The 56,717-nt window shown below is 73.5% G+C and carries 49 protein-coding genes and 1 pseudogene (2 of these 50 cut by a window edge); 27 read left to right on the forward strand and 23 right to left on the reverse strand.

The window, feature by feature from the left end; all coding sequences use genetic code 11:
• Positions 1-1,440 carry the 5' portion of a lytic murein transglycosylase gene (locus ACLQ22_RS04825; protein WP_425691236.1) on the reverse strand. 225 nt of this gene lie to the left of the window's left edge, so only the first 1,440 of its 1,665 coding nucleotides appear in the window; the start codon lies at positions 1,438-1,440; the stop codon falls past the left edge of the window.
• Between the two features lie 38 nt (positions 1,441-1,478).
• On the opposite strand from ACLQ22_RS04825, the gene ACLQ22_RS04830 reads away from it, so the two are divergent.
• Complete coding sequence (locus ACLQ22_RS04830) at positions 1,479-1,700, forward strand: FmdB family zinc ribbon protein (RefSeq protein ID WP_121399970.1); 222 nt, start codon at positions 1,479-1,481, stop codon at positions 1,698-1,700.
• A 100-nt stretch (positions 1,701-1,800) separates the two neighbouring features.
• The gene (locus tag ACLQ22_RS04835) at positions 1,801-4,623 is read left to right on the forward strand and encodes an ATP-binding protein (RefSeq protein WP_425691237.1); all 2,823 of its coding nucleotides are present in this window, start codon (positions 1,801-1,803) and stop codon (positions 4,621-4,623) included.
• Between the two features lie 72 nt (positions 4,624-4,695).
• Here the strand turns inward: ACLQ22_RS04835 and ACLQ22_RS04840 are convergent, their stop codons facing one another.
• Positions 4,696-5,232, reverse strand: a complete 537-nt coding sequence (locus ACLQ22_RS04840) for a phospholipase (RefSeq protein ID WP_425691238.1) — start codon at positions 5,230-5,232, stop codon at positions 4,696-4,698.
• 179 nt (positions 5,233-5,411) lie between these two features.
• On the reverse strand, positions 5,412-7,076 hold the full coding sequence (locus ACLQ22_RS04845) for a glycoside hydrolase family 10 protein (RefSeq protein ID WP_425691239.1): 1,665 nt from the start codon (positions 7,074-7,076) through the stop codon (positions 5,412-5,414).
• A 313-nt stretch (positions 7,077-7,389) separates the two neighbouring features.
• On the opposite strand from ACLQ22_RS04845, the gene ACLQ22_RS04850 reads away from it, so the two are divergent.
• Positions 7,390-8,892 carry an amino acid permease gene (locus ACLQ22_RS04850; RefSeq protein ID WP_425691240.1) on the forward strand — a complete coding sequence of 501 codons (1,503 nt, stop codon included), beginning with the start codon at positions 7,390-7,392 and terminating at the stop codon, positions 8,890-8,892.
• Positions 8,893-8,976: 84 nt separating this feature from the next.
• On the opposite strand, the gene ACLQ22_RS04855 is transcribed toward ACLQ22_RS04850, so the two are convergent.
• Genes ACLQ22_RS04855 through ACLQ22_RS04875 form a run of 5 tightly spaced genes read right to left on the reverse strand, consistent with a single transcriptional unit; the run spans position 8,977 to position 14,773 of the window.
• Positions 8,977-9,993 (reverse strand): glycoside hydrolase family 43 protein, encoded by a 1,017-nt coding sequence (locus ACLQ22_RS04855; RefSeq protein ID WP_425691241.1) that lies wholly within the window; start codon positions 9,991-9,993, stop codon positions 8,977-8,979.
• Positions 9,990-10,889, reverse strand: coding sequence for a carbohydrate ABC transporter permease (locus ACLQ22_RS04860; RefSeq protein ID WP_425691242.1), 900 nt, complete (start codon positions 10,887-10,889; stop codon positions 9,990-9,992). Before ACLQ22_RS04860 ends, ACLQ22_RS04855 begins: the two co-directional genes overlap by 4 nt.
• Positions 10,890-10,899: 10 nt before the next feature.
• Complete coding sequence (locus ACLQ22_RS04865) at positions 10,900-11,865, reverse strand: carbohydrate ABC transporter permease (RefSeq protein WP_425691243.1); 966 nt, start codon at positions 11,863-11,865, stop codon at positions 10,900-10,902.
• Positions 11,866-11,871: 6 nt separating this feature from the next.
• On the reverse strand, positions 11,872-13,200 hold the full coding sequence (locus ACLQ22_RS04870; RefSeq protein ID WP_121399964.1) for an ABC transporter substrate-binding protein: 1,329 nt from the start codon (positions 13,198-13,200) through the stop codon (positions 11,872-11,874).
• A 58-nt stretch (positions 13,201-13,258) separates the two neighbouring features.
• Positions 13,259-14,773, reverse strand: coding sequence for an alpha-N-arabinofuranosidase (locus tag ACLQ22_RS04875; protein WP_425691244.1), 1,515 nt, complete (start codon positions 14,771-14,773; stop codon positions 13,259-13,261).
• 135 nt (positions 14,774-14,908) lie between these two features.
• On the opposite strand from ACLQ22_RS04875, the gene ACLQ22_RS04880 reads away from it, so the two are divergent.
• Positions 14,909-15,916, forward strand: a complete 1,008-nt coding sequence (locus ACLQ22_RS04880; RefSeq protein WP_425691473.1) for a LacI family DNA-binding transcriptional regulator — start codon at positions 14,909-14,911, stop codon at positions 15,914-15,916.
• A gap of 204 nt (positions 15,917-16,120) precedes the next feature.
• Here the strand turns inward: ACLQ22_RS04880 and ACLQ22_RS04885 are convergent, their stop codons facing one another.
• The 3 genes and pseudogenes from ACLQ22_RS04885 to ACLQ22_RS04895 form a co-directional block, all read right to left on the reverse strand.
• Positions 16,121-16,846, reverse strand: a complete 726-nt coding sequence (locus ACLQ22_RS04885) for a methyltransferase domain-containing protein (protein WP_425691245.1) — start codon at positions 16,844-16,846, stop codon at positions 16,121-16,123.
• A 146-nt stretch (positions 16,847-16,992) separates the two neighbouring features.
• A pseudogene (locus tag ACLQ22_RS04890) lies at positions 16,993-17,238 on the reverse strand (hypothetical protein); the annotation flags it as partial.
• Between the two features lie 38 nt (positions 17,239-17,276).
• On the reverse strand, positions 17,277-18,914 hold the full coding sequence (locus tag ACLQ22_RS04895; protein WP_425691246.1) for an ABC-F family ATP-binding cassette domain-containing protein: 1,638 nt from the start codon (positions 18,912-18,914) through the stop codon (positions 17,277-17,279).
• A gap of 75 nt (positions 18,915-18,989) precedes the next feature.
• Here ACLQ22_RS04895 and ACLQ22_RS04900 point away from each other — a divergent pair, with 75 nt between their 5' ends.
• The 6 genes from ACLQ22_RS04900 to ACLQ22_RS04925 all read left to right on the forward strand — a co-directional run bounded on the left by ACLQ22_RS04900 (position 18,990) and on the right by ACLQ22_RS04925 (position 23,445).
• On the forward strand, positions 18,990-19,760 hold the full coding sequence (locus ACLQ22_RS04900) for an ROK family protein (protein ID WP_425691247.1): 771 nt from the start codon (positions 18,990-18,992) through the stop codon (positions 19,758-19,760).
• Between the two features lie 95 nt (positions 19,761-19,855).
• Entirely contained in the window at positions 19,856-20,224 is a 369-nt protein-coding gene (locus ACLQ22_RS04905) for a tetratricopeptide repeat protein (RefSeq protein ID WP_121399958.1), read from the forward strand.
• 217 nt (positions 20,225-20,441) lie between these two features.
• Positions 20,442-20,696, forward strand: coding sequence for a Smr/MutS family protein (locus tag ACLQ22_RS04910; protein WP_088987488.1), 255 nt, complete (start codon positions 20,442-20,444; stop codon positions 20,694-20,696).
• Positions 20,697-20,927: 231 nt separating this feature from the next.
• The gene (locus ACLQ22_RS04915) at positions 20,928-22,190 is read left to right on the forward strand and encodes a sensor histidine kinase (protein ID WP_425691248.1); all 1,263 of its coding nucleotides are present in this window, start codon (positions 20,928-20,930) and stop codon (positions 22,188-22,190) included.
• Between the two features lie 35 nt (positions 22,191-22,225).
• The gene (locus ACLQ22_RS04920; RefSeq protein ID WP_425691249.1) at positions 22,226-22,870 is read left to right on the forward strand and encodes a LuxR C-terminal-related transcriptional regulator; all 645 of its coding nucleotides are present in this window, start codon (positions 22,226-22,228) and stop codon (positions 22,868-22,870) included.
• A gap of 107 nt (positions 22,871-22,977) precedes the next feature.
• Positions 22,978-23,445, forward strand: coding sequence for a hypothetical protein (locus ACLQ22_RS04925; RefSeq protein ID WP_425691250.1), 468 nt, complete (start codon positions 22,978-22,980; stop codon positions 23,443-23,445).
• Between the two features lie 92 nt (positions 23,446-23,537).
• On the opposite strand, the gene ACLQ22_RS04930 is transcribed toward ACLQ22_RS04925, so the two are convergent.
• The gene (locus tag ACLQ22_RS04930) at positions 23,538-25,913 is read right to left on the reverse strand and encodes a M28 family peptidase (RefSeq protein WP_425691251.1); all 2,376 of its coding nucleotides are present in this window, start codon (positions 25,911-25,913) and stop codon (positions 23,538-23,540) included.
• Between the two features lie 308 nt (positions 25,914-26,221).
• Between ACLQ22_RS04930 and ACLQ22_RS04935 the strand changes: the two genes are divergently transcribed.
• From ACLQ22_RS04935 to ACLQ22_RS04965, 7 genes are all read left to right on the forward strand, one after another.
• Positions 26,222-27,400 (forward strand): PP2C family protein-serine/threonine phosphatase, encoded by a 1,179-nt coding sequence (locus ACLQ22_RS04935; RefSeq protein WP_425691252.1) that lies wholly within the window; start codon positions 26,222-26,224, stop codon positions 27,398-27,400.
• Positions 27,397-29,148, forward strand: a complete 1,752-nt coding sequence (locus ACLQ22_RS04940) for a sensor histidine kinase (RefSeq protein ID WP_425691253.1) — start codon at positions 27,397-27,399, stop codon at positions 29,146-29,148. The genes ACLQ22_RS04935 and ACLQ22_RS04940 overlap by 4 nt, the downstream gene beginning before the upstream one ends.
• Positions 29,145-29,597 (forward strand): response regulator, encoded by a 453-nt coding sequence (locus ACLQ22_RS04945; RefSeq protein WP_311413128.1) that lies wholly within the window; start codon positions 29,145-29,147, stop codon positions 29,595-29,597. The genes ACLQ22_RS04940 and ACLQ22_RS04945 overlap by 4 nt, the downstream gene beginning before the upstream one ends.
• Positions 29,590-30,402, forward strand: coding sequence for an inositol monophosphatase family protein (locus ACLQ22_RS04950; protein ID WP_425691254.1), 813 nt, complete (start codon positions 29,590-29,592; stop codon positions 30,400-30,402). Before ACLQ22_RS04945 ends, ACLQ22_RS04950 begins: the two co-directional genes overlap by 8 nt.
• Before the next feature lie 192 nt (positions 30,403-30,594).
• Positions 30,595-31,638 carry a coiled-coil domain-containing protein gene (locus ACLQ22_RS04955; protein ID WP_425691474.1) on the forward strand — a complete coding sequence of 348 codons (1,044 nt, stop codon included), beginning with the start codon at positions 30,595-30,597 and terminating at the stop codon, positions 31,636-31,638.
• Between the two features lie 36 nt (positions 31,639-31,674).
• The gene (locus ACLQ22_RS04960) at positions 31,675-33,228 is read left to right on the forward strand and encodes a fused MFS/spermidine synthase (protein WP_425691255.1); all 1,554 of its coding nucleotides are present in this window, start codon (positions 31,675-31,677) and stop codon (positions 33,226-33,228) included.
• A 70-nt stretch (positions 33,229-33,298) separates the two neighbouring features.
• Positions 33,299-34,978, forward strand: coding sequence for a serine/threonine-protein kinase (locus tag ACLQ22_RS04965; RefSeq protein WP_425691256.1), 1,680 nt, complete (start codon positions 33,299-33,301; stop codon positions 34,976-34,978).
• An 11-nt stretch (positions 34,979-34,989) separates the two neighbouring features.
• Here the strand turns inward: ACLQ22_RS04965 and ACLQ22_RS04970 are convergent, their stop codons facing one another.
• The gene (locus ACLQ22_RS04970) at positions 34,990-35,658 is read right to left on the reverse strand and encodes a potassium channel family protein (protein WP_425691257.1); all 669 of its coding nucleotides are present in this window, start codon (positions 35,656-35,658) and stop codon (positions 34,990-34,992) included.
• Entirely contained in the window at positions 35,648-36,982 is a 1,335-nt protein-coding gene (locus ACLQ22_RS04975) for a TrkH family potassium uptake protein (protein WP_425691258.1), read from the reverse strand. The genes ACLQ22_RS04970 and ACLQ22_RS04975 overlap by 11 nt, the downstream gene beginning before the upstream one ends.
• A 140-nt stretch (positions 36,983-37,122) precedes the next feature.
• Here ACLQ22_RS04975 and ACLQ22_RS04980 point away from each other — a divergent pair, with 140 nt between their 5' ends.
• Entirely contained in the window at positions 37,123-38,247 is a 1,125-nt protein-coding gene (locus ACLQ22_RS04980; RefSeq protein ID WP_425691259.1) for a glycerophosphodiester phosphodiesterase, read from the forward strand.
• A gap of 196 nt (positions 38,248-38,443) precedes the next feature.
• On the opposite strand, the gene ACLQ22_RS04985 is transcribed toward ACLQ22_RS04980, so the two are convergent.
• Entirely contained in the window at positions 38,444-38,716 is a 273-nt protein-coding gene (locus ACLQ22_RS04985; protein ID WP_425691260.1) for a hypothetical protein, read from the reverse strand.
• Positions 38,717-38,910: 194 nt separating this feature from the next.
• Here ACLQ22_RS04985 and ACLQ22_RS04990 point away from each other — a divergent pair, with 194 nt between their 5' ends.
• Genes ACLQ22_RS04990 through ACLQ22_RS05010 form a run of 5 tightly spaced genes read left to right on the forward strand, consistent with a single transcriptional unit; the run spans position 38,911 to position 43,638 of the window.
• Positions 38,911-40,110 carry a substrate-binding domain-containing protein gene (locus ACLQ22_RS04990; protein ID WP_132230839.1) on the forward strand — a complete coding sequence of 400 codons (1,200 nt, stop codon included), beginning with the start codon at positions 38,911-38,913 and terminating at the stop codon, positions 40,108-40,110.
• Positions 40,111-40,116: 6 nt separating this feature from the next.
• Positions 40,117-40,860 carry an ABC transporter ATP-binding protein gene (locus ACLQ22_RS04995; protein WP_425691261.1) on the forward strand — a complete coding sequence of 248 codons (744 nt, stop codon included), beginning with the start codon at positions 40,117-40,119 and terminating at the stop codon, positions 40,858-40,860.
• Positions 40,860-41,624 carry an ABC transporter ATP-binding protein gene (locus tag ACLQ22_RS05000; protein ID WP_366639869.1) on the forward strand — a complete coding sequence of 255 codons (765 nt, stop codon included), beginning with the start codon at positions 40,860-40,862 and terminating at the stop codon, positions 41,622-41,624. The genes ACLQ22_RS04995 and ACLQ22_RS05000 overlap by 1 nt, the downstream gene beginning before the upstream one ends.
• Positions 41,624-42,514, forward strand: coding sequence for a branched-chain amino acid ABC transporter permease (locus ACLQ22_RS05005; protein ID WP_425691262.1), 891 nt, complete (start codon positions 41,624-41,626; stop codon positions 42,512-42,514). The genes ACLQ22_RS05000 and ACLQ22_RS05005 overlap by 1 nt, the downstream gene beginning before the upstream one ends.
• Positions 42,511-43,638: a branched-chain amino acid ABC transporter permease gene (locus ACLQ22_RS05010; RefSeq protein ID WP_425691263.1), complete on the forward strand. Its 1,128-nt coding sequence runs from the start codon at positions 42,511-42,513 to the stop codon at positions 43,636-43,638. The genes ACLQ22_RS05005 and ACLQ22_RS05010 overlap by 4 nt, the downstream gene beginning before the upstream one ends.
• A gap of 153 nt (positions 43,639-43,791) precedes the next feature.
• On the opposite strand, the gene ACLQ22_RS05015 is transcribed toward ACLQ22_RS05010, so the two are convergent.
• Positions 43,792-44,268 carry a hypothetical protein gene (locus ACLQ22_RS05015; RefSeq protein ID WP_425691264.1) on the reverse strand — a complete coding sequence of 159 codons (477 nt, stop codon included), beginning with the start codon at positions 44,266-44,268 and terminating at the stop codon, positions 43,792-43,794.
• Between the two features lie 109 nt (positions 44,269-44,377).
• On the opposite strand from ACLQ22_RS05015, the gene ACLQ22_RS05020 reads away from it, so the two are divergent.
• Positions 44,378-45,541: a serine hydrolase domain-containing protein gene (locus ACLQ22_RS05020; protein WP_425691265.1), complete on the forward strand. Its 1,164-nt coding sequence runs from the start codon at positions 44,378-44,380 to the stop codon at positions 45,539-45,541.
• A 68-nt stretch (positions 45,542-45,609) separates the two neighbouring features.
• Here ACLQ22_RS05020 and ACLQ22_RS05025 read toward each other — a convergent pair whose 3' ends face one another.
• Positions 45,610-46,455, reverse strand: coding sequence for a hypothetical protein (locus ACLQ22_RS05025; protein ID WP_425691266.1), 846 nt, complete (start codon positions 46,453-46,455; stop codon positions 45,610-45,612).
• Between the two features lie 293 nt (positions 46,456-46,748).
• On the opposite strand from ACLQ22_RS05025, the gene ACLQ22_RS05030 reads away from it, so the two are divergent.
• The gene (locus tag ACLQ22_RS05030) at positions 46,749-48,950 is read left to right on the forward strand and encodes a DEAD/DEAH box helicase (RefSeq protein WP_425691267.1); all 2,202 of its coding nucleotides are present in this window, start codon (positions 46,749-46,751) and stop codon (positions 48,948-48,950) included.
• A gap of 273 nt (positions 48,951-49,223) precedes the next feature.
• Positions 49,224-50,303, forward strand: coding sequence for a hypothetical protein (locus ACLQ22_RS05035; protein WP_425691268.1), 1,080 nt, complete (start codon positions 49,224-49,226; stop codon positions 50,301-50,303).
• Between the two features lie 207 nt (positions 50,304-50,510).
• On the opposite strand, the gene ACLQ22_RS05040 is transcribed toward ACLQ22_RS05035, so the two are convergent.
• From ACLQ22_RS05040 to ACLQ22_RS05055, 4 genes are all read right to left on the reverse strand, one after another.
• Positions 50,511-50,927 (reverse strand): helix-turn-helix domain-containing protein, encoded by a 417-nt coding sequence (locus ACLQ22_RS05040; protein ID WP_091627481.1) that lies wholly within the window; start codon positions 50,925-50,927, stop codon positions 50,511-50,513.
• 171 nt (positions 50,928-51,098) lie between these two features.
• On the reverse strand, positions 51,099-51,944 hold the full coding sequence (locus ACLQ22_RS05045; protein WP_425691269.1) for a DUF4328 domain-containing protein: 846 nt from the start codon (positions 51,942-51,944) through the stop codon (positions 51,099-51,101).
• A 211-nt stretch (positions 51,945-52,155) separates the two neighbouring features.
• Positions 52,156-53,358 carry a class I SAM-dependent methyltransferase gene (locus ACLQ22_RS05050; protein ID WP_425691270.1) on the reverse strand — a complete coding sequence of 401 codons (1,203 nt, stop codon included), beginning with the start codon at positions 53,356-53,358 and terminating at the stop codon, positions 52,156-52,158.
• 175 nt (positions 53,359-53,533) lie between these two features.
• Positions 53,534-55,204, reverse strand: coding sequence for a DEAD/DEAH box helicase (locus ACLQ22_RS05055; RefSeq protein WP_425691271.1), 1,671 nt, complete (start codon positions 55,202-55,204; stop codon positions 53,534-53,536).
• A gap of 316 nt (positions 55,205-55,520) precedes the next feature.
• Here ACLQ22_RS05055 and ACLQ22_RS05060 point away from each other — a divergent pair, with 316 nt between their 5' ends.
• Positions 55,521-56,174 (forward strand): ferritin-like fold-containing protein, encoded by a 654-nt coding sequence (locus tag ACLQ22_RS05060; RefSeq protein WP_425691272.1) that lies wholly within the window; start codon positions 55,521-55,523, stop codon positions 56,172-56,174.
• Positions 56,175-56,234: 60 nt separating this feature from the next.
• Here ACLQ22_RS05060 and ACLQ22_RS05065 read toward each other — a convergent pair whose 3' ends face one another.
• Positions 56,235-56,462 (reverse strand): DUF3107 domain-containing protein, encoded by a 228-nt coding sequence (locus ACLQ22_RS05065; RefSeq protein WP_088960194.1) that lies wholly within the window; start codon positions 56,460-56,462, stop codon positions 56,235-56,237.
• 64 nt (positions 56,463-56,526) lie between these two features.
• Positions 56,527-56,717: the 3' end of a TetR/AcrR family transcriptional regulator gene (locus ACLQ22_RS05070; RefSeq protein ID WP_088998297.1), read on the reverse strand. Its footprint extends 448 nt past the window's final position; 191 of the gene's 639 nt are visible here — the last part of the coding sequence; its start codon lies beyond the right edge, outside the window — the gene reads right to left on this strand; its stop codon occupies positions 56,527-56,529.

A 56,717-nucleotide genomic window follows, 5' to 3' on the forward strand; every position in this document is an offset into this window, starting at 1 on the left:
CGTCGGGATGAACTGCATCGGCCCGACCGCCCGATCGAGGACCGGGTCCTTGTCCATCACGCCGCGGTCGGTGTCGGGGATGCGCATCCGGCCGCCGTTGCCGTCCAGCGGCAGGCCGATGATCTCGGGCAGCGCCTTGCCGTCCTGGCCGAGCCGGGCGTTGTTGGCCTGACCGTGCCCCGACTCGACGAACCCGATGGCCGCCAGGGTGGTCCAGCTCAACCCGCAGCTGCGGTTGGTCTGGGCGAGCACCACCTCGGCGTAGCCGTACGCCTGCATGGCCACCGGCGAGATGCCGACCTTCGGACCGACCTCGGCGGCCCAGCCGGCGAGCGCGTCCGACGGCCGGCCGGTGATCCCGCCGAGGGGCGGGCCGGCCGGCAGCGTGCCGCCGGGCAGCACGGTCCCGCCGGGCAGCACCGTCCCGCCGGGTAGCGGCGTGCCGCCGGGCAGCGGGGCCTGCGGAACGGTGGTCGGCGCGACGGAGGTGGCGTCGACCGCGACCGGACGGGGCCCCCGGGCCGTCGCGGGCACCAGCAGCGCGCCCGCCGCGGCCGTCGCCGCGACCAGGGCGAGCAGGAACACGCCGGGCAGGGTGAGCCGGCCGCTGGGCCGCCGCGACCAGTCGCGGGTGGCGCGGGCGGCGGCCATCGCGACGCGGTGCGGCGGCCGGCGTACGGCGTGCGCGAACTGCACCCGGCGGCGCCGGGGCCCGGTGGCCGGTTTCGTGGCGGGCACGTCGACCTTCGTCTCCGCGAGGTCACCCGCGCCCGTGGCCGACGCCGCGGCGGCGTCGTCACCGGTCTTCGCCCCGGACCCGGCCGTCGGGGCCCCGGCCACGCCACCGGTCTTCGTGACCGGGGCGGTCCCGTCGCCCGGCTTCGCGGCCGTGCCGGCGCTGTCGGCCGGCTTCCCGGCCGTGGCCGGCTCCGTGCCGGTGGCCGGCCCGTCGCCCGGCTTCGCCTTCTCGGCCAGCGTCGCCTTCGCGCCCGGCTTCGCCTCTTCCACCGGCCGCGCCTCGGCGGAGGGCTCGGCGGCCGGCCTGGTCTCGGTTACCGCCTTCGCGTCGTCGGCCGGCGTCGCGCTCTCGGCCGGCCTCGCGTTCTCCGCCGGCTTCGCGTTCTCGGCCGGCTTCGCGTTCTCGGCCGGCTTCGCCTTCTCCGCCGGCTTCGCGTCGGCGGTGGGCTCGGCGGCCGACTTGGTGTCGGTGGCCGGCTTCGCCGCGGCGGTGGGCTCGGTCGCCGGCGTGGTGTCGGCGGCCGGCTTCGTGTCGCCGGCGGCCGTGGATCTCAGCCAGGGGCGGCGGGGACGCGGCAACCGCGTCGCGGGTTCGGGCGCGGCGCCGGAACCCGCGAGCGGTCCGTCGATCGGTGCCGCCGGCCGCAGGGGCCGAAGGGTCGTCCTGTCCTCGCCGTCCGCCACAAGTTGAGTATCACCCATGTCCCCCCGTACGTCAGGACCGGTCGTACCCTGGTGCCATGCCCCGGTACGAGTTCCGTTGCCGCGCCTGCGGCGACACCTTCGAGGTCAACCGTCCGATGGCGCAGGCCGCTGAGCCGGCGTCCTGCCCCCAGGGGCACGCCGACACGGTCAAGCTCCTCTCCACCGTCGCGGTCACCGGCCGGGGCGGCGGCGGTGCGGCCGGTGGCGCGCCGGCGCCGGCCGGTGGGGGTTGTTGCGGCGGTGGCTGCGGCTGCTGACCGGTGGGTCCGTAGTCGGGCGGAGCCCGACCGTTCTCACGATGCGTGATCGTCCGGTATCAGGCAGCATGAGTCCGACGTCACGGGCGGAGGTTCCACCATGTCGCCACGGATCCACCTCCCGAGCGGGTTGGTGACCTTCGTCTTCACCGACATCGAGGGCTCCACCCGGCTGGCCCAGCTGCTCGGGCCGGACTATCCGCCGGTGCTGCGGGAGCACCGCCGCCTGCTGCGCCGCACGATCGCCGCGACCGAGGGCGCGGAGCTGCTGACCGAGGGGGACTCGTTCTTCCTCGCCTTCGACGACGCGACCGCCGCGCTGACCGCCTGCCTGACCGCGCAGCGGGCGCTGGCCAGCCATGAGTGGCCCACCGCCGACGCCGTGCCCCGGGTCCGGATGGGGCTGCACACCGGCTGGGCGGAACCGCGCGACGGCGAGTACGTCAGCCCGGAGGTGCACCGCGCGGCCCGGGTCGCCGCCGCCGCCCACGGCGGGCAGGTGCTCTGCTCGGCGGCGACGGCGCGGCACGCGGAGCCGCTGCCGCCCGACGCGTCCCTGATCGACCTCGGCCTGCACCGGCTGCGCGGCTTCGACGACCGGGAGCGGCTCTACCAACTGGTCGCGTCCGGCCTGGAGCGGCAGTTCCCGCGGCCCCGCACCGCCGACGCGACCGCGCACAACCTGCCGACCCCGGTCACCTCGTTCGTCGGCCGGCACGCCGAGCGGGCCGAGCTGAAGCGGCTGGTGGAGGCGCACCGGCTGGTCACCGTCCTCGGCGCGGGTGGTGCGGGCAAGACGCGGCTGGCCGTGGAGCTCGCCGTCGACCTGGTGGAGTCCCATCCGGACGGTGTCTGGTTCGTCGACGTCGCCGCGGTCACCGACCCGGGTCTGGTGGCGTTCGAGGTCGCCGCCGTGCTCGGTCTGCGGCCCGAGCCGGGCCGCCCGATGGTCGACACGCTGGTCGAGTACGCGGCCGCGCGCCGGATGCTCGTCCTGCTGGACACCTGCGACGCCCAGCCGGCCGCCTCGGCCGACGTGATCTCCCGGCTGCTCGCCGGCGGGGTGGGCGTCCGGGTGCTCGCCACCAGCCGGGAGTCGTTCGGCCTGCCGGGCGAGGTGGTCTGGCGGATCCCGTCGCTGTCGGTCGACCCGCCGACGGAGGGAGCGGAGAGCGACGCGGTCGCGCTGCTGCTGGACCGGACGGCGGCGGCCCGGGGCGGCCGGCCGCCGGACCCGGGCGAGTCGGCCGACCTGCGGCGGGTGGTGCGGCGGCTGGACGGGCTGCCGCTCGCCATAGAGCTGGCCGCCGCCCGGCTGCGGGTGCTCTCCGTCGGGCAGCTCGCCGAGCGCCTCGACGACGTGCTGGGCACCCTGGACGCGGGCCGGGAGGACCCGGACCTCCCGGTGGAGCCGGACCGGCAGGACACGGTGGACCTGGTGGCGGCGGCCGTGGGGATGGTGCCGCCCAGCCCGGCCGTCCGGGCGGTGCAGCGTTCCGCCACCGAACGGCACCTGACCATGCAGGCCACGGTCACCTGGTCGTACCGCACGTTGGGGCCGCGCGCCGCCCGGCTGCTGCGCTGGCTGGCGGTCTTCGCCGGCCCGGTCGACCTGGCGACGGTGGAGTGGCTGCTCGGCGACGACCCGCTCGATCCGCTCTCGGTGCTGGTTGACAAGTCGATGGTGCTGGCGGAGCCGCACGCCTCGGGCAGCACCTACCGGATGCTCGACCCCATCCGGGCGTACGCGGCGCGGCGGCTGGTGGAGGCGGGGGAGGAGCGGTCGGCCCGCAACCGGCACGTGGCGTGGTCGACGCACGCGATGGAGCGCGCCCACCTGGGGCCGGACGGGCGGCCGGTGACCCTGTCGCTCTACGCCCTCGACCCGCTCGCCGGCGAGCTGCGCGCCGCGTTGCGCTGGTGCGCCACCGGCGGCAGTGCCCGGGCCGGCCTGCGGCTGGCCGGGGGACTCGACCAGTGGTGGCGGGAGCGGGGACTGGCCCGGGAGGGGCGGCTCTGGCTGTTCCGGCTGTACGGGCGCATCGCCGAGACGGGGGAGCGGATCCCGGAGGCCGAGCTGGCGGCGGCGTACCACATGCACTCGCTGCACGCCGGCGCGGACGGCGAGTTCGGCGAGGAGCTGCGCTACTCCCAGCGGGCGGAGGCGGCGGCCCGGCAGGCGGGCGACGCCGGCCTGCTCGCCCGGGTGCTCGCCGGGCGGGCGGCCCCGCTGGTCGACATGGGACAGTTCGCGGAGGCGGAGCGGATCTGCCGCGAGGTGATCGACTGGGCGTCCGGCCAGGAGGTGCTCGGCGACGCGCTCTTCGGGGTGTTCAGCCTGGCCGAGCTGCTCTGGCGGCGGGGCGCCCTGGACGAGGCGGCGGAGCTGCTGGGCGCGGCCCGCCCGGTGGAGGCGGCGCGGCCGGTGGAGCGGGGGCGCCGCTCGGTCGACATGCTGCTCGGGATGGTCGCCCTGGCGCGCGGGGACCTGGTCGCCGCGCACGAGCACCTCCAGGTGGCGCTGCGGTCGCGGATGAGCCACGGCTTCCACGGTCGGGCCTGCGACACGCTGAACGCGATGGCGGTACGCTGCGCGGCCGGTGGTGACGGGCTGACGGCGGCCCGCCTGTTCGGCGCGGCGGGGGCGACCCGGGCGAGCATGCGCTGCGCCCCGGGCATCTACGGCGGGTACTGGGCGCAGCGGCAGGGGGAGCTGCGCCGGGAGTTGGGCGACGCGGCCTTCGACGGCGCGTACGGCGAGGGGACCGAGCTGGGGCTGGAGGAGGCGGCGGCGCTGGCCCTCGCGGTCGAGCATCCGGACCTGGCGGTGGGCTCGGCGAGGTTCGGCGCCGGTCCCGCCCGCGTGGCTCCCCGTCAGTCCGTCGCCCCGGACCGTCGCCGGCACCACACCGGTCACGCCTGACGGCACCCCGCCGGTCGGGGTCCGCGTCACCGGGTGGGCCGGGGACGCGAACCCCTGGGCGGTGCGGGTCGGTCAGCGCAGGCCGGCGCGGCGTTCGGCGTCGGCCTTCATCCGGGCGGCGCGGTCGATGTCGGCCTGCTGCACGGCGGCGACGGAGCCGAAGGCGCTGACGGCCTGGTAGTACGTCCAGGCGAGGCTGGTGCAGGCGGGCCGCACGACGCTGTTGTACGTGGCGCAGACCCGCTTCAGGTCGGCGTAGAAGGCGCTGTCGAGGCGGGCCTTGTTGGCCGAGAACTGGCCCATCTCCTTGTAGTTGCGGTAGCCGAAGTCGTGCCGGTAGCAGGAGAGCGTGAAGTTGAAGCCGAGCGGGTTGTCCGGGCTGGACGAGCAGTAGTCGGTCGACCAGTTGAATCCGTACGCCGCCCAGGCGCCCTGGTTGAGCCGGCCGGAGTTCCAGGAGTTGTAGCTGGTGGCGCTCGTCTGCGTCCAGCTGGAGAGGACGGACAGCTTCTGCGAGGTCGTGACGGCGGCGGCGGGGGAGGAGACCCCGAAGACGAAGAGCATCGTGAGCGCGGCCGAGGCGAGCAGGGTGGTGAGGCGTCTGGGCACGGGTACCTCCGCGGGGGGATGTGCGGGCGGGACGGGGGTTACCGGCGGGTCACCGGAGTGCCGAACATTGTCGATCATGGATGGCTTCGGGGGGTGCGGTGCCCGAAGACATTTGGTGACAGGCGTCGAAACAGACGAATGCCCCGGGTGCCAGGGCACCCGGGGCATTCGGTGGGACGTCAGCGGACGAACGCCGGCGGGCTGGCCGGGCTCTCGTTCGCCAGTCGGTCGAGCGCGGTCACGTAGTAGGTGTACCGCTTGCCGGCCTCGGCGGTGGTGTCCACCCAGGACTGGGTCCGGGTGCCCGCGTCGGCGCGGACCGTGTCGACGAGGTGCGCCGCGTCGGCGAAGTCGCACCGGCCGGCCAGGCTGGTCCCGTCGAAGCGGTAGACCGCGTACGACGTGGCGGTGCCGAGCGGGCCCACACCGTCCGCCGGCTGGAGCCAGTTCAGGCGGACCCCGTCGGACTGCCGCGCGGCCTTGGTGACCACCGGCATGAGCAGCGGCTTCTTCGGCAGGTGCGTCATGGTCGGGATCAGCGCCGGACGGGAGTAGTGCTCGGCGGCGTAGATGTCGGTCGCGCCGAGCCGGTTGGCCCGCACCTGCACGGCCGAGAAGTGGACGTTGCCCAGGACCTCGGGGTACTGCCGGTTCAGCGTGAGGTGGTTGGACAGCTCCTGCGGGTTCATCCAGAACGAGCCGTAGACCGGGTCACCGCTCTTGTAGTCGGCCTGCCCGATGTAGAGCTGCACCCGGGTGCCCTTGACCACGTCCGCCCACCACGGCACCAGCCGGGTGTAGTCGGCGGCCGGGTACTGACCCATGTACCAGTAGAGCTGGGGCACGATGTAGTCGATCCACTCCTCCTTGACCCACTTGCGGGTGTCGGCGGAGATGATGTCGTACGACTGGCTGCCGGTGGTGTCCGAGCCCAGCGGGTCGGCCGACTGGTTGCGCCAGATGCCGAACGGGCTGACGCCGAACTTCACCCACGGCTTCTCGGCCTTGATCTTGGCGTTCATCTCCTGGACCAGCAGGTTGATGTTGTCCCGCCGCCAGTCGGCCTTGTTGGTGAAGCCCCGGTTGTGCGCCGCGAAGGTGGCGTCGTCGGGCACCTGGTGGGTGCCGCTCGGGTAGGGGTAGAAGTAGTCGTCGAAGTGCACGCCGTCGACGTCGTACCGCTTGACCGCGTCCATCATCGCGGTCTGCACGAACTCGCGGACCTCGGGGATGCCGGGGTTGTAGTAGAGCCGGCTGCCGGCGACGCCGGCCGGCGGGTAGGCGAAGGTCCACTCCGGGTGCTCGCGGACCGGGTGGTTCGGCGCGAGCTGGTTGATGTCCGCGCCGGCGCCGCCCGGGGCGGGCATGGAGACGCGGTACGGGTTGAACCAGGCGTGGAACTCAAGGTTGCGCTTGTGCGCCTCCTCGACCACGAACTTCAGCGGGTCCCAGCCCGGGTTCTCGCCGCGGACCCCGGTCAGGTACTCCGACCAGGGCTCGTGGGGCGACGGCCAGAACGCGTCGGCGGTCGGCCGGACCTGGACGACCACGGCGTTGTGGTTGAGCCGCTCGGCGAGGTCGAGCAGCTGGCGGTACTCGGCCTGCTGCGCGGCGACGCGGTCCGGCGAGGTCTGGGACGCCTTGCTCGGCCAGTCGATGTTGACGACCGAGGAGATCCACATGGCCCGGAACTGCCGCTTCGGGGTGGCCGGGTCGGTGACGCAGGAGGTGGTGGAGGCGGCGGTGGTCGCCGCATCGGGCGCCGCGCTCGCCGGGGTGGCGGCGACGAGCGCGCCGAGCAGTGCGGCGGCCAGCCCGGCGGCTCCGAGCCGAGTTGCCTTCATGCGGTGTGTCCCTTCGTTGGGGCTCCCGTGTCAGGGGTTCGTCGCGGCACAGACGGCAAGATTCGCCGTTGACAATCTGCCGCTGGTAGGAAATTTTCACACCTCACGGGCTCTGCGCAAGAGTCTGGGCGGGATCGGTCCGTCCGTCGACGCCGGCTCCCCCTTGTGGCCGGGCTCACGGGACGCGCCGTGGCGGGCCGCACACGCGCGGTGGTGGCCTGAATGACCCGAGACGTGGGGGTTGAGGGGGGTCCGCCCTGGGTAGCATCGCCGGTCACCGGCCGCCACCAGGGTGGTCCGGGCGGTGGGAGGGGTGACCACGGTGTCCGTGCTGCGTACCAAACCGATCGGGGACGTGATCGCGCAGAGCGAGGCCGACGGCGACGACGGCGGGCCCGGCCTCAAGCGCCGGCTCGGCGCGCGCGACCTCACCGGCTTCGGCATCGGCATCGTGATCGGCACCGGCATCTTCACGCTCACGGGCATCGAGGCCCGCGACAGCGCGGGGCCCGGCGTGGTGATCTCGTTCGCCATCGCCGGCCTGGTCGCCCTGCTCGCCGCCCTCTGCTACGCCGAGCTGGCGTCGAGCGTGCCGGCCGCCGGCAGCGCCTACACCTACGCGTACGCGACCATGGGCGAGATCGTCGCCTGGATCATCGGCTGGGACCTGCTGCTGGAGTTCGCCCTCGGCGCGGCGGTGGTGGCGCGCGGCTGGTCCGGCTACCTGGCCGAACTCGTCGGCCTGCCCACCGCCTGGTTCGGCGAGGAGGGCAGCGTCGTCAACGTCGGCGCGATCGGCATCGTGCTGCTGCTCGGCGTCGTGGCGATCGTCGGCATCCGCGAGTCGGCCCGGGTGACCAACCTGCTGGTGCTGGTCAAGGTCGCCATCTGCGTCTTCATCGTGGTCGCCGGCCTGTTCTTCGTGAAGGCCGCCAACCTCACCCCGTTCATCCCGTCGGCGGAGCCCGCCGACGGCAGCGAGGACGGCATCAAGCAGCCCGTCACCCAGGCGCTCTTCGGCCTGGAGCCCTCGGTGTTCGGCTTCGTGGGCGTGCTCAGCGCCGCGGCGGTGGTCTTCTTCGCGTACACCGGCTTCGAGGCGGTCGCCAACCTCGGCGAGGAGACGAAGCGGCCCCGCCGGGACCTCACCCTCGGCCTGCTCGGCACGCTGCTGATCTCCACGGTGCTGTACATCGGCGTCTCGCTGGTCGTGGTGGGCATGGTGCCGTACACCGAGATCGACCGGGGCGCCCCGATCGCGGCGGCCTTCAACGCGGTCGGCGCCGAGTGGGCCGGCATCCTCGTCTCCATCGCCGCCGTCGCCGGCCTGACCAGCGTGATCCTGGTCGACCTGGTGGCCATGGGCCGGATCGGCTTCGCCATCAGCCGCGACGGGCTGATCCCGCCGTCGATCGCGAAGGTGCACCCGCGCTGGGGCACCCCGTACCGGATCTCGGCCGTCATGACGGTGGCGGTCGCGCTGCTCGCCGGCTTCCTGCCGCTGTCGGCCCTGGCCGACCTGGTCAGCATCGGCGCGCTCGCGGCGTTCGTGCTGGTCTCGGTCGCGGTGCCGATCCTGCGCCGCAAGCGCCCGGACCTGGACCGGCCGTTCCGGGTGCCGTTCTCCCCCGTGCTGCCGATCGTGTCGGCGCTGGCCTGCTTCTACCTGATGCTGAACCTGTCGGTGGAGACCTGGCTGCGGTTCGCCGCGTGGATGCTGCTCGGCGTGCTGATCTACTTCGGCTACGGCTACCGCCGCAACCGCCTCGCCCGGCGGGCCTCGTCCCCGGATTCCCGGGAGCCGGCTTCCGTCTGATCCGGCGGTCGCGCTTCCCCTGCTGTACGCCGACAGCGCGGCACCCGATCCTGTCGGGTGCCGCGCTGTCGGTGTCTCCGGCCGTCAGGGCCTTTGCTGGGGCCCCGCCGTGGGGCCCTTGACCACGGGCTTGCCGTCGGTCCAGGCGACCTCGTCGAGCCAGACCTGGCGGCCCGGGTCGACGGTGCCCTCCTGGCCGGGCGGCCAGGCGTGGTAGAGCAGCCAGGTGCGCCCGTCCTTGACCACCATCGAGGCGTGCCCCGGCCCGGAGGCGACCTCGTTGGTCTTCAGGATCGGGTTCTCCGGGGCCTTCACGCACGGCCCGGCCGGCGACTCACAGACCGCGTAGCCCTCCGCGTACTCGGCCCGGTCGTAGGCGTTCGCGGCGAAGAACAGGAACAGCTTCCCGTCCTGCCGGTGCAGGAACGGGCCCTCGATCAGGGTGCCCTCCCACGGCTCGGTCTGCTTCAGCAGCTTCGTCGGCTCGCCGACCAGGCGCAGCCCGTCGTCCGAGAGGCGCTGCGACCAGATCCAGGTGTCCACCCCGATGGCGTTGCCGTCGTTCTTCCACAGCAGCCAGAGGCTGCCGTCGGCGTCGCGGAACGGGCTGGCGTCGATCGCCCCGCCCAGCTCGGCCTGGCAGATCAGCGGGCCGGTCGAGTCGTCCCGGTACGGCCCCTGCGGCGTGCTCGCCACGGCCCGCCCGACGCACTGCCGCCCCGACTCGCGCCCGGCGACGGTGTAGTAGAGCGCGAACCGGCCCGGGGCCAGCTCGATCGCCTCGGGCGCCCAGGTCTTCCCGGCGTCCGCCCAGGCCGGCAGTTCCGGCAGCGCGTCCCCGGCCGGGGTCCAGTCGACCAGGTCCCGGGAGGTGAGCACCGGGACGTTGCGGCCGCCGGCGTTGGTGTGGAACAGGTACCAGGTGTCGCCTACCCGGATCGCCTGCGGGTCGGGCGCGTCGGTGCGTACGACCGGATTGGTGAACATGCGCGCGTCGTCTCCCGTACTCGAAGGTTCTTCCCCACCACCGCAACCGGCGGCGAGCAGCGCGGCGGCGAGCACCGCCGCCGCGCCGCGCCTCCGGATCGTCCCGACGGTCATCCCTTGAGCCCGCTGCGGGAGACGCCCTGGATGATGTGCCGCTGGGCGAGCACGAAGAGGATCAGCACCGGCACGCTGGCCAGCACCGCCCCCGCCATGATCACCGGGTAGTCGGTGACGTAGGAGCCCTGGAGCAGGCCCAGGCCCGGCGGCAGGGTGAGCGTCTCCGGGCTGAACAGCACAAAGATCGGCCAGAGGAAGTCGTTCCAGTTGGTGAGGAACGACAGCACCGCCAGCGTGGCCAGCGCCGGCCTGGACAGCGGCAGCACCACCTTCCAGAAGATCTGCCACTGGTTGGCCCCGTCCAGCACCGCGGCCTCCTCCAGCTCCCGGGGCAGGGAGAGGAAGAACTGCCGCAGGAAGAACACCCCGAACGCGCTCGCCGCCCCGGGGACGATCACCACGCTCAGGGTGTCGATCCAGTTCAGCTCGTCGACGATCAGGAAGTTCGGGATGATCAGCGAGGTCGGCGGGATGAACAGCGTCCCGACGATCAGCGCGAAGAGCACCCCACGGCCCCGGAACCGCATCCGGGCCAGGGCGTACGCGGCCATCGAGGCGGTCGCCAGCACCAGCAGCGCGTGCGCGGTGGCGGCCAGCATGCTGTTGGCGAACCAGCGCAGCACGGGATTGGCCGAGTTGTTCAGGATCTGCTCGTAGCCGTACCCGGAGATCGGGTCCGGCAGCCAGGCCGGCGGGATCTGCTGGGCCCCGGTGTAGGTCTTCAGCGAGGTGATGACCATCCACAGCAGCGGCAGCAGGAAGACCAGGGCGAGCGCGACCAGGGTGGCGTAGAGCGCGGTCCGGCGCAGCGCGGTCCCCGGGGCGCGGCCGGTCGCCGGGGCGCCGGCGCTGGTCGGCGCGGGGGCGCGCGTGGTGCGCGTGGGCGTCGTCATGGCGGTCCCCTCAGTCTTCCCGGTAGCGGAAGAGGCGGAAGTTGGCGATGCTCACGACCGCCAGCATCAGCGCGAACACGATGCTCATCGCGGCGGCGCGGCCGGCGTCGTTGTCCCGCAGCCCCTCCTCGACGATGAACCAGACCACCGTGCGGGTCTCCGTGCCCGGCGCGCCCTGGGTGATCAGGAACGACTGACCGAACACGTTCGCCGAGGCGAGCACGGTCGTGGTGATCACGAAGAGCAGCACCGGGCGCAGCCCGGGGAGCGTGACGTGGCGGAACCGTTCCCAGGCGCTCGCGCCGTCCACCTTCGCCGCCTCGTACAGCTCCTGCGGGATGTCCTGGAGCCCGGCCAGGTAGATCACCGCGTTGAAGCCGGAGGTCCACCACACGGTCACCCCGACCAGCGAGACCCATGCCCACGGCACGTCCGTCACCCAGGGGGTGTCGGCCGGTAGCCCGACCATCCCGGCGAGCCGGTTGACCAGGCCCAGGTTGGCGTCGAGCAGGAACCGCCAGAGCAGGCCGATCACCGCCACGCCCAGCACGTACGGCGCGAAGTAGATCGCCCGGAAGAAGGTCCGGCCCGGGAACGAGCGGTTCAGCAGCAGCGCCAGCCCGAGCGGGACGACCACCAGCAGCGGCACCGCGAAGACGGTGAAGATCGCCGTCGCCCGGACGCTCTGCCACCAGTCGCCGTAGACGGCCGAGTCGCTGGAGAAGAGTTCCTGGTAGTTGTCCAGCCCGACGAAGGGCCGGTTGGGCAGCTGGAAGTCCCACTGGTGCACGCTGAGCCAGAGGCCGAGCAGGATCGGCAGCAGGCCGAAGACCCCGAACAGCAGCAGGTACGGGGCGAGGAAGAGGTACGGCGTCGCCCGTCCGGCCCGGCGCGCGGGGGCGCCCCGGCGGGCGGCGTCGGCCGCCGGGGGCGGCGCGCCGTCGCGCGCCGCCCCCGCCTCGATCACGTCCGCCACGGGAACTCAGCTCCCGTACTTCTTGCGGTTGTCCTCCAGCTGCTTGTTCGCCTTGGTCACCCCGTCGTCCAGCGCCTGCTTCGGGGACTTCTTGCCCAGCGCCGCCTCGTTGAACGAGTTGTAGAAGGTCGTCATGACCTCGCCGAGGCCCGGGGCCGCCGGCGGGAAGGCCGCGTACTCCAGCTCGGGGGCGAGCGCGTTGACCTCGGCCAGCGCCTTGAAGTCGGCGCTGTCCCGCACGGCCTTGCGGGCCGGGACCTGGCCGCCCTTGGCCCAGTCGAGGGAGTGCTGGCTGAGCCAGTTGATGAAGACCTTCGCCGCCGAGACCTTGTTGGCGTCGTTGGCCCGCTGCTTGACGATCGTGAAGTTGTGCGAGTTGGCCCAGGCGGCCGGCTGCGTGCCGATCTGCGGCAGGGGCGCGACCCCCCACTGGATGTCCGGGCTCTTCTTCAGGTCGTTGATCTGCCAGATGCCGTTCCAGTTGAAGGCGTTCTTGCCGCTCTTGAAGGCCAGGTAGTCGGCGTCCTGGCCGACGTTGGCCGGGGAGTGGCCCTGCTTGATCAGGTCGGTCAGCCAGGTGCACGCCTCGACGGCCTGGTCGGAGTTGAAGGTGGCCTTGGTGGCCTCGGCGTCGAAGACGCTGCCGCCCCACTGGTGCAGCAGGGAGTAGAAGGTCATGCCGCCGGTGAACTGGAACGGGCTGACCCAGAAGCCCTGCACACCGGACTTCTTCAGTTCGGTCAGCGCGGCGGTGTACTCGTCCTTCGTCGTCGGTGGCTTGTTCGGGTCCAGCCCGGCCTTCTGCATGACCCCCTTGTTGTAGTAGAAGCCGAGGGGGTGCATGTCCAGCGGGATGCCGTACCGCTTGGAGTTGTAGAGCCCGCCCTTCCAGACGGTGGGGGCGAAGTCGCCCTCGGAGAGCTCCAGGGTCTTGGCGACGTCGTCCAGCTCGGTGATCACGCCGCGCGCGGCGAACGTGGCGAGCTGGTCCATGTGCATGACCGCGATGTCCGGGCCGGCGCCGCTGGAGGCCGCGCCGGGGAGCTTGTTGTAGTAGTCCTCCCACTGGTACGTGGCGATCGAGACGGCGATGTTCTGGTGCTCGGTGTTGAACTGGGTCACCAGCGCCTTGAAGATGTCGCCGTCGCCGCCGGTGAAGCCGTTCCACAGCTTCAGGTCCACCTTCGGGCCGGTGTAGTCCTTGCCGCCGTTGCCGGCCGCCGGGCCCGCGTCGTCGTCGCCACCGCCGCAACCGGCCAGGGTCAGCGAGGCCGCGGCGCCGAGCCCGAGGCCGAGGCTGAGCAGGCGCCGCCGGCTCATTTCGTTCTGCATCATGAGGATTTTGCTCCTTGGGGGACGGGATGAATTGTGCCTGCTCAGGGCCGGTGCGGTGTCAGCCACCGACGGGGGAGAAGCGCAGCACGTTCCAGGAGACGGCCGGAAGGCGCACGGAGCACCGGCCGCCGTCGGTGGTGGGGTCGGGCAGCTGCCGGGGCGTCACCCGGTCGGGCTCGGCCTCGGTGTTCGTCGCCGTCGGGTCGTCCCCGGCGGCGAGGCTCAGGTGAGATCGACCGGACAGTCCCGGCAGCCCGCGCAGGTCGATGTCCAGGGGGAGGTCGGTCTCGCCCCGGTTGACCGCGAAGACGGTCAGCTCGCCGGTCTCCTCGTCGTGCACGGCGACCGTGTCGAGCACCGGGACCTCGCCGTACCGCTTCGTCTCGTAGGTCGGGCCGACCGGCTCGGTACGCAGCACCGTGCCGCGGGCGTGCCGGGCGGTCAGCGCGAACGGGTGGAAGATGCTCTGCCGCCAGGCGGGACCGCCGGTGCGGGTGCGGATCGGGGCGATGACGTTGGCGAGCTGGGCCTGGCAGGCCACCCCGACCCGGTCGGCGTGCCGGAGCAGGGTGATCAGCAGGTCGCCGACCACCACCGCGTCGACGGCGGTGAAGTCGTCCTCGATCAGCGCCGGTGCCTCGACCCAGCCGCGCCGGTCCAGGTCGGCCTGGAGGCGGGACTGGTACCAGACGTTCCACTCGTCGAAGGAGATCTTGAGCTTCCGCCGGTGCCGCTGCTTGGCGGCCACGTGGTCGGCGGTGGCGACGACCTCGCGGATGAAGTTGTCCATGTCGACGGCGGAGGCCAGGATGCTGGCCCGGTCGCCGTCGGACGGGTCGTAGTAGGTGTGCGCGGAGATGTAGTCGACGTGCTCGTAGGTGTGCTCCAGCACGGTCGCCTCCCAGGAGGCGAAGGTGGACATCGTCCGGTTGGAGCTGCCGCAGGCGACGAGGCTGATCGACGGGTCGATCATCTTCATGGCCCGGGCGGTCTCGGCGGCCAGCCGGCCGTACTCGTCGGCGGTCTTGTGGCCGACCTGCCACGGGCCGTCCAGCTCGTTGCCCAGGCACCAGAGCCGCACCCCGTACGGCTGCTCGGCGCCGTGCTTGCGGCGCAGGTCGGACAGCTGGGTCCCGCCCGGATGGTTCGCGTACTCCAGCAGGTCGCAGGCCTCCTGCACGCCCCGGGTGCCGAGGTTGACGGCCATCATCGGCTCGACGCCCGCCTCGGCGGCCCAGGTCATGAACTCGTCGAGCCCGAAGGCGTTGGTCTCGATGGTCTTCCAGGCCAGGTCGAGCCGGCGGGGACGGTCACCGACCGGGCCGACGCCGTCCTCCCAGCGGTAGCCGGAGACGAAGTTGCCGCCGGGGTAGCGGACCACGGAGACGCCCAGCTCCCGGGTCAGCTCCAGCACGTCGCCGCGCAGCCCGCGCGAGTCCGCGGCGGGGTGCCCGGGCTCGTAGACCCCGCCGTAGACGCAGCGGCCCATGTGCTCGACGAACGAGCCGAAGAGCCGCCGGTCGGCCGGTCCGACGGCGAAGGCCGGGTCGATGGTGAGCTGCGCGGTCCGCAAGGGTTGCCACCTTTCCTCGTTGCCGGTCCCGGGTGACCGTGGTCACCTGGTGCTCCTGGTTTGTACAACGTTGTAAGCAACGTTGTAAAGAGGCTCCTACGCGGTAAAGTGCGCCCCATGGGGGAGGGCGACGTGGTGCGGCACAGGCTCAAGGACGTGGCGGAGCGGGCCGGCGTGTCGGTGAAGACCGTCTCCAACGTGGTCAACGGCTACGTGCACGTCCGGCCCGACACCCGGGCCCGGGTCGAGGAGGCCATCGCCGAGCTGAACTACCGGCCCAACCTCTCCGCGCGCAACCTCCGCAAGGGGCGCACGGGGGTCATCGCGTTCGCGGTCCCCGAGCTGGACATCCCCTACTTCGCCGAGCTGGCCCGGCACGTCGTCACTGCCGCGGCCGAGCTGGGCTGGACGGTGCTGATCGACCAGACCGGCGGCGGCCGGGAGCAGGAGCGGGTGGTCGCGTCCGGCATCACCGAGCACCTGATCGACGGGCTGATCTTCAGCCCGCTGGCGCTCACCGCCGAGGACCTCACCGGCCTGGCGGGCACCCCGATGGTGCTGCTCGGCGAGCGGGTCGACCACGGTCCCGCCGACCACGTCGGGATCGACAACGTGAGGGCCGCCCGGGAGATCACCGCCCACCTGGCCGGTCTCGGTCGCCGCCGGATCGCCGCCATCGGCTCGCAGCGCACCCCCGAGGGGGCCAGCGCCCGGCTCCGGCTCGCTGGCTACACCGCCGCGCTCGCTGACGCCGGCCTCGCGTACGACGAGCGGCTGGTGGCGCCCGCGACGGCCTGGCACCGCGCGGACGGCGCCGCCGCGATGCGCGGCCTGCTGACCTCCGGCGTACGTCCCGACGCGGTCTTCTGCTTCAACGACACCCTCGCCCTGGGCGTCCTGCGCGCCCTGCACGAGGCGGGCCTGCGGGTCCCCGAGGACGTGGCGGTGGCCGGTTTCGACGACATCGAGGACGGCCGCTTCTCCGTGCCCACCCTGAGCACCATCGCGCCGGACAAGGAGCGCATCGCCCGGCTGGCGGTGGAACTGCTCGCCGGCCGCATCGACGGCGACCGCACCGCCCCGCCGAGGGAACTCTCCGCCCCCTGGCGCCTGACCCCCCGCGAAAGCACCCTGGGCCGCTGACCCCCCGGCCCCCGCCCCGCCCCTCCCCTCCCCGCCTCCGCCCCGCTTTCTCCGCGTCGATCATGAGGTTGACGGCGGTCTTGATCTCCAGAACCGCCGCCAACCTCATGATCGACGCGGGCAGGCGGGCAGGCGGGCAGGCGGGCAGGCGGACAGGCGGGCCGGCGGACAGGCCGGCGGGCAGGTGGGGAGGGTGGGTCGGGGTCAGTCGAAGAAACGGGACAGGTGGGCGGGGGTGGGGCCGTCGGCGTCCGGGGGCAGCGGGGTGAGGTCGGCGAAGATCGAGGCGCCGTCGCAGCCGACGTGCAGCGGATACCAGCGCGGGGTGCCCGGCGGGCGTTGCAGGCAGATGCCCTTGACCGTCTGCACGTCGAGCAGCCGGACGTGGGTCGGGTCGGCGACGGCGTTCACGTGCCGCCACCACGGGCTCATCACGTGCAGTACGCCGCCCGGCCGGAGCGCCCGGTGGCACTCGTCGACCAGCGGCAGGAAGTCGATCAGGTGCTCCAGGATGTGCACCGCGAAGAAGACGTCCACCGAGTCGTCGGCCAGCGGCAGCGAGCCGGAGAGGTCCGCCACCGCGTCCACCCCGGGGGCCGGGAAGAGGTCCAGCCCCAGGTTGCCCGGCCACTGCTTGGTGGCGCCGCAGCCCAGGTCGACCACCACCGGGTCGCGCCCGCCGACGCGCACCCGGCACCAGACGCCCAGCACCCCGGCTAGGCGGCCGACCCGGTCCCGGACCAGGCGCAACTCGTCCTGCCGGGCGACCTCCCCGCTGAGATGGGCCACCCCCCGGTCGAAGCGCACCTCGACCGCGAGGTCGCGCAGCCGGTCGTCGTGCCGGGCCTGGTCGACCCACGCCTCGGCGAGGAATCCGTCGACCGCCCGCAGCCGCTCGGCCGAGGGCGGGTTCTGTGCCAGCGCGACCATCCGGGCCACCTCCCGCCGGCCGTTACCCGGATCCCCGCCCGTTATGCCCCGGACGCCCTGAGCAGTGCGGCCGGTCAGCCGCCGATCGTCCGCCGGGGGCGTCCGCCGCCGCGGATCCGCTGCCGGGGCGGCGGGGCGGCCGGCTTGGGCCGCTTGAGGTGGTAGCGGTGCAGCTCGCTGTTGCCGGGCAGGGACGGGTCCTCGCTCATCGCGACCAGCTCCCAGCCCTGGTCACCGGCCCGGTTGAGGTGGGCCAGCGCGGTGTCGCCGTAGGCCGTCACGTCGACCATGGAGCCATCCGGGCCGTACCAGACGAAGACGATCTCCCAGCCGATGTCGGTGGTGGCCGCCTGGCGGCGGCGGACCAGCAGCGCGTACTCCCACTTGAGCATGGAGTCATTCTCACCCGCCGCGAGCGGGTCGGCACGGATCAATCCTCGGCGATCCGTCCGGCGGCCACCCGCAGCCGCCGGTTGGTGGTCACGGCGTCGAGCATCCGCCGGTCGTGGGTGACCAGCAGCAGCGTGCCCGGGTAGCTGGCCAGCGCCGATTCCAACTGCTCGATGGCGGGCAGGTCCAGGTGGTTCGTCGGCTCGTCCAGCACCAGCAGGTTCACCCCGCGCCCCTGGAGCAGCGCCAGCGCCGCCCGGGTCCGCTCGCCCGGCGACAGGGTCGCCGCCGGCCGCAGCACGTGCCCCGCGCGCAGGCCGAACTTGGCCAGCAGCGTCCGCGCGTCCGCCGGCGACAGCTGCGGTACGGCGGCGCCGAACGCGTCGATCAGCGGCACGTCGCCGAGGAAGAGTCCCCGGGCCTGGTCCACCTCGCCGACCACCACGCCGGGGCCGAGCGCGGCGTGCCCGGAGTCGAGGGGGAGCCGGCCCAGCAGGGCGGCGAGCAGGGTGGACTTTCCGGAGCCGTTCGCCCCGGTCACCGCCACCTTGTCGGCCCAGTCGATCTGGAGGGTCACCGGGCCGAGGGTGAAGTCGCCCCGGCGTACGACGGCGTCGCGCAGCGAGGCCACGACGGCGCCGGCGCGGGGCGCGGCGGCGATCTCCATCCGCAGCTCCCACTCCTTGCGCGGCTCCTCGACCACTTCCAGCCGCTCGATCAGCCGCTCGGTCTGCTTGGCCTTGGCCGCCTGCTTCTCGGTCGCCTCCGCGCGGAACTTGCGGCCGATCTTGTCGTTGTCGGTGGCCTTGCGGCGGGCGTTCTTCACGCCCTTCTCCATCCAGGCCCGCTGGGTGCGGGCGCGTGCCTCCAGGCCGGCCCGGGTGTCGGCGTACTCCTCGTAGTCCTCGCGGGCGTGCCGGCGGGCCACCTCGCGTTCCTCCAGGTAGCCCGCGTAGCCGCCGCCGTAGTGCCGGATCTGCTGCTGGTGCAGGTCCAGCTCCAGCACGCGGGTGACCGTGCGGGCGAGGAACTCCCGGTCGTGGCTGACCAGCACCGTGCCGGCGCGCAGCCCGGTGACGAACTCCTCCAGCCGCTCCAGGCCGGCCAGGTCCAGGTCGTTGGTCGGCTCGTCGAGCAGGAAGACGTCGTAGCGGCTGAGCAGCAGCGAGGCCAGCCCGGCCCGGGCCGCCTGACCGCCCGAGAGGCCGGTCATCGGGTGCTCCAGGTCGACCGTGAGGCCCAGCTCGGCGGCCACCTGCTCGGCCCGTTCCTCCAGGTCCGCCCCGCCGAGGGCGAGCCAGCGCTCCAGGGACTCGGCGTAGGCGTCGTCGGCGCCGGGCGCACCGTCGGTGAGCGCGACCGTCGCCGCGTCCAGCGCGGCCTGCGCGGCGGTGACCCCGGTGCGCCGGGCCAGGAAGTCCCGCACGGTCTCGCCGGGCCGCCGCTCGGGCTCCTGCGGCAGGTGCCCGACGCTCGCCGTGGGCGGGCTGAGCGTCACGCTGCCGGCCTCGACCGGCAACAACCCGGCGAGGGTACGCAGCAGCGTCGACTTGCCCGCCCCGTTCGGCCCGACCAGCCCCACCACGTCCCCCGGCGCGACCACCAGGTCCAGCCCGGCGAACAGCGCCCGGTCCCCGTGCCCCGCGGCCAGCCCCTTGACGATCATCGTCGCGCTCATCAGTGCCCGACCCTATCCCGCCCCGATCGCCCACCCTTGCTCCCCGCCCCGGCAGGCGCGCGGCACACTGCTCGGGTGGTGACCACTCTGGCGATCGACTGTGGCGGCGGCGGGATCAAGGCATCGGTGCTGGACGAGGCGGGCACGATGCGCGCGCAGCCGCTGCGGGTACCCACGCCGTACCCCCTGCCGCCGGCGCTCTTCGTGAAGACGCTGCTGGACCTGGCCGGCCGGCTGCCCACGGCGGACCGGCTCACCGTCGGCCTGCCGGGCATGATCCGGCACGGGGTGGTGGTCGCCACCCCGCACTACGTGACCCGCTCCGGCCCGCGCTCGAAGGTCGACCCGGGGCTGGTCGCCCAGTGGTCCGGGTACGACGCGCGGACGGCGCTCGCCGAGGCATTCGGGGTGCCGGCACTGGTGCTCAACGACGCCGAGGTGCACGGGGCCGGGGTGGTCGCCGGGACCGGCTGCGAGCTGGTGCTGACCCTCGGCACCGGGCTGGGCAGCGCGCTCTTCGACGGCGGGATGCTCGCCCCGCACCTGGAGCTGTCCCACGCCCCGGTGCGCTGGAACACCACCTACGACACGTACGTGGGGGAGCCGGAGCGGCGCCGGCTCGGGGACGCGTTCTGGTCCCGCCGGATCCGGCAGGTCGTGGACGGGCTGCGCCCGGTGTTCCGCTGGGACCGGCTCTACCTGGGCGGCGGCAACTCCCGGCTGATCCGCCCCGAGCAGCTCGCCCGGATGGGCGACGACGTGGTGGTGGTGCCCAACACCGCCGGCATCGTCGGCGGCGTCCGCGCCTGGGAGCTGGCCGCCGGCCGGCACGGCGCCTCCACCTGACCCCCGCCCGCGCGATTCCCGGCCGGGAACAGTCGCGGTACGGCGGATGTTGTGCCAGCGTCGGGACAGTGGCGCGACACGAGGGGGTGGGTCGGATGGACCTTCTGGCCGAGTACCGGCGGGCGACCATGTTCTTCGAGGCCGGTGACCCGACCGGGGCGGCCCGGCTGCTCGAACCGATCGTGGCGGCCGAGCCCGGCAACGCCTCGGTACGCCAGCTGCTCGCCCGTGCGTACTTCCAGTCGGCCCAGCTCAACCGGGCCGAGGCGCAGCTGCGGGAGCTGATCGACCGGGACCCCGCCGACCACTACGCCCACCACGTGCTGGGCCGCACGCTGGAGCGGCTCAACCGGCACGCCGACGCGCTGCGGCACCTGCGCATCGCGGCGGCCATGCACAGCGGCAACGACGACTACCGCGTCGCCCTGGACCGGGTGCAGGCCCGGGTCGAGGGCGGCCGCTGACAGAGCGGGCGCACAGGGGCGGGGCAGCTCGGCAGAGCTGCCCCGCCCGCGTCGTCAGCACGGAACGCGCAACGCCAAGCGCCGGGGTGATCAGGACGCCATGGACCATAAAACTGCCGGGTAACGTCCATACCGTCCTGATCGCCGGGCGTCGCGGTGGACGCCGCGGGGCGCCTACCATCGGCGTCATGGGACGTGAGCTGCCGGCGGGTGCGCGATGAAGCTGAAGCTGGACCTGCACGACATCTTCAACAAGGGCCAGGACATCGACCGGGCCCTGCGCGGGATCATGGACGAGGCGGTGGCGAAGAAGGCCACCCTCGTCGAGATCATCCCCGGCAAGGGCTCTGGCCAGCTCAAGAAGCGGGTGCTGCGCTTCCTCGACCAGAAGGACGTCAAGCAGCTCTACCACCGCGTCGAGAAGGACTCGAAGAACTTCGGCCGCCTCTTCGTCCACTTCCGTTGGAAGTAGCCGGAAGAGCCCAGGTGCCGCCTCGGGTGTGGATTTCCCCCGTACACAGCTCGATGGCGAATCGGCCGTAGTCGTCGCGCTGCGCGTCGCCGACGATGTTCAGCCGCCAGAGGCCAGGGCGCTGCCCCGGTGTGTCGAGAACGCCGGGGAAGCCGACCAGCCGATCGCCGTGAGTCGGGCTACCGACGGACGTTCACCGATGCTTGCGACCACGCGGCAACATCATGATCCATGGAACTTCTACGGTGGCCGCTCCGCGTCGCGACCGCGACGCTGCTGTGCGGACCGCTGCTGGCGCTGTACTGGACGGATCCCTGGGAGCTGGCGTGTCTCGCCGTTACCGGGGTCCTGCACGTCGAGGTGGGACTGTGGCTGTGGCGGGAGCGCCCCGACAACCGCCTCGGGCTGCTGCTGGTGGCATGTGGCCTGGTGTGGCTGCTGGACGCCTGGGGTCGCGTCAGCCTGCCTTCCCTGTTCGCCGCCGGCATGATGCTGAGCATCGTGCACGACCCGATGCACCTGCACGCCGGTCTCGTCGTGTCGTCGGGCCGGCTGCGGGAACGCTGGGAGCGGCTCGTCGCCGCGGCCGGCTACGCGTACTGGCCGGTGATCGTCGCCGGGGCCATGGTGGCCGGGACGCTGAGCACCGGTCTCCTGCTGCACCTGCGGGCGGTGTCCTATCCGCTGGTCGGCGTGTTCCTCGCCGGGTTGTTCATCGTGCGGTATCGCCAGGCCGACCGCGCCGAACGGCACGTGTACGCCCCGTTCTGGGCCGCGTTGGCAGTCAACGGCCTGTGTACGGCGATGCTGAGCACTGTCACCTACGGCTCCGGGCACTGGCCGACCGCCCTCTACGCCCTCGGTGCGGCGCTTATCCCGGTCGGGGCCGCGCTCAGCATGCACCGCGTCGAGCGCCGCCACCTGCGCCGGGCTCGCGATCGGGAGCGCCGCAGGGTGGAGCGTGACGTGCACGACGGAGTGCAACAGCGGCTGCTCGCCGCCGCCATGATGCTGCGGCAGGACGATCCCGCGCTGGTCGCGCGCGGCGCGTCGGAGGTCGAGCAGGCGATCGCCGATCTGCGCGATCTCGTCCGGGGCATGAACCCGGCGGCCCTGGTGTGCCACGGCCTGTCCGGGGCGGTGGCCGCCATCGCCGAGCGGGCCGCGGTCCCGGTCCTGGTCGACGATCGGGTCAGCCACCTCACGCTGCCCGAACCGGTCGCGGTCGCCGCCTACTTCGTCACCATGGAGGCGGTCACGAACAGTCAGAAGCACGCCCGGGCGGGCCGGGTGTCCGTCACGCTCGCCGCCAGCGGGGGCCGGGTCGAGGTCACCGTCCACGACGACGGGATCGGCGGCGCGCTCGCGGTGCCGGGTGGCGGGCTGCACGGCCTGCGGGAGCGTGTCGAGTCGTGCGGCGGGACCCTGCGGGTGTCGAGCGCCCGGGGGCGTGGCACGGCGGTACGCGCCGTCCTGCCCCTCGCGGCGTCATGATCCGTGCCTCATCGGTCGCCGCTCGGGACGGTGGTGTGCGGGCGGTTCTGGCCGACGACTCCGTACTGCTGCGCAGCGGCCTGGCGCTGTTGCTTCAGCGGCACGGCATCACCGTCGCGGCTGAGGTCGGCGACGGCGAGCAGTTGCTGGCGGCTGTCGCCCAGCATCAGCCGGACATCGCGATCGTCGACATCCGCATGCCGCCAAGTTTCACCGTGGAAGGCGTCCGCGCAGCGCTGGCCGTACGCCGTCGTCACCCCGGTGTCGCCGTGCTGTTGCTGTCCCAGCACCTGGAGCACCGGGAGGCTCTGGCCCTGCTCCAGAAGCCCGGCGGCGGCGTCGGCTATCTGCTCAAGGACAGGATCACCGATGTCGCCGGCTTCCTTCGGGACGTGCGCGAAGTCGCGGCGGCAGGCACGGCGATCGACCCGATCGTGGTCGAGCGGCTGTTGCGCCGCCCTCGTGTGTCAGGTGGCGTCGGCATGTTGTCGCCGCGTGAGCGGGAGATCCTGGCCCGGATGGCGGCAGGTCGGGCCAATCGGGGTATCTCCGCGGACCTGCACCTCTCCGAGCGCACTGTGGAGACCCATGTACGCAGCATCTTCGCCAAACTCGGGCTGGCCGACGAGCCGGACACCCACCGGCGGGTACTCGCGGTGCTGACCTTCTTGGCGGACTGACCGGACTGACCCCTGGCCGACATCAATTACGTGCTCGCACTGAGGCGCCGTGACGTCCGGATTCCTAGTGTTGATCTCCGTAACGGCAACCATTTGAGGGGGACGACATGAGGTTCGAGACGGTATCGGCCCGGCTGGCGGTGGCGGCGGCCGTGGCGGGCAGCGCGCTGGTCGGTGTGACGCCGGCACAGGCGGCGGCCACCAGCACCATCGTCTGCGAGGAGACCAAGCAGGTCGAGGAGGCGTCGTACGACGTCAACTCCGGCTGCTGGTTGCAGTACGGCGACCGGGTCCAGATCAGCGCCTACGGGTCGATCTGGTCCGGAGTGTGGCTCACCGGGCAGAACGGGCCACAGGGCTGGACGAACATGGCCGGCGACTCGAAGTTCCCGATGACGAACGCCCGCGCCTACTCGCTGCTGGCCAAGACCAACGGAAACTACCGTTACGCCGGGACCGGCACGACGTTCACCTACTACGGCTCCGGCAGCACGCTGTACCTGCGGATCAACGACGACGCGCCGGGCAACGGCAGCGGTGCCTTCACCGCCGAGGTCACGGTCACCCGCGGCTGAGCTGGTCAACTGACAGGCGGCGGGTGTGGCTCGGCAACGACCGTTCCCCGAGCCACACCCGCCGCCTGCCCCGGAGCGGAGCCGTCGGCCACCTACAGCGGATAGGTGCGGGCCACGGCCAGCATCTCCGAGCTGTGCGAGCCCACGATCCCCACGTCCGGCGGGCGCGGCCGGAAGCCGGGCAGGGCGTCCAGGCCGTCGCTGGCGTCCATCGCGCGCAGCGCCACCTGCCCCGCCTTCGGCGCGACGGTCAGCGTCACCTCGATCCCCTCCGGCGGCGGGGCGTGGAAGATCAGGCCGAAGCCCCAGCGGCCCTCCCGGGCCTCCACCGGCACCGCGCGACCGGCCACCTCCGCCCGCAGCACCGTCGCCGTCGCCGCGTCCACGTGCAGGGTGGTCAGCCGGACCTGGCGTTGCGGGACGACCCGCAGGCGCAGGGTGCGCTCGGTGCCGGCGGTGGTGTCGGCGAGCACCTCCAGCTTGGGGGCGGGCAGGTCCGCCGCCTGCGCCGGGCCGGCGCGCAGCTCGGCGTCGCCCAGGCCGGGGAAGTCGGCGATCTCGGTCACCCCGTCGACGTAGCCGTCGGTCCAGGGCTGGGGGTCCTCCTCGTGGCTGAGCCAGCGGGCCTGGCCGGTGCCGGCGTCGAGGGCGTACATCAGGTGGGTGGGCGCGGGGTGCGCGGCGTCGAAGCGGTCGACGGCGAACCCGACCCCGGCGAGGACCACGGCCGCCAGCGCGGTGGCGGCGGCCGGCAGCGCGCCGAGCCGGCGCGCGCGCACGGCGACGAGCCCGCGCTGCCCGCCGGCCTGCGGGTGCAGCAGGTCGACCACCGGCAGCGCGGCGAGGCCGAGCAGCACCGCGACCAGCGCCGCGACCCCACCCATCGCCATGCCGAGCGCCGGGAAGAGCAGGACGACGGTGGGCAGCAGGATCACCACGGCCACCGCGGCGGCCAGGGTCGACGCGGCCACCGGCCACGGACCGTCGATCCGCACGCTCAGCGCGACCAGCCCGGCCACCGCGCCGGCCAGGGCCGGGAGGGTGACGAGGTACGCCCCGCCGGGCACCAGCACGGCGAGCAGCACCCCGAGCACGGCCAGCCAGCCCAGCCCGCCGATGGCGAGCGCGGCCGGGCCGACCCGGCGACGGGCGAGCGCGTACCAGGTGAACAGGACGGCGGCGGCGAGCGCCACCACGGCCAGCCGGTACCAGGTCGGCCGGTACGGGTCGAGCAGCTCGGCGTAGCCGGGCCGGAGCGCGGTGACCGCCGCCCAGAGCAGCTGCGCGGCGAGCGGGGCGAGCACGAGCGGCAGCAGCGCCAGCCCGAACCCGGCGGCGAGCCGGCCTCCGGTGGCGCGGCCCCGCCGCAGGGTGAGCCAGCCGAGGGCCACCACGGCGACGAGCGCGAGCAGCGCCAGGGGCAGGACCAGCCAGCCGGGGTAGCGGACCAGCCCGCCCGGGACGGGGAAGTAGGTGGCGTCGTGCCCGGAGTCCAGCGCGGTCAGGTCGACCCGGCCGAACTCGCGGGCGAGGCCGAGGGCGTTGTCGCCGTGGTGCTGGAGGCTGGCCCGGTCCATGGCGGCGGGGGTGTCCAGCGGGGTGTGGTAGATCGCCCCGCCGTCGATGTACGCCGAGTTCAGCCCGACGAAGTCGTTGTCGAGGAACGCGGTGAAGTCCGTGTCGTTGGGCAGCGCGCGGTAGGTCTCCACGGCGAACGAGGTGCCCACGGGGTGCGGCGCGGCCCGGCCGAAGGCGTCCACCAGGGCGGCGTTGTCCCGCGACGTCTCGAACATGATCACCGGGCCGGTGGAGCCGCGCGCCTCCAGGTTGAGCACCACGCCGCCGTCGGCGGCCAGCGGGTGGCCGGACGCGAACGCCGCCGCCCCGCACAGGCACGCCTCCTCGGCGTCGGTGAGCACGAAGACGATGTCGTTGCGCGGCCGGGGGCCGGCGGCCAGCGCGCGGGCCACCTCCAGGATGGTCGAGGTGCCGGCGGCGTCGTCGTTGCCGCCCGGCCCGGACTGCACCGAGTCGTAGTGCGCGACGAGGAAGACCTTGCCGGTGGGGTCGGTGCCGGGCAGCCGGGCCACCACGTTGCGGACCCGGGCCAGGGTGGCCCCGCCGGCCGCCCCGCTGAGCTGGCCGGCCTCGGGCGCGACGGTGTCCTGCACCTCGGTCTCCAGGCCGAGGCCGCGCAGCACCCCCTCGACGTGCGCGCGTACCTGGTCGTTCGCCGGGCTGCCCGCCACGTGCGTCCGCGCGGCGACGACCTCGACGTGCTCGTACGCCCGGGCGGCGCTGAACTCGCCCGGCGGCGCGTCGGCCGGGCGCGGCGCGGGGGTGCGCAGGTCGAGCAGGGTGCCGGCGCCGACGGCGACGAGTGCGGCGAGCGCCGCCGCGGCGGCGGCCAGCCGACGACGGGGCCGGGCCAACGCGCGGTCGGCGGGGCGGGTGGGGGGTGCGCCCACGGGGGTCTCCTCGGGACGGGGCTCGGGTGGGCACCATCCTGCACCCCGGCGACCGCCAGCGGGACTCCCGGTGCGGGCCGGAAGGGCGCAGACGTCCGCTTTGCCCCTCGCCGCGTAGTGATCCGACCCATGCCCGCGCATACGGAGCCCGTCGTGTTGTGTGCGAACGTTGTGTAATACAGGATCAGCAGGGCACTCGGAAGGAGCCCGACATCACCAGCGATCTCCCGCGTCTCGCGGCGGTGACCCGGCCGCACCGGGGGACCGGCCTGGCCGGTTCCTCCGTCGTGCCGTACCCGCACGGCGGCATGGGACGTCATCCCAACCTGCCTCCCGGCGAGCGGCTGCGGGTGCTGCTGGTGGAGGACGACGAGGGCGACGCCTTCCTGGTCGGCGAGTTGCTCGCCGAGACCAACTCGATGATCGACCTGCTGGTCGCGACCAGCCTCAGCGAGGCCCGGCAGCGCGTGATGGGCGTCGACTGCGTCCTGCTCGACCTGGGCCTGCCCGACGCGCAGGGTCTCGACGGGCTGCGTCAGGTGCTGGAGATGTCCAGCGGCGCCGCCGTCTGCGTGCTGACCGGCCGCTCCGACGAGCACCTCGGCATCGTCGCGGTCGCCGAGGGCGCCCAGGACTACCTGGTCAAGGGCCAGGTCGACGGGGTGCTGCTGACCCGGGCGCTGCGCTACGCGGTGGAGCGCAAGCGGGCCGACGAGAACGCCCGGCGGCTGCGCGAGGTCGAGCTGCGCCAGGCCGAGTCCGCCCGCCTCGAACGGGGCCTGCTGCCCCAGCCGCTGATGACCACCGACGTGGTCGCGGTGCACACCTTCTACCGGCCCGGCCGACACGCCGCCCTGATCGGCGGTGACTTCTACGACGTGGTGCAGACCCGGCCCGACCGGCTCGACCTGATCGTCGGCGACGTCTGCGGGCACGGCGTGGACGAGGCGGCCCTCGGCGTCGAGCTCCGGGTCGCCTGGCGGGCGCTGATCCTCGCCGGCGTGCCCGACGACGAGGTGCTCCCGGCGCTGGAACAGGTGCTGATGAGCGAGCGCCGGCTCCAGGAGATCTTCGCGACCGTCGCCACCGTGCGGCTGGACCTCGACGCCAACCGGGCCACCGTCCGGCTGGCCGGGCACCCGCCGCCGCTGCTGCTCGCCGGGGGCAAGGTGGTGCCGGTTCCGGCACCCGGCGGCCTGCTGCTCGGCGTACGACCCCGCCGGCCCGTGGCCTACGACCTGGAGTTCGACACCGATGACTGGTCCCTGTTGATGTACACCGACGGTCTCATCGAGGGCCGGACCGGCGAGGGTGACGAGCGCCTCGACGTGCCGGGCCTCAGCGGACTGCTCGCCGACCCGGCGACCCTCGCCGTGCCGCTGGCGGAGCTGCCGGCCTGGCTGGTCGGGCGCGCCGAGCAGCTCAACGGCGGCCCGTTCGCCGACGACGTCGCCATGCTGCTGGTCAGCCGGGGTGGTGGCCGGTGACGGGCGTCCGCCAGTGGACCCTGCGTCAGCGGGTCGTCACGCTGCTCACCGTCGTCGCCGTCCTGCTGATCGGGCTGGCGGGCGGCGCGGTGGCGGTGGCGACGAAGAACCGCATGCACATCGACGCGATCCTGAACAAGACCGGGCCGCTGCGGGTGCAGGCGCAGGAGGTGCAGAACGCGCTGCTGGACCAGGAGACCGCCGTGCGCGGCTACGCGGTCAGCGGCAACCCGGCCGACCTGACGCCGTACGACGCCGGGCGCAAGCGGGAGCAGGATCTGGTCGCCTCGATGGAGCGGCTGCTCGGCGACTACCCGGAGATCCGGCAGGAGCTCCTGGACGTGGAGCAGCGGGCCGAGGAGTGGCGCCAGGCGGTGGCGGTGCCGGTGGTCACCACGACGCAGCAGAGCGGCACCGCCGCGGGGCAGGCGTTGATCACCGACCAGGCCCGGGAGCAGTTCGACGCGGTCCGCAGTGCGCTGGACGACCTCCAGCTCGAGATCTTCGAGGCCCGGCAGCGGAGCGCCGAGGACGTCCGGCGGACGAGCAACCTGTTGGTCGTCCTGCTGATCGCCGCCGTCGCGGTGGTGATCATCGCCGGCAGCATGCTGCTGGTCTCCCTGGACAAGATGGTCATCCGCCCGCTGACCGGGCTCGCCGACCAGGTCCGCGAGGTGGCCGAGGGCGACTACCAGCACGGCATCGCCGGCGACGGCCCACCCGAGTTCGTCCGGCTCGCCGAAGACGTGGACGCCATGCGGCGCAAGATCGCCAAGGACCTGGCCGAGGTACGGGAGGCCCGCGAGCGCATCGAATGGGTCAACAGCCAGCTCCAGAAGCAGGCCGAGGAGCTCACCCGCTCCAACCGTGACCTGGAGCAGTTCGCGTACGTCGCCTCGCACGACCTCCAGGAGCCGCTGCGCAAGGTGGCCAGCTTCTGCCAGCTCCTCCAGCGCCGCTACGCGGGGCAGTTGGACGAGCGGGCCGACCAGTACATCGCGTTCGCGGTCGACGGCGCGCAGCGGATGCAGCGCCTGATCAACGACCTGCTCGCCTTCTCCCGGATCGGCCGGCTCACCACCGGCTTCACCGAGGTCGACATGAACAAGGTCATGGGGGACGTGGCCGGCCAGACCGAGGCGGCCCGCCAGTACGCCGACGCGGAGCTGACCTGGGGTGAGCTGCCCGTCATCCGTGGCGAGGAGCCGCTGCTGACCAACCTGCTGGCCAACCTGGTCAGCAACTCGGTCAAGTTCCGCCGCCCCGAAGTGCCCCCGAAGGTGCACGTCTCGGCCCGCCTCGTGGGCGACGAGTGGGAGTTCAGCTGCCAGGACAACGGCATCGGGATCGAGCCGGAGTTCGCCGACAAGATCTTCGTCATCTTCCAGCGGCTGCACGCCAAGGACGCGTACCCGGGCACCGGGATCGGGCTGGCGATCGTCAAGAAGATCGTGGAGTACCACGGCGGCCGGGTCTGGGTGGACACGGACACCGAGGAGGGCACGGCGATCCGCTTCACCCTCCCGGCGCTCCCCGAGGACGTCGAGGCGGCCGCCGCGTCGGCGGCGGACGAGCCGGCGACCGACGAGGCCGTGACCGGGGACGGCGACGGACCCGCCGCCGAGGCCGGCACGGGCGGCGCCCCGGCGCAGGCCGACCGACGCGCCGACGAGACGGAGACCACGGACGGGCCCGACCGGGCGCCCGAAGGCGGTAGAACGGGTGACATGAGGGAGACGGTGGGATGACCGCGCCGGCGGACGGCAAGAGCCCGATCGAGGTCCTGCTGGTCGAGGACGATCCGGGTGACGTGTTGATGACCCAGGAGGCGTTCGAGGAGCACAAGCTCCGCAACCGGCTGACCGTCGTCTCCGACGGCGCCGAGGCGCTCGCCTACCTGCGGCGGGAGGGCCAGTACGCCGACGTGGTGCAGCCGGACCTGATCCTGCTCGACCTGAACCTGCCCCGCCGCGACGGGCGGGAGGTGCTGGAGGAGATCAAGAAGGACGAGCAGCTCTGCCGGATCCCGGTGGTGGTGCTGACGACCTCCCAGGCCGACGAGGACATCCTGCGCAGCTACCAGTTGCACGCCAACGCGTACGTGACGAAGCCGGTGGACTTCGAGCGCTTCATCTCGGTGGTCCGGCAGATCGACGAGTTCTTCGTCAGCGTGGTCAAGCTGCCGCCGCGTGGCTGACACCCTGCTCGACGACGTCGGCGGTCTGCTGCGCGAGACCGCCGACCAGGTCGTGCTTCCGCTGTTCCGCAAGCTCGACGACGCCGACATCAGCGAGAAGGCACCGGGCGACCTCGTCACGGTCGCCGACCGCCGCGCCGAAGAGGTGATCTCGACGGCGCTGCGCCGGCTGCGCCCCGGCTCGGTCGTGGTGGGCGAGGAGGCGGTCGCCGACGACCCGGCCCTGCTGGAGCACCTGCGCGGCTCCGGCGACGTCTGGCTGGTCGACCCGGTCGACGGCACCTCGAACTTCGCCGCCGGCCGGCAGCCGTTCGCGCTGATGGTGGCGCTGCTGACCGACGGAGATCCCGTCGCCGCCTGGGTGCTCGACCCGCTCGCCGGGACGCTGGCCGTCGCGCGCGCCGGCGAGGGAGCCTGGCTCGACGGCCGGCCGGTGCGCACCGGAGACCGCGCGCCCGCGCTCGACGCGGTGCGCGGCGCCGCCATGTCGCACGCCCTGCCGGCCGCGCCGCGCGCGCTGGTCGAGGCGGGCGGCGCGCGGCTGGGTGAACTGCTGCCCGGCCTGCACTGCGCCGGCCGGGAATACCTGGACGTGCTGACCGGGGACCAGGACTTCGTGCTCTTCTGGCGCACCCTGCCGTGGGACCACGCCCCGGGCGCCCTGCTGGTCCGGGCGGCGGGCGGGGTCGCCCGGCGCTTCGACGGCACCGACTACCGCCCGGGGGACGACGGCCACGGCCTCCTGGTCGCCGCGAGCGAGCAGATCTGGGTGGGGGTACGCGAGGCGCTGCTCGGCGGTGCGTGACGTCGGTGCGACACTGCGTCGACGTTCGGTGCTCCGGGCATTCGCGGGCCCGGTCCGGCGTGCTCCGTCCGGTATCCTGACCGCCGGTCTCCGCCAGCAGGCCGCCGTCCGGCGCCCGGCGAGGGCCGCCGCCGCGCCACGCCGTCGTCCGGGGCCGGCGGCCGACGGAAGGATGCTTTCGTGCGCAGGACCATGCCCGCCGGGCCGGACGGTCACCGCCCGCTGACCGCCCCGCCGGCCGGGCGGCGTGCCCGCCGCCCGCTGATCGCCCTGCTCGTCGCCGTGACGATGCTCTTCGCCGGCGGTGCCGTGCCGGCGTACGCGGAGCCCAACGAGGGCGGCACCAAGAAGCTCCGGGACGCCCTGGAGGCCACCGCCAAGGCACACATCGAGGCCAAGGGGAAGCTGGAGAACTCCAAGGCGCGGCAGAAGCAGCTGACCGGGCAGTTGGGCACGCTGGAGGTCCGGCTGGTCGAGCTGACCGCGCAGGTCGGCGAGGTGGCCGCCCAGTCGTACCGGCTGGGTCGGCTGACGCCCACGTCGATGCTGCTCGACAGCGCCTCGCCGGAGGCGTTCCTGGAGCGGGCGGCCAGCCTCGACCTGATGGCGCAGCGCGACGGCAGGCGGCTGCGCGACCTGACCCAGGCACGCGAGCAGGCCCGGCAGGCCAAGATCGCCATCGACACCGAGGTCCGCGAGCAGCAGAAGCAGCTCGCGGTGATGGCGAAGAAGAAGAAGGAGGCCGAGGCGGCGCTCGCGGAGGTCAGCTCGGGCAGCAGCGGCGGGTTCAGCGGCGCCAGCTCCTCCTCGGCGAAGCCGGCCCCCCGTAACTCGGACGGGTCCTGGCCGTCGGAGTCCTGTTCGGTGAACGACCCGACCACCTCCGGCTGCATCACCCCGCGCACGCTCAACGCCCTCAACCAGACCAAGGCGGCCGGCTACAAGCGGTACGTCTCCTGCTACCGCAGCGGCGGCTCCGGCGAGCACCCCAAGGGCCGGGCCTGCGACTTCTCGGCCGCCGCCGGCGGGTTCGAGGACAAGACCGCCACCGGCGGGGACAAGGCGTACGGGGACAGCCTCGCCGCCTGGCACGTGCGCAACGCCAGCCGGCTGGGCGTGCTCTACGTGATCTGGTACCGGCAGATCTGGCACCCCGGCACCGGATGGCGGGCGTACGGCGGCAGCGGCAGCCCCGCCGCCGACCACACGAACCATGTTCATCTCTCGATGTACTGACCCGGTGGCCCAGTTTTCCTGCGTACCATCGCGCGGGTGAGCTCCCCATCCTCCGACGTCACGGTCCCGCCGGCCCGGCCGGCGGCGACGACCGCCCTGGCCCTGCCCAACGGACTCGCCGCGTTCCTGGTCTTCTTCTCCAGCGGCGCCGTCCTGGTGCTGGAGACCGTCGCCCTGCGGCTCGTCGGGCCGTACGTCGGGGTGACCCTCCAGGTGACCAGCTCGGTCATCGGGATCGCCCTGGCCGCCATCGCCTACGGCGCGTGGACGGGCGGCTGGCTGGCCGACCGGCGCAACCCGAGGGCCCTGCTGGCCCCGGCGCTGGTGCTGGCCGGCATCGCCACCGCGGTCACCCTGCCCGTCGTCCGGTACGCCGGTGAGGTGCTGCGCGGCGGGGCGGCCTCGGCCATCCTGCTGCTCGTCGCGCTCGCGGTCTTCGTGCCGGCGGCCCTGCTCGCCGCGGTCACCCCGCTGGTGGTCAAGCTCCAGCTCGCCGACCTGCGGCGTACCGGTCAGGTGGTCGGCCGGCTCTCCGGCATCGGCACGCTGGGCGGCATCACGGCCACCCTGGGCACCGGGTTCGTGCTGGTGGCCGCGCTGCCCAGCACGGTCATCCTGTTCGCGCTGGCGGCCTCGCTCGGGCTCACCGGGCTGGGCCTCGGGGTGTGGCTGCGCCGCCAGGACGCCGCGGAGCTGCCCGGCCGCGCCCGCGCCAAGGCCGCCCTGGCGGTGCTGGGCCTCGTCGGCGCCGGGCTGACCACGGTCGCCCCGAACCCGTGCGACATCGAGACCGCCTACCACTGCGCCAGCGTGGAGGCCGATCCCGCCCGGGGCTCCGGCCGCACCCTGCTGCTCAACTCGGCCCAGCACTCGTACGTGGACCTCGCCGACCCCACCCACCTGGAGTACGCGTACACCCGGTGGATCGGGGCGGTGGCCGACGTGGTCGCGCCGAAGGGGCAGCGACTCGACGCGCTGCACCTGGGCGGCGGCGGCTTCACCGTGCCCCGCTACCTGACCGCCACCCGCCCGGGCACGGACAACGTCGTGTTCGAGATCGACGGCGGGCTGGTGGAGCTGGGCGAGCGGCAGCTCGGCGTACGCCAGGGGCCGGACCTGCGGGCGGTGGTGGGTGACGCCCGGATGCTGGTCGCCGGGGAGGCAACCGACAGCCGCGACCTCGTGGTCGGCGACGCGTTCGGGCACCTGGTGGTCCCCTGGCACCTCGCCACCCGGGAGATGGCCGCCGAGGTCCGCCGGGTGACCCGCCCGGGCGGCGTCTACGTGCAGAACGTCATCGACTACCCGCCGCTGCGCTTCATCCGCAGCGAGCTGGCCACCGTCGCCGCCGAGTTCCGGCACGTCGCCCTGATCGCCCCGGCGGCGGCGCTCGCCGGTCGGGAGGGCTCGAACTTCCTCATCGTCGCCTCCGACGCCCCGCTGCCGCTGGCGGCGGTCCGTGCCCGGCTGGCCGAGCTGCGGGAGGGCGCCAACCTGCTGGCGGGCGCCGACCTCACCGCGTTCGTCGGCGAGGCGCTGGTGCTGACCGACGACTACGCGCCCGTGGACCAGCTCCTCGCCACCGCCTGAACGGGTGAATCCCTGACCGATTCCGACCCTTGAGGTGTAGCCGGGCCGGTCCGGGGCAACAACGACTCTCATGGGTGGACCGATCCGGGACGGCGCACAACTGCTGGGTGAGCGGTACCGGCTGATCGAACAGCTGGGGGCGGGCGGCATGTCCGTCGTCTGGCGCGGCTACGACGAGGTGCTCGGCCGGCAGGTGGCGGTCAAGGTGCTCGCGTCGCGGCTGGCCGCCGACCGCGCGTTCCGGCACCGCATCCGGATCGAGGCGCAGGCCGCGGCCCGGCTGTGCCACCCCAACATCACCAACGTCTACGACTACGGCGAGTCCGAGCAGGTCGGCCTGACGGTGCCGTACGTCGTCATGGAGCTGGTCGACGGGGAGTCGCTGACCGGCCGGCTGCGCCGGGGCAGCCTGCCCTGGCGGGAGGCGGTGACGATCGGCGCGGAGGTCACCTCGGCGCTGGCCACCGCGCACGCCCGTGGCGTGGTACACCGCGACGTCACCCCGGGCAACGTCATGCTGACCGCCACCGGCGTGAAGGTGGTCGACTTCGGCATCTCCGCGCTGGTGGGGGAGAAGGAGAAGGGGCCGGACGGCACCCTGCTCGGCACGCCCGCGTACCTGGCCCCGGAGCGGCTCGACAACGGTCAGGTCTCCCCGGCCACCGACGTGTACGCGGTCGGCCTGCTGCTCTACCGGATGCTCACCGGCCGGCTGCCCTGGCAGGCGAGCACCACCACCCAGATGCTGCGCGCGCACATGTACAACGAGCCGGAGCCGATGCCGCCGGTGCCGGGGCTGCCCGACGAGGTGCGCGAGCTGGTGAGCCGCTGCCTGGCCAAGCGCCCGGGGGACCGGCCCGCCACCACCGAGGTCGCGCGGACGCTCGCCGAGGCCGCCGGCATGATCGCCGCGGTGCCGGTCTCCCCGGCGGCGGGGCCCGTGGACGAGGACGCGTTGGCCGCCGCCGGCACCACGATCCTGCCCTGGTCCGCCGCGACCGACGCGCTGCCGTTCTCCCGTACGCGCAACCGGCGTGCCGTGACCCGGCGCCGGCGGATCGAGGCCGGGGTGGCCGCCGCCGGGCTGGTGGCGGTGACGGCGGGGTTGTGGGGTTTCACCTCCCGCAGCCCGGCCAGCGGCGGAATCGACCAGCCGACCCAGGCGCGGATGGGGGCGGAGGCCCCGCCGCCGTGCCGGGTCGCGTACGCGCTGCGCACGGACTCGGGCAAGGACTTCGCCGCCGAGCTGACCCTGACCAACACCGGCACGCGGGAGCTGCGCGACTGGCGGCTGAGCTTCGCCTTCCCCGGCCAGCAGACGGTGACGAAGGCGACGCCCGTCCCGGTGCGCCAGCAGGGGCGCACGGTGCTCGTGGAGCCCGCCCCCGAGCGGGCCGCGCTGGCCCCCGGCGCGTCCGAGAAGCTCACCCTGACCGGCCGCCACGCCGGGGTCAACCCGCTGCCGCTGGAGTTCCGCCTCGGCGACGAGACCTGCGCCGTGCAGGTCTCCGGGGTGGCCGGTGTGGCGCCTGCCGTCGCGCCCACCAAGGCGCCGACGAAGGCGCCGGCCAAGCCCCCGACCAAGAAGGCCGGCACGTCGGCCGGGAGTTCGGGCGGCAGCTCCGGCGGGTCGAAGGCCAAGTCCGACAACTCGGGCAAGGGCAAGGGGGCGGGTGGTGGAAAAAAAGTAAGTCAGGCAACGGAAAAGGAAAGGGACGAGGACGATGACGACGGTGGCGACGACGACTGAGCCCGCCGGGGTCAGCTGAGCTCCGCGAATCGTTGCACCTGCTCGATGTTCCCCTCGACGATCAGCATGCTGCCCGGGGCGATCACGGTGGCGTCGGTGGCGTACCGGAAGCGTTCCCCCGGCAGCTTCACGCCCACCACGCGCACCCCGTAGCGCGCGGTGGGCGTCAGTTCCGAGAGCGGCCGGCCGAGCATCGTCTCCGGGGTGCACACCTTGGCGATGGCGAAGTCGTCGCCGAACTCGATGAAGTCGAGCATCCTGCTGACGATGAGATGGGCCACCCGCTCGCCGGTCTCCGCCTCGGGAAAGATCACGTGGTGCGCGCCGACCGAGTCCAGGATCTTGGCGTGCTTCGTGGAGGTGGCCCGCGCCCAGATCTGCGGTACGCCCAGCTCGGCCAGCGCCAGCACCGTCAGCACGCTCGCCTCCAGCGAGGCGCCGATGGCGACCACCACCCGGCCGAAGTCCGCCACGCCGAGCTGGCGCAACGACCCCTCCTCGGTGGTGTCGGCCTGCACGACGCGGTCGAGCTGGGCCGACCACCGCTGCACCTGGTCCGGATTGCGGTCGATGGCGAGCACCTCGTGGTTCATCGCGGTCAACGCGCCGGCCAGGTGGCACCCGAACCGGCCCAGCCCGATCACCACGATGCCGCTTCCGTCCGTCTTCCTAGCCGACAATGGGTTGCTCCTCCGGGTAGCGGTACAGCCGCCGGCGGGTGTTCAGGGCGATCGCCGACCCGAGGGTCAGCGGCCCGATCCGGCCGACGAACATGAGAATGATCAGGGCGAGCTGGCCGTTCTGCGGCAGCGACGCGGCGATCCCGACGCTGAGGCCGGTGGTGGTGAACGCCGACGTCACCTCGAACAGCGCCGCGTATCCGGGAACCCCCTCGGTGAGGAAGACCAGCACCACCGTGCCGCAGACCACCAGCGCGACGCTGAGCAGCGCGACGGTGATGGCCTGCCGCTGACTGGCGGTGGCCACCCGGCGGTGCCCGACCGTCACGTCCGGCTCGCCCCGCAGTTCCGCCCGGATGACGAAGGCGAGCAGGAAGAAGGTGGCCACCTTGATCCCGCCGGCCGTGCTGGCGCTGCCGCCGCCGATGAACATCAGCGCGATGACGAGGGGATAGCTCTCCTCCTCCAGGCCGTCCATGTCCAGGACGTTGAAGCCGCCGGTGCGGATGTACGAGTTCTGGGCGAATGCCACCAGGAGCTTCTCCGACCAGGCGTAGATGCCCAGGGTGCGCGGGTTGGCCCACTCGATGACCAGCAGGCCGGCGAAGCCCAGCACCAGCAGCGTCAGGCTGCCCCAGACGGTCAGCTTGGTGGCGACCGCCCACCGCGTCGGCTGCCGCCACTCCCGTACCGCCTCGAAGAGCGCCGGGAAGCCGATCCCGCCGACGATGGTGCCGAACGCCAGCGGCAGGGTGACCCAGGCGTCGGTCGAGAAGGCGACCAGGCTGTCGGTGTAGAGGGCGAACCCGCCGTTGTTGAAGGCCTGGACGGCGTGGAAGACGCTGCCCCAGAGGGCCCGGCCGAACGGGTAGTCGTAGCTGATCCACAGCCGGGCGGTCAGGATCGCGGTGATGACGGCCTCGCAGGCGAGCGCGAGGCCGGCGATGCGCAGCAGCAGCCGGCGTACGTCGCCGATGCCGAACTCGGCTGTCTCGGCCTGCACCAGCAGCCGGCTGCGCAGCCCCAGCCGCCGGGCCACCACGAGGATCACCAGGGTGGCACCGGTCACGATGCCGAGGCCGCCGACCTGGGTGAGCACGGTGATCATCACGAGCCCGAACTCGTTCCAGTAGTTCGGGGTGTCCACCACCGCCATCCCGGTCACCGAGACCGCCGACGTGGCGGTGAAGAGGGCGGTCAGGAACGGGGTGTGCCGGTGCTCGCTGGTGGCCCAGGGCAGCATCAGCAGCCCGGTGCCGACCAGGATCGTCACCAGGAAGCCGAGCGGCACGAGCCGCACGGGGTGACGGAGAAGCCGGCGCACCAGACAATCTTCCTTTTCCGCCGCGAGTCGGGTGTGGAAACCGGCATGCCGGGGTTTACCCGCCGGCCAGGCGCCGACCAACTCGCCGTCAGTCCGGGCGTGTCTGCTGAGGCGGATTCCTCGACGACAAGGAGACGGCGTTGCGACGTACCCTTTCCGCCCTCGCTGTGGCCGGCACCCTGCTGGCGGCAGCCGTGGCCGTGCCGACGGTGACCGCCTCGGCCGCCCCGGCGCCCGCCGCCGAGCGGGCGCGGGCGACGGACCGGCCCCTGGTGATCGCTCACCGGGGTGCGAGCGGCTATCGGCCCGAACACACCCTGGAGGCCTACCGGTTGGCGATCCGGCAGGGCGCGGACTACATCGAGCCGGACCTCGTCGCCACCCGCGACGGCGCGCTGGTGGCGCGGCACGAGAACGAGATCAGCGGTACGACCGACGTGGCCGCCCGCCCCGAGTTCGCCGCCCGCAGGGCCACGAAGAGCATCGACGGCGTCGCGGTCACCGGCTGGTTCACCGAGGACTTCACCCTCGCGGAGCTGCGGACGCTGCGGGCCAAGGAGCGGCTGCCCAAGGTCCGCGTCGCCAACACCGCCTTCGACGGCCAGTTCCAGGTGCCCACCCTCCAGGAGGTCATCGACCTGGCCCGCGCCGAGGGGCGGGCGCGGGGCCGGACGATCGGCGTCTATCCGGAGACCAAGCACCCGAGCTACTTCGCGTCCATCGGGCTGCCGTTGGAGGAGCCGCTGGTCGAGGTGCTGCGGCGCAACAGGCTGACCCACCGGAACTCTCCGGTGATCGTCCAGTCGTTCGAGACGGCGAACCTGCGCAAGCTGAACCGGATGGTCGACGTCAGGCTCGCGCAGCTTCTCGACGCCACCGGCCGCCCGTACGACTTCACCGTCGCCGGCGACGCCCGCACCTACCAGGACCTGGCGAAGCCGGCCGGCCTGAAGTGGATCGCCTCCTACGCCGACGGGGTCGGGGCGAACAAGAACCTGATCGTCCCGCGTGACGCCGCCGGCAGGCTGCTCGCCCCGACGACCCTGGTCCGGGACGCGCACCGGGAGCGGCTGATCGTCCACGCCTGGACGTTCCGGGCGGAGAACCAGTTCCTGCCGGCCGACCTGCGCATCGGCGCCGACCCGAACGCCCGCGGCGACATCCAGGCCGAGTACGAGCTGTTCCTCAGCCTCGGCCTCGACGGCGTCTTCACCGACCACCCGGACACCGCCGTCGCGGCCCGGGAGGGTCTCGCCCGGCGCTGACGCCCCTGGCCGCCGCCCGCCCGCGTCGCGCCTGTCGAGCTGATGTCGCAGGCGATTCAGCGGGGACGGGTGGACGCGCGGACGCCGTCGAGCGGCCTCCGGCGACGTTCCCGACACGACGGGGGCGGTTCCCCGCGGAACCGCCCCGTCACCCAAGTCGTTCGCACGACGCTCTCGGCAGCGTGTGCCCGGCGGCTCAGCCGGTCGTGTTCCGTCTGCGGTGCGCGACGAGGAAGAAGGCCCCGACCGCGACGGCGACCAGGCCGAGCGCGGTGATCGGGAGCAGGGTGCCGGTGCCCGAGACGCCGGTGATGGGCAGTTCGCTCTTGGTCGGCGAGGCCGTCGGGCGACCGGTCGGGGTGCGGGTCGGAGTGCCGGTCGGGCTGCCGGTCGGGCTGGGGCTCGCCGCGCAGGCGTGCGTGAGCACGAACTCCGGAAGGTCATCCGCCGCGATGTCCGGGCCCGACACATGAGGGGTTTCGTCGATGGGCGGGGGCGCCACCGGCCCCCCGCGCTCCCCGCGCCGCGTGCCGCCGGCTGGTAGCGGTGACCACCCCACCCCTGTTACTTGTGTGTTTCGACCACATAGCCCGTGGGTGACGTCACTTCTAGCGTGAGCCGTCATATGAGTTCCCTACCTCCGAGTCCTCACGTGGAGTCGCAATGACGGTCCGGACGACGCGGCGGGTGTTCCTCTCCGCCGCCACGATGATGGCCGCGGCGCTCGCCGCCACGGCCTGTGGCAGCCCGCAGGACACCGCCTCCGGTGGCGGCGACAGCGCCGCCCCGGTGAAGGTTGGCCTGGTCTACTCCCAGTCGGGAGCGCTCGCCAGCTACGGCAAGCAGTACATCGAGGGATTCAAGGCCGGCCTCGACTTCGCCACCAAGGGCACCAACAAGGTGGGCGACCGGGCCGTCGAGGTCACCGAGGTCGACGACGCGGGGGATCCGGCGAAGGCGGTCTCCGCGGCCAAGGACCTGATCGGCAAGGGCAACAAGATCATCGCGGGCTCGACGGCCTCCGGCGTGGCCCTCCAGGTCGCCCCGATCGCCGCGCAGAACAAGGTCCTCTTCATCTCCGGGCCCGCCGCCACCGACGCGGTGACCGGCGCCAACAAGTACACGTTCCGGTCCGGGCGGCAGTCGTACCAGGACGTGGTCACCGCCAAGTCGTTCATCGGCGACCCGGCCGGCAAGAAGGTCGTGGTGTTCGCCCAGGACGGCGCCTTCGGCGACGCCAACGAGGCGGCCGTGAAGGCCGTCATCGGCGGCGCGGGCGCTGCCGTCAGCAGCGTCCGGGCGCCGGCCAGCGCCACCGAGTTCACCCCGTTCGCCAGCCAGATCAAGTCCGCCAAGCCGGACCTGCTCTTCGTCGCCTGGGCCGGCACCACCGCCCCCGCGATGTGGCAGACGCTCGACCAGCAGGGCGTGCTCTCCTCCACCACGGTCGTCACCGGCCTGGACATCCGCGCCTCGTGGCCGACCTTCGGCGCCGCCGGCAGCAAGATCTCCTTCCTGTCGCACTACTTCGACGGGGCCTCCGACAACGAGGCCGTGAAGGCGCTGAAGGCCAAGGTCGGCACCGTCGACCTGTTCCACCCGGACGGCTTCGCCGCCGCGCAGATGGTCGTCCGCGCCATCGAAGAGGGCGGCGACGACGTCGAGAAGATGGTCAAGGCGCTGGAGGGCTGGAGCTTCGACGGGGTCAAGGGCAAGATGACCATCCGCGCCGAGGACCACGCGTTGCTCCAGCCGATGTTCCAGGCCAAGCTGTCCGGCAGCGGCACCGCGTTCACGGCCACCGCCCAGAAGGCGCTGACCGGGGACGAGTCCGCACCGCCGGCCGTGGCGATGAAGGGCTGACACCGGATGCTCGCCACCCGCGGTCTGACCTGGCGGATCGGTGAGGTCGCCATCGTCGACAGCGTCTACCTCGACCTGGCGCCGGGGGAGTTCCTCGGCGTCATCGGGCCCAACGGCGCCGGCAAGACCTCACTGTTCAACCTGATCACCGGCGTACGCCGGGCCACGGAAGGTCGGATCACCCTCGACGGGCAGGACATCGGCTCCCTGCCGCCGCACAAGCGGGCCCGTCTCGGCCTCGGCCGTACCTTCCAGGCATCCTCGGTCTTCGGTTCGCTCAGCGTGCGGGAGAACGTCCGGCTCGCCGTGCAGGCGCACCGCGGGGGCTCGATGAAGCTGTGGCGGCGGGCGGCGGCCGACCGGGAGGTCGCCGCCGCCGCCGACGCGGCGCTCGACCGCGTCGGCCTCGCCCACCGGGGTGCGGCGCTGGCCGGCACCCTCGCCCACGGCGAGAAGCGGAAGCTGGAGATCGCCCTGCTGCTCGCCGGGGAGCCCCGGGTCATGCTGCTCGACGAGCCGATGGCCGGGGTCAGCGCCGAGGACGTGCCCGAGCTGGTCTCGGTGATCCGCTCGCTCACCGGCGACAGCGGCCGGTCGGTGCTGATGGTCGAGCACCACATGGACGTCATCCTGGAGCTGGCCGACCGGATCGCCGTGATGCACCACGGCGCGCTGCTGGCCTGCGACACCCCGGAGACCGTGATGGCCAACCCCACCGTGCAAGAGGCCTACCTGGGGGAGTCGCTCTAGTGGAACCCATTCTCAGCGTGGAGAACCTGTCGGTCCGCATCGCCGGGCTGCACATCCTCCAGGGGGTGTCCTTCACGGTCGCCCCGACCGGCGTCACCGTCCTGCTCGGGCGCAACGGCGTCGGCAAGACGACCACGCTGCGCGCGATCGTCGGCCTCACCCCGCCCGCCGGCGAGGTCCGGGGCGCCGTCCGGATGGGCGCCCAGAGCCTGCTGGCCCGGCCCACCCACCGGCTGGTCCGCGGGGGGCTGGGCTACGTGCCGGAGGACCGGTGCGTCTTCGCCGGGCTCACCGTCGCGGAGAACCTCCGGCTCGCCGAGCGGCGGGGCAGCACCCCGGCGTACGACAAGGTCTTCGCGCTCTTCCCCGAGCTGGACCGGCGCGGACGGCAACGGGCCGGCTCGCTCTCCGGCGGGCAGCAGCAGATGCTCGCGATCGGCCGGGTACTGCTCAACGACAACCGGCTGCTGCTGGTCGACGAGCCGACCAAGGGGCTCGCGCCGAAGGTGGTGACCGAGGTGGCCGAGGTGCTGGAACGGGTCGCCGAGTCCGTGCCGGTGCTGCTGGTCGAGCAGAACCTCGCCGTGGTCCGGCGACTCGCCCGGGACGCGGTCGTGCTGGCCGCCGGCCAGGTCGCCTGGACCGGCGACGCGCAGGAACTGCTGCTGGAGACCGCCCTGACCAGGTCGCTGCTGGGCGTGGGCTCGGCGGAGGGACACCACCCCGCCGGTACGCCGGCCGGCGCGAGGAAGGACCAGCACTGATGGACACCGTCATCCTGTTGACGCTGACCGGGCTCGGCCTGGCGGCGCTCTACTTCCTGGTCGCCAGCGGGCTCTCCCTGGTCTTCGGCCTGGCCGACGTGCTCAACTTCGCGCACGGCGTCTTCCTCGGCGTCGGCGCGTACGGGACCTGGTGGGCGGCGGGCAACCTGCCCGGCGCCGGATCGGACGGCTTCGGCTTCGTGGTCGCGGTCGCCTTCGGGGTGGCCGCCGGCACGCTGGTGGCGGTGCTCGTCGAGCTGGTGCTGATCCGGCCGCTCTACTCCCGCACCATCGAGCAGGTGCTGGTCACCGTCGGCCTCTCGCTGGCCGGCGTGGCGCTGCTCCAGGCGACCTGGGGCGCGGACGCCCGGCCGTTCCCCCGTCCCGAGTGGACCCGGCAGGTGACCGGAATCCTCGGCGCCAACGTGCCCAACGGCGGCCTGCTGCTGATCATCGCAGCGGTGCTGGTGCTCGGCGCGATCCTGGCCTTCCTCCGCTGGACCCGCTACGGCCTGGTGATCCGGGCCGGCGTGGAGAACCGGGAGATGGTCACCGCGCTCGGCATCGACGTGCGCAAGGCGTTCACCCTGGTCTTCGCGATCGGCGGGGCGGCGGCGGCGCTGGCCGGCGCGCTCGGCGGCGTCTACTTCGGCACCGTCTCGCCCGGCCAGGGCGGCTCGCTGCTGATCTTCGCGTTCATCGTCGTGGTCATCGGCGGGATGGGCTCGGTGACCGGGTCCGCGTACGCGGCGGTCGCCGTCGGCCTGACCCAACAGTTCGTCAACTACTACGGCACCTCCGGGCTGGGCGACATCTGCGTGGTCGCACTGCTGGCCGTGGTGCTGCTGCTGCGCCCGCAGGGCATCGCCGGAAAGGTGGCAACGGCATGACCGAGGTCAAGAGCCCCGAGGTTCCGGCGCCGCCCGCGGCGGTGCCCGACGAGCTGACGCCGGGGCGCCGGCGGTGGCACGGGCTGCGCCCGTACCTGCCGCTGGTCGCGCTGCTGGTCGCGCTGATCCTGCCCTACTCCACGCTGCACCTGCCGGGCGTCTTCGAGGGGGCGCTCAACTCCCCGGGCACCCTGCAACTGCTCGCCGTCTGCCTGGTCTTCGGCGGGCTGGCCGCCGGGTACGACCTGCTCTTCGGGCGGACGGGGATGCTCTCCTTCGGGCACGCCCTCTACTTCGCCGCCGGCGTCTACGGCACCGACATCCTCGTCACCAAGGCGGGACTGCCGCTGTGGCAGGCCGCGCTGCTCGCGATCACCGGCGGGACGATCCTCGCCGCGCTGCTCGGCGCGGTGGCGCTGCGTACGGTCGGGATCGCGTTCGCCATGGTGACGCTCGCCTTCGCCCAGGTCGGGGCGATCCTGGTGGCCCGCGACTTCGGCGGGCTCACCGGCGGCGAGGAGGGGCTGCCGCTGGACGTGTCCGGGCTGCCCGAGGGGCTGGTCGGGGTCACCAACACCGTCAACCTCTACTGGCTGGCGCTGGCGTACCTGGTCGTGGTGGTCTTCGTGGTGCACCGGGTGTCGGGCTCGCCGACCGGGCGGGTGCTCGCCGGCCTGCGCGACGACGAGCGGCGGATCGGGGTGCTGGGGCTCGACCCGTACCGGTTCAAGCTGGTGGCGTTCACCCTGGCCGGCGGCCTCGCGGCGGCCGGCGGCGCGGTCTACGTCCTGATCGTGGGCGGCGCCTCGCCGCACATCACCTCCTCCGAGTGGACCCTGGCGCTGCTGGTCATGGTCGTGCTCGGCGGGCCGGGCACCCGGTGGGGCCCGGTGATCGGCGGCATCCTCTACATGTACCTGGACCACCGGCTGGTCGCGTTCGGCACGTCCGACGCGGTGGAGGCCCTGCCGGCGTTCCTGAGCAACCCGCTGTCCCAGCCGCTCTTCGTGCTCGGCACGGTCTTCATCCTGGCCGTCTACTTCTTCCCCGGCGGCCTGGCCAGCCTCGCCCCGCGCCTGGCACTCCTGCGGCACTCCCTGCGCACCCCGTCCCGCCGCCCCTGACGGCGCGGGCTCAGGCCCCGCCGATGACGAAGCTGCCGCCGCCCGGCGACGCCTCGTCATCGGCGGGGCCTCCGCGCGGACGGGCACCGGTGGCCCGCAGGCGTCGACCGCGCCCGCTGTGCGCCGTGAGCGGGGTCGCGCCTGCGGATCCGATCAGGCGGAGGGCTTCGGCGGTGTGAGGTTGCGGAACCGCTCGTGCGCCGACTGCCGGCTGATGCCGAGCGCGTTGCCGATCTCGGCCCAGGAGAGCCCGGCCTCCCGCGCCGCCACGACGGCGCGCTCGATCAGCGGCCGTTGCCAGCGTTCCACCTCGGCGAGGATGCCGAGCGCCTGCAACGGCCAGGTGGTGGCCAGCTCGGCGACGTTGTCCCGGAGGGTGTCGGAACGGCCCAGCAGCCAACCGGGCGGTGTGGCGGCCAGGACCGGCCTGATGTGTCCGCCCCACTCGGAGGTGGCCATCCAGCGGCCCTCCTCGGCGGCCGGGTAGTCGCTGGCGCCGACCCAGCCGCAACTGCACCGGGCCCGGTAGCCGACGGTCGTCGCGGGTGCTGCGGCGTCGGTACTCAACGTCCCGTCCGGCAGCCGGAACCCGATGAGGTTCGCGTGCCCCGGCACCTCTGCCTCCGCCATCCCGCAAGCATATGCTTGTCAGGGTTCCCTGACTGGTTTCGTCAGGCTATCCTGACGTGGCTGCCCGGGCTGATCGTCGTCCGGGCCCGACGCTCCGGAGGGAGAGCGCATGTCCGTGGTCAGCGGCACCGTGGCGCCGGGTTACGAGCCGGTCCGGGAGGCGTTCCTGGCGAACTTCGAGACGCGGTCCGAGATCGGCGCGGCCCTCAGCGTCTACCGGCACGGCCGGGAGGTGGCCCGCCTGTGGGGCGGGCTCGCCGATCCCGCCACCGGCCGCGCCTGGCGGGAGGAGACCCTCCAGGTGGTCTTCTCGGCCACCAAGAGCGTGCCGGCGGCCTGCGCGCACCTGCTGGCCCAGCGCGGGCAGCTCGACCTGGCGGCACCCGTCGCCGAGTACTGGCCGGAGTTTGCGGCGGCCGGCAAGGACGGCATCCCGGTCCGCTGGCTCCTGTCCCACCAGGCGGGGCTGCCGGTGCTCGACCGTCCGGTTCCACTGGCGGAGGCACTGACCTGGGAGCCGGTCGTCGCCGCCCTGGCCGCCCAGGCACCGGCCTGGCCGCCGGGCACGGCACACGGCTACCACGGGCTCACCTACGGCTGGCTGGTCGGCGAGGTGGTACGCCGGGTCTCCGGCCGAAGCCTCGGCACGTACTTCGCCGACGAGATCGCCGCACCGCTGGGCCTGGACTTCTGGGTGGGCCTGCCCGCCACCGAGGCGCACCCGGTCGCCCGGCTCGTCGAGCAGCCGGTCGCCCCACCCGCCGCCGCCGGGCCGCCCCCGGAGGGGTTCGCCGCGTACACCGATCCGGCCTCGTTGGTGGTCCGGTCGACGATGGTGACCGACCCGCCGCTCGACCTCGCCGACCCGCGTGCCTGGGCGGCCGAGGTCCCCGCGGTCAACGGCATCTGCACCGCCTCGTCGCTGGCACGCTTCTACGCGGGGCTGATCGGCGAGGTCGACGGCGTCCGGATCCTCGACGCGGCCACCCTCGACGCCGCCACCCGGGAACAGGCCGGCGGGGTCGACCGGGTGCTGCTGGTGCCGACCAGGCCGGCGCTCGGCTTCGGCCTGCCGCTGCCCGAACAGCCGTGGTGGTCGCCCACCGCCTTCGGCTTCCCCGGCCACGGCGGCTCGCTCGGCTACGCCGACCCGGCCAGCGGCATCGCCTTCGGCTACGTGACGAGCGGGCTCCGCGTCACGATGGGTCCGGACCCCCGCACGACCAGCCTGGTCGAGACGGTCCGGGCGGTGGTGTCCCGCGAGCCGGCCTGACCCCTGCCGGCTCGCCCCGACCGGGGCCGCGGCCCCCTCGTGCGACCGCGACCCCGTCTTCCCGTACGTCAGCCGTTCAGCAGCTCGTACGCCGATGCCGGGGCCTTCTGCGCCTGGCTGCCCGTCGGCACGGCGACCTTCGGTGCCTTGCCGAAGTCGAAGTACTTCACGACGTACTTCGTGGCCTTGTTCTTGCCGGCCGCCGGGATCTCCAGGGTGAGCGAGGTGAGGTTCCCGTCCGCCCCGACGACGGCCGTGAACGGGATCATCTTCGCCGCGGCGCCGAGCGCGTCGACGTCCACGGCGTCCGCCATGGCCTGGCGCACGTGCTCGCCGTGGGTCAGGTCCACGGTCCCGGTGTAGGTCCCGCCGCCCTGGTCCGTCACGGTGTCCCCAGCCGCCCCGAGGATCGCGCCGGTGTTGCCCGGGTCGGCGCCCTCGTAGTAGGGCACGCTGGCCGGGTCGGTCAGCTTCGCGTGGTCCAGCTCCATCCACTTCTTCGGCAGCTTCAGCATGCTGCTGAGTTCCTCGGCGCCGTCGAAGCTCACCTTCATCCAGGAGCGCTGCTCGATCAGGCGGAAGGACAGCTTCATCGTGAAGTCGAGTTCCTCGTCCTTCTCGGTGAGGGTGAGGTCCATGCCCTTGCCCGCCGGGTCCACCACGCCGGTGACGACGCCGGTCGGGTCGCTGCCGCTGAACCGGAAGGCCGGGTCCTCCTCGTCCGGCACCGCGGCCAGGAGCGTGCTCTTCGGGTTGGCCGACGGGGATGCCGACGGGACCGGCGAGGAGGCCGCCGGGGAGTCCTGTGCGTCGTCGTCGCCACATCCGGCCAGCAGGGAGGTCGCGGCCAGCAGGGCGGCCGCGGCCGTCGCGACCCGCCGGACCCGTCCGGCGGTGCCGGTTCGTTGCGTCATTCGCATTGTTCTCTCTCCTGGTTGGACTGTCGCCGCCGCAGATCTTGGCACGAGGTCACCGTCAGCCGCCCGCCCGCGCCCTGGGCGCCGTGTGCGCCCGGATCGGCGGATCACCACCGTTTGTCCGGTTCCCACAGCCGGGCCGTGCCGCCCCGCCCCGGGCGCCGGGTGCCCGTCCCGACGCCGGACGCGGGCCGTCTCCGGCCGGCGGACCGACGCGGACGCGAACGTCCCTGGCCGCCCGTCCGCTCTCGCCCGGCGGGAACGTCCGTCGTAGCTGGTAGAAATGCCGGATGAGCCAGGATCGGACGGCGGTACGGGAGCGGGCCGAGGCGGTGCTGCGGCGGTTGGCCGGCGAGCACGCCCGGCTCCGGGAGGACCAGTGGCGGGCGATCGAGGCGCTGGTGGTCGACCGCCGTCGGGTCCTCTGCGTGCAGCGCACCGGGTGGGGCAAGTCGGCGGTCTACTTCGTGGCCACCGCCCTGCTCCGCGAGCGCGACCAGGGCACCGCCCCGCCGCCCGAGGGGGGCGACCAGGGCGGTGCCTCCGCGCCTCCGCGCGAGCGGGCGCAGCCCGGCGACGGCGTCGCCGGGCCCACCGTGATCGTCTCGCCGCTGCTGGCGCTCATGCGCAACCAGGTCGAGTCCGCGGCCCGGGCCGGCATCCGGGCCCGCACCATCAACTCCGCCAACCTCGACGAGTGGGACGAGATCACCGCCGAGATCCACGCCGGCGCCGTGGACGTGCTGCTGATCAGCCCGGAGCGGCTCAACAATCCGGACTTTCGGGACACCGTGCTGCCGAAGCTGGCGGCCACCACGGGCCTGCTGGTGGTCGACGAGGCGCACTGCGTCTCCGACTGGGGGCACGACTTCCGGCCGGACTACCGGCGGCTGCGTACCTTCCTGGGCAACCTGCCCGAGCGCACCCCGGTGCTGGCCACCACGGCCACCGCCAACGCCCGGGTCACCGCCGACGTGGCGGAGCAGTTGGGCGACGCCCTCGTGCTGCGCGGCAGCCTGGACCGGGAGTCGCTGCGCCTCGGCGTGGTGGAGCTGCCGAGCCCGGCGTACCGGCTGGCGTGGCTCGCCGACCACCTGGACCGGCTCCCCGGCTCGGGCATCATCTACACGCTGACGGTCGCCGCGGCGGGCGAGACCGCGGAGTTCCTGCGTTCCCGGGGCTACGCCGTCGCCTCCTACACGGGGCAGGCCGAGGACGCCGACCGGCGGGCCGCCGAGCAGGACCTGCTGGACAACAAGATCAAGGCGCTGGTGGCCACGAGCGCGCTGGGCATGGGCTTCGACAAGCCCGACCTCGGCTTCGTGGTGCACCTCGGCGCGCCGCCATCGCCGATCGCGTACTACCAGCAGGTCGGCCGCGCGGGCCGGGCCGTCGCGCACGCCGAGGTGCTGCTGCTGCCCGGCACCGAGGACGCCGCCATCTGGCGCTACTTCGCCTCGCTCGCCTTCCCGCCCGAGGAGCAGGTCCGCGCCGTCCTGGCCGCCCTGCGCACCGACCGCCCGCTCTCCACCCAGGCGCTCGAACCGATCGTCGACCTGCGCCGGGCCCGCCTGGAGCTGATGCTCAAGGTGCTCGACGTCGACGGCGCGGTCCGCCGGGTGCGCGGCGGCTGGCTCGTCACCGGGGAGCCCTGGGTCTACGACGAGGCCCGGCTGCGCCGCGTCGCCGAGGCGCGCACCGCCGAGCAGCAGGCCATGCGGGAGTACGCGAGGACCCCCGACTGCCGGCTGCGCTACCTGCGCGAGTGCCTGGACGACGTCGGGGCCGCCGACTGCGGCCGGTGCGACCGTTGCGCCGGCCCGTTGTTCACGGCCGACGTGTCGGACGTGGCGCTGACCGCCGCACAGACCTTCCTCGGCCGGCCCGGGGTGGAGATCACGCCGAAGAAGCTCTGGCCGACCGGGCTGGAGGCGGTGGGCGTACCGCTGAAGGGGCGGATCGCCCCGGCGGAGCAGGCGCTGCCGGGGCGTGCGGTGGGGCGGCTGTCCGACCTGGGGTGGGGCGGCCGGCTGCGCGACCTGGTCGGGCCGGAGGCGGCGGACGCCGTCGTCCCCGACGACGTGGCCGCCGCCGTGGTCGAGGTGCTGAAGGCGTGGGCGCACGGCGACGAGCGGTGGCCGCGCCGCCCGGTCGGTGTGGTAGCGGTCGGCTCGCGCCGCCGGCCCCGGCTGGTCGGCTCGCTCGCCGAGCGGATCGCCGCCGTGGGTCGGCTGCCGCTGCTCGGCCAGGTGACGCCGACGGGCGCCCCGGCCGGCGGCCCGCGCGGCAACAGCGCCCAGCGGGTACGCGCCCTGCACGGCGCCTTCGCCGTGCCGGACGAGCTGGCCGACGCTCTCGCCGGGCTCGACGGACCGGTGCTCCTCGTCGACGACCTGGTCGACTCGGGCTGGACGATGACGATGGTCGCCCGGGAGCTGCGCCGGGCCGGCGCCCCCGACGTGCTCCCGCTCGCGCTGGCCGTGGCCGGCTGAGCCACCCGTCACCGCCCGCCACAGCCCGGCGCCGGTCGTCCGCCCACTGCCCGGCGTCCGTCGGGTGCCGCCCGGCGCCGGGTTGCCGGCCGCCCGTCGGCTGTCGGCCGTGCCCGGCCGCCGATGCCGCCGCGGAGAGGCTCGAGCGGCGGCGACGTGGTGGCCGGATCGGCAGGGAAAGTTCCCGGCGGGGGCGGACTGCGACCGTCGCCACGCCGCGCCACCGGCGGGCCGGCGCGGTGCTCACGGGCGGTAGCGTGGGCGGCATGACCGATGAGCAGCCCGTTCGCGACCGGGACGGCGGCGGTGCCTGACCGGGTGTCGGCCGCGCCGGACCACGCATCGGCCGCGCCGGACCGTGTGCCGACCGCGCCGGACCAGGCGCCGGTCGCGTCGGGCGTTGCGCCGTCCTCGTCGGAGCAGGCGCCCGCCGAGGCGGAGTACGTGTCGGCCGTGCCGGATCGGAGCACCGTCCGGCTCGCGCTGGTCGTCGGCGGGTTGGTGCTCGCCGTCCTGCTCGGCTTCGGCCTCGGTCGCCTCGAAGGCGGCGGCCCGTCCGCGGCGGCGGGAGCGGACAGCGCCCTCACCGGTCACAGCCACGCGCCCGGCACGGGCGCCCACGAGCACGGCGTCGACCAGGCCGCGGCGGCGCAGGCCGCCGGCCTCTCGATCAGCTCGGCGGGCTACACGCTCACCCCCGTGGCCGCCGCGTTCACCGCCGGCCGCGCGGGCGAGCTGCGCTTCCTGGTGCGGGACGCGCAACGCCGCCCGGTGACCCGGTTCGCGGTCGTGCACGACAAGCCGATGCACCTGATCGTGGTGCGTCGCGACCTGACCGGCTACCAGCATCTGCACCCGACGATGGCGGCCGACGGCACCTGGTCGGTGCCGCTGACCCTGGCGCAACCGGGGGTATGGCGGGCGTACGCCGACTTCACCGCGCTCGCCGACGACGGCCGGCAGACCGCCGTGACCCTCGGGGTCGACCTGACCGCGCCGGGCGGCTACCAGCCGAGGCCGCTGCCGGCACCGGCGTCCTCGGCCACGGTCGACGGGTTCACCGTCAGCTACCAGGGCACCCCCCAGGCCGGCGTGACCGTGCCGCTGACCTTCCGCGTCGACTCGGCCGGCGGGCGCCCGGCGCTGGAGCGCTACCTCGGCGCGTACGGGCACCTGGTCGCCCTGCGCGAGGGGGATCTCGGCTACCTGCACGTCCACCCCGAGCCGCAGCCGGTCGACGGCGCGGTGACGTTCTGGGTGACCACGCCCGACCCGGGCCGGTACCGGCTTTACCTGGACTTCCAGGTCGCCGGCGTGGTGCGGACCGCCGAGTTCACGCTCACCGTGCCCTGACCCCGCCGGATGCCGGGTTAGTGCGGGTCCGGCAGCCTCACCGCCAGGTTCAGCGCGAACGCCCGAAGCCGCATCAGCCAAAGGTGATCAGGACGCCGTGGACGTCAAGAGCGCCAGGTAGCGTCCATGGCGTCCTGATCACCAGGGGGAAGCCGGAGAGGGGGCCTGGGGGGACCCGGGTGGGCCGCGTTTGCGCTGGTGGGGTGTTCAGCCGGCGCGGCGGATCGGGCGGCGGGCCAGGTAGCGCAGCAGGTCGCGGATGTGGTGCTTCTCCTCCGCCGGCACGGTGGGGTCGGCCAGCCGTTGCAGGATCACCCGGACGTCCGCCTCGACCGGGCCGTCGTCGACGCGCCGGCGGGGCGCGGGACCGGCGTCGGGCAGGCCGAGCGCGCGGAACGCCGCCGCGACCGGCAGGTCCAGTGCTGCGCAGAAGCCGCGCACCTTCGCCAGTTCGGGGTAGTCCTGCCAGTCCCCGGCGAGCCAACGGAACACGGTCGACCGACCGACGCCCGTGTGGGACGCCAGGTCGGTGACGGTCCAGCCGCGTTCCTCGCGGGCGTCGTCGATGGCGCGCCGCACGAAACGTGCGAAGGCCATCTGCGGCGAAACCTCTACGGAACCCATCCCTGCGGGTCTTCCCTCCCGGCCGGCACCCGGCGGCGCGCCCTTGAGGGTAGTACGGAAAGGTAGGGAAACAATTGACTGACCGACCAGACCGGCTCGTGTATGGGATGTTCCGCCCCCGGAATGGCGCGGATCACACCCGGGGGCCGCCGCTCGGGCCGGCCAGTTCCGTCATGTCCCGATCGTGCCAGCCACCGTCGGCGGCGTCGCCGAGGCCGGATCCGGCACGATCCCGCCGGGATGCCCGGGCCGGAGCGGAACCGCCTTCGCGATCCGTTCCTGCTGCGCGGTGGAGATCCGGCGGATCAGCACGATGAACAAGGCCCCGGCGACCAGGCAGGCGACCACGGGGATCACGCGTGGGCCGAGCGCGTCCTGGTAGTAGCGGACGTACGTGGCGAACTCCGTCTCGCTGCGGGGCCACTCGGTCAGCCGCATGTACCGCTGTTCGTCGAGGTAGGCAACGATCCGTTCCCCACCGATGAACACCAGACATGCCGTCCACCAGAGCCCGACCAGCGCCGGTGTGGTCCGCCGCCAGAGGCTGTTGCGAGCCACGTCGGCCACCACCCGGGCCGGCATGACGAGGTTGGCGAGCGGAACCAGCCAACCGGCGATGGCCCAGGCCGGGCTCAGCGTCGGCACAGCTCCCGGAAACGCCTCCAGGTTCGTCCGCACCCGCCAGGTCCAGATGATCACCAGTACGGCGGCGGTCAGCACCGCCAACAGGTAGACCAGGGTGAGTAGCCCCTCGGCGACCGCCGCGCCCAGCAGGAGGTCGCGGTCACTGCGTTCGGCGGCGGCGCGGGCCATCCGTACGCCGAGCACGGGGAACAGCCCGCCGGGGAGGTAGAGCAGGCTGGCCGCGCCGACCGCGATCGCGGCGGCCGTGCCCAGGCCCCCGACGGGATAGGTGGGCACCCCCGGCGCGATCGCCGGCTGGCCGAGTGGTGTCCGGCAGCGCTGGCACTCGTTGATGGCGGGGGACGTGGCGTCCCCGCAGGTCTGGCATCGCATGGTGACCGTCCAGGAAGAGGCGGAGGTGACGCCGCAGATTAGACGATCATGGGCTGGACGGCGGCCCCACGTCGCCTCGGGAAGAGCCGGGCGCGTACCGGACCGGAGGCCTGCCTCTCGACTGCCCGGCGACGCCGACCAGCAGCAACTCCGCGCCGGGCGGCCCCGACGAACCACGCGCTGACCGGCAGGCGGCCCGGGCGACGTTCGGTCAGTGGGCGGCCGCGACGTCGTCGGGCACCGGGGCGTCGGAGGCGGTGTTCGGCGCGGGCGCCGGTGGCAGCAGCGCCTCCAGCCGTGGGGTGACCGCCCACTGCCCGACCAGTTCCCGGTACTCCGTCCGCTGGGCGGCGGTCGGCGCGGTGCCGGTGCGTCGTGCCCGGATGAGCAGGTTGCGGGGGGTGTGCCGGGAGTCGACGAACTCCACCACCTCGGCCCGGTAGCCGTGCAGCCGGAGCAGCCCGGCCCGCAGCGCGTCGGTGAGGACGTCCGCGAAGCGCTCCCGGAGGATGCCCTGCCGGGTCAGCAGCTCGTACGGGGCCGGGGCCGGCCGGGCACGCAGCTGGGCCGCGACGTCGTGGTGGCAGCACGGCGCGGCGAGCACCCAGCGGGCCCGCCAGCGCACCGCCCGGGCCAGGGCCTCGTCGGTGGCGGTGTCGCAGGCGTGCAGGGCCAGCACCAGGTCGGGGGCGGGTTCCACGACGGCGTCGGCGATCGTGCCGGCCACGAAGCTGACCCGGTCGGCCCAGCCCAGCCGCTCGGCCAGCTCGGTGTTGCGTCGCCGCTGGTCCTCCCGGACGTCCACGCCGACCAGCTCGACGTCGACGCCCCGCTGTGCCAGCCACCGGTACGCGGCGAAGGTCAGGTACGCGTTGCCGCAGCCCAGGTCGACCACCCGCAGCGGGCCGGTCAGGTCGTCCGGGAGGGTCGCCGCCAGCGCCCGCAGGAACGCGTCGACCTGGCGGCGCTTCGCGGCCGAGCCGCCGATCTCGGCGAAGATCGGGTCGCCGGGGTCGAGGAGGTACTCCTTCGCCCGGTCGTGCCCGCCCGGCTCGGCGGCGGGCCGGACGGCGGCGGCCCGGTGCACCTGCGCCTCGCCGGACTTGGTGACCCGCAGCTGGAGCGTCGCGTCGGCCGTCTCCACGTGCCAGTTGCCGAACGGCTCGGCCAGCAGCGCGTCCACCGCCGCGTCCGCCTCCGGGCCGGGGGCCACGTTGCGGGTGTACGGGCGGGAGCCGTCGGAGGTGGAGATCTGCAACCGGGGGCCCGCCTTGAGCGCGACCGGCCGCAGTTCGGCGCGGACCATCGAGGGGCGGTGTCCACGTCGGCGTCCGGCGGCCACCGCACGGGTGAGCGCCGGGTCGAGCAGCAGGGCCCGGACCTCGGTCAGGGCGGCGTCCAGCGGTTCGGGCATTGCTCCATCTTCCTGGTCGACCGGCGATCTGCCCGGCACGCGGTGCGCGGTGGTGCCCGACGCGGGCCTGCCGGTGTGGTGTCGCGTCCGTCCGGCCGGCGGGTCACGGCCCGGACGAGGAGATCCCCCGGCACCGGGTGCACCGGTCCGGGGGATCTCGGGTGACGTACGTCGGTCAGTCGGCGGTCGCCTCGGCCGGCGTACCGGCGCTGGAGCCACCAGCCCGACGGCGCCGGCGGCGGCGGGGCTTCGGGGCCTCGCCCTCGGCGGCGGCCGGGGCGTCGGTGGCCTCGGCGGCGATCACCGTGGTCGGCTCGCCCGCGACGGTCTCGCCGGCACGGCGACGCCGACGGCGACGCGGGACGCGCGAGCCCTCCTCGGCGGCGTCGGCCGGCGCGTCGGCCTCCGGCGCGTCGGTCGCACCGCCGGCGCGGCCCGCGCGGCGCTCGCCACGACCACGGCTCTCGCCGCGCTCGCCGCGCTCGCCACGCCGGGAACCCCGGCCGCCCTCGCCCCGACGGGACCGTCCGCCGCCGAGGTCCTCCTCGACCTCGGCCGACAGCCCGGCGCGGGTGCGCTCGGCGGTCGGCAGGGTGCCGCTGACGTCGGTGGGGATGTGCAGGTCGGTGTAGAGGTGCGGGGACGTGTGGTACGTCTCCGCCGGCTCCGGCATCTCCAGGCCCAGCGTCTTGTCGATGATCCGCCAGCGGGGCATGTCGTCCCAGTCGACGAAGGTCACCGCGACGCCCGTCGCCCCGGCCCGGCCGGTACGGCCGATCCGGTGGGTGTAGGTGTCCTGGTCCTCGGGGCAGTCGTAGTTGATGACGTGGGTCACGCCGCTGACGTCGAGCCCGCGCGCCGCCACGTCGGTGGCGACCAGGATGTCGATCTTGCCGGCCCGGAACGCCCGCAGCGCCCGCTCGCGCGCGCCCTGCCCGAGGTCGCCGTGCACGGCGGCGACCGCGAAGCCCCGGAAGTCGAGGTCCTCGGCGACCCGGTCGGCGGCCCGCTTGGTGCGGGTGAAGATCATGGTCAGCCCGCGCCCCTCCGCCTGGAGGATGCGGGCCACGATCTCGACCTTGTTCATCGAGTGGGTGCGGTAGACCAGCTGCTCGGTCTGCGGGGACGGCCCGGTCTCGGCGGTGTGCCCGGCGTGGATCGTCATCGGCTGGCGCAGGAAGCGCCGGGACAGGGTGACGATCGGATCCGGCATGGTCGCCGAGAAGAGCATGGTCTGCCGGTCCTCCGGCAGCATCGCCAGGATCTTCTCGACGTCGTCGAGGAAGCCCAGGTCGAGCATCCGGTCGGCCTCGTCCAGCACCAGCGCGCGGACCCGGTCCAGCCGCAGGTGCTTCTGCTTCTGCAGGTCCATCAGGCGGCCGGGGGTGCCGACCAGGATCTCCACGCCCTTGCGTAGCGCGTCGATCTGCGGCTCGTACGCCACGCCACCGTAGATCGGCAGCACCCGGACGCCCCGGGTCCGGCCCGCGGCGGCGAGGTCCTTGGCCACCTGGATGCCCAGCTCACGGGTGGGTACGACGACCAGGGCCTGCGGCACGCCGTCGCTGCCCTCGCCCGGCGCGAACACCCGCTCCAGCAGCGGTACGCCGAAGCCGAGCGTCTTGCCGGTGCCGGTGGGCGCCTGGCCGATCATGTCGACGCCGCGCAGCGCGATCGGGATCGCGTACTCCTGGATGGCGAAGGCGCGGGTGATGCCGGCCGCGGCCAGCGCGTCGACGGTCTCCTGACGCGCGCCCAGCTCGGCGAAGGTGGGTGCCTCCGGGCGCACCGGAGCGGTGGCGGCCAGTTCCTGGCCGTCCATGAGGTCTTGAGTCAGCTCGCTCATATGGATTTGGGGGTGCCCTCTCGTGGGTGCGCCCCGTCATGTCCTCAGGGCGCGTTCGGTGTGGCGCGGGCCACACGGTCGGCGGCTGAATGCCTCGCCGGACCGGGCCGCACGCGCGCCGCGGGCCTCACACTTCGACCGGGCCGGCTGATCGCTCGGATCAGCCTGGGTCAGGTCGGCGCCCGTGGCAACTGCTCCATGCTACCTGAACCGACCCGGAGGCGTCCTGATTCCATGCGCGCGCGCCACGCCGGGGGGCACCCAGGTGACCTGTGTCACTTCTGGCCCGGTTGCCGGCGGGCGGTAGCCTGCGCTCGTGTCCGCGACCGATCCGCCCGACCACGCCGTCGTCGACCTGCTCGGCCTGGTGGCCTTCGGTGAGCTGCTCGCCTTCGAACGGATGGCCGTCGACGCCCGGCTCGCCCCCGACCTGCGCCGGCGGGCGGCGCTGGGCGAGATGGCCGCCGCCGAGATCGGCAACTACCGGCGGCTGGCCGACCGGCTCGCCGCGCTCGGCGTGCTTCCCGACGACGCCATGGCGCCGTACGTCGAGCCGCTCCAGGCGTACCACGACTCGACCGAGCCGAGGGACTGGGCGGAGGCGGTGACGAAGGCGTACGTGGGCGACGCCATCACCGACGACTTCCTCCGGGAGATCGCCGCGGCCCTGGCCGAGCCGGACCGTCAGCTCGTCCTCGACGTGCTGCACGACTCGTCGTACGCCGACTTCGCCGTCGCCGAGATCCGGGCGGCCGTCGAGGCCGACCCGAGGGTGGCCGGCCGGCTCTCGATGTGGGCCCGGCGCCTGGTCGGCGAGGCGCTGTCACAGGCCGGCCGGGTCGCCGCCGCCGAGCGGGGGGCACTCACCGCGCTCGTGGCACAGAGCGGCCGGGTGGATGTGCCGGGGCTGTTCGGGCGGCTGACCGCGGCGCACGCCACGCGGATGGCCGCCGCCGGGCTGAACAACTGACCGCGGCCGGCGTCCGCGACGGGCGATCGTCGGGTCACCCGTCGCGGCCGACCGGACCACTCAGCGGACGGTGAACCCGACCGCGCGCGGCGACGCCTCGGCGATCTCGACGTAGGCGACCTTGTTGACCGGCACGATCACCCGCCGGCCCTTCTCGTCGGTCAGGGAGAGGGTGCCCTCGTCCTTGCCGAAGGCGTCGGTCACGATCTGCTCGATCTCGGCCGGCGACTGCGCGCTCTCCAGGACCAGCTCGCGGGGCGCGTACTGCACGCCGATCTTGACCTCCACTGTGCCTCCTCATTCGGGCGAAAGAGCCGCCGATGGGAAGGCTATCCGATCTCGGGCCGGATGTTCAGGCTGACTCACCTTGCAGCGGGAAGCTGGCGATGCCCCGCCAGGAGAGCGCCGCGACCAGTGCCTCCGCCTCGGCCTTGGGCAGCTGCCGGCCGCGGGCCAGCCAGAACTGCGCGGCGGTCTCGGCCGCGCCGACCAGGCCGGAGGCGAGCAGCTCGGCGTGGGCCCGGCTGATCCCCGTGTCGGAGA

Origin of the sequence: Micromonospora sp. DT178, from assembly GCF_049841695.1 — a bacterium.
Classification (GTDB): domain Bacteria; phylum Actinomycetota; class Actinomycetes; order Mycobacteriales; family Micromonosporaceae; genus Micromonospora.

Coding starts and splice junctions, on each gene's coding strand:
- ACLQ22_RS05010 (WP_425691263.1), top strand. CDS start 42,511: ATGACCGAGGTCAAGAGCCCCGAGGTTCCGGCGCCGCCCGCGGCGGTG.
- ACLQ22_RS04935 (WP_425691252.1), top strand. CDS start 26,222: ATGGGACGTCATCCCAACCTGCCTCCCGGCGAGCGGCTGCGGGTGCTG.
- ACLQ22_RS04945 (WP_311413128.1), top strand. CDS start 29,145: ATGACCGCGCCGGCGGACGGCAAGAGCCCGATCGAGGTCCTGCTGGTC.
- ACLQ22_RS05025 (WP_425691266.1), bottom strand. CDS start 46,455: ATGACGCAACGAACCGGCACCGCCGGACGGGTCCGGCGGGTCGCGACG.
- ACLQ22_RS05020 (WP_425691265.1), top strand. CDS start 44,378: ATGTCCGTGGTCAGCGGCACCGTGGCGCCGGGTTACGAGCCGGTCCGG.
- ACLQ22_RS04895 (WP_425691246.1), bottom strand. CDS start 18,914: ATGAGCGCGACGATGATCGTCAAGGGGCTGGCCGCGGGGCACGGGGAC.
- ACLQ22_RS04845 (WP_425691239.1), bottom strand. CDS start 7,076: ATGAAGGCAACTCGGCTCGGAGCCGCCGGGCTGGCCGCCGCACTGCTC.
- ACLQ22_RS04955 (WP_425691474.1), top strand. CDS start 30,595: ATGCCCGCCGGGCCGGACGGTCACCGCCCGCTGACCGCCCCGCCGGCC.
- ACLQ22_RS04830 (WP_121399970.1), top strand. CDS start 1,479: ATGCCCCGGTACGAGTTCCGTTGCCGCGCCTGCGGCGACACCTTCGAG.
- ACLQ22_RS05005 (WP_425691262.1), top strand. CDS start 41,624: ATGGACACCGTCATCCTGTTGACGCTGACCGGGCTCGGCCTGGCGGCG.
- ACLQ22_RS05055 (WP_425691271.1), bottom strand. CDS start 55,204: ATGAGCGAGCTGACTCAAGACCTCATGGACGGCCAGGAACTGGCCGCC.
- ACLQ22_RS04855 (WP_425691241.1), bottom strand. CDS start 9,993: ATGACCGTCGGGACGATCCGGAGGCGCGGCGCGGCGGCGGTGCTCGCC.
- ACLQ22_RS04990 (WP_132230839.1), top strand. CDS start 38,911: ATGACGGTCCGGACGACGCGGCGGGTGTTCCTCTCCGCCGCCACGATG.
- ACLQ22_RS05015 (WP_425691264.1), bottom strand. CDS start 44,268: ATGGCGGAGGCAGAGGTGCCGGGGCACGCGAACCTCATCGGGTTCCGG.
- ACLQ22_RS04870 (WP_121399964.1), bottom strand. CDS start 13,200: ATGATGCAGAACGAAATGAGCCGGCGGCGCCTGCTCAGCCTCGGCCTC.
- ACLQ22_RS05030 (WP_425691267.1), top strand. CDS start 46,749: ATGAGCCAGGATCGGACGGCGGTACGGGAGCGGGCCGAGGCGGTGCTG.
- ACLQ22_RS04885 (WP_425691245.1), bottom strand. CDS start 16,846: ATGGTCGCGCTGGCACAGAACCCGCCCTCGGCCGAGCGGCTGCGGGCG.
- ACLQ22_RS04860 (WP_425691242.1), bottom strand. CDS start 10,889: ATGACGACGCCCACGCGCACCACGCGCGCCCCCGCGCCGACCAGCGCC.
- ACLQ22_RS05040 (WP_091627481.1), bottom strand. CDS start 50,927: ATGGGTTCCGTAGAGGTTTCGCCGCAGATGGCCTTCGCACGTTTCGTG.
- ACLQ22_RS05045 (WP_425691269.1), bottom strand. CDS start 51,944: ATGCGATGCCAGACCTGCGGGGACGCCACGTCCCCCGCCATCAACGAG.
- ACLQ22_RS04995 (WP_425691261.1), top strand. CDS start 40,117: ATGCTCGCCACCCGCGGTCTGACCTGGCGGATCGGTGAGGTCGCCATC.
- ACLQ22_RS04835 (WP_425691237.1), top strand. CDS start 1,801: ATGTCGCCACGGATCCACCTCCCGAGCGGGTTGGTGACCTTCGTCTTC.
- ACLQ22_RS05035 (WP_425691268.1), top strand. CDS start 49,224: ATGAGCAGCCCGTTCGCGACCGGGACGGCGGCGGTGCCTGACCGGGTG.
- ACLQ22_RS04905 (WP_121399958.1), top strand. CDS start 19,856: ATGGACCTTCTGGCCGAGTACCGGCGGGCGACCATGTTCTTCGAGGCC.
- ACLQ22_RS04915 (WP_425691248.1), top strand. CDS start 20,928: ATGGAACTTCTACGGTGGCCGCTCCGCGTCGCGACCGCGACGCTGCTG.
- ACLQ22_RS05050 (WP_425691270.1), bottom strand. CDS start 53,358: ATGCCCGAACCGCTGGACGCCGCCCTGACCGAGGTCCGGGCCCTGCTG.
- ACLQ22_RS04910 (WP_088987488.1), top strand. CDS start 20,442: ATGAAGCTGAAGCTGGACCTGCACGACATCTTCAACAAGGGCCAGGAC.
- ACLQ22_RS04965 (WP_425691256.1), top strand. CDS start 33,299: ATGGGTGGACCGATCCGGGACGGCGCACAACTGCTGGGTGAGCGGTAC.
- ACLQ22_RS04925 (WP_425691250.1), top strand. CDS start 22,978: ATGAGGTTCGAGACGGTATCGGCCCGGCTGGCGGTGGCGGCGGCCGTG.